Origin of the sequence: Bradyrhizobium sacchari (assembly GCF_002068095.1) — a bacterium.
Classification (GTDB): domain Bacteria; phylum Pseudomonadota; class Alphaproteobacteria; order Rhizobiales; family Xanthobacteraceae; genus Bradyrhizobium; species Bradyrhizobium sacchari.
In genome coordinates, this window is sequence record NZ_LWIG01000032.1 from 1 (window position 1) to 41,369 (window position 41,369).

At 64.9% G+C, this 41,369-nt stretch carries 35 protein-coding genes; 18 read left to right on the plus strand and 17 right to left on the minus strand.

The features are described from left to right. Nucleotides 1-1,965: methyl-accepting chemotaxis protein (locus A5906_RS27620; protein WP_080138389.1), on the minus strand; the 1,965-nt coding region annotated here is incomplete at its 3' end. A gap of 270 nt (nucleotides 1,966-2,235) precedes the next feature. Here A5906_RS27620 and A5906_RS27625 point away from each other — a divergent pair. Beyond that, complete coding sequence (locus tag A5906_RS27625) at nucleotides 2,236-3,402, plus strand: FIST N-terminal domain-containing protein (protein WP_080138390.1); 1,167 nt, start codon at nucleotides 2,236-2,238, stop codon at nucleotides 3,400-3,402. A 5-nt stretch (nucleotides 3,403-3,407) separates the two neighbouring features. Next, nucleotides 3,408-4,763, plus strand: coding sequence for a hybrid sensor histidine kinase/response regulator (locus tag A5906_RS27630; protein ID WP_167523764.1), 1,356 nt, complete (start codon nucleotides 3,408-3,410; stop codon nucleotides 4,761-4,763). Between the two features lie 139 nt (nucleotides 4,764-4,902). Here A5906_RS27630 and A5906_RS27635 read toward each other — a convergent pair whose 3' ends face one another. The 5 genes from A5906_RS27635 to A5906_RS27655 all read right to left on the minus strand — a co-directional run bounded on the left by A5906_RS27635 (nucleotide 4,903) and on the right by A5906_RS27655 (nucleotide 10,494). Beyond that, complete coding sequence (locus A5906_RS27635; RefSeq protein WP_080138392.1) at nucleotides 4,903-5,595, minus strand: response regulator; 693 nt, start codon at nucleotides 5,593-5,595, stop codon at nucleotides 4,903-4,905. Between the two features lie 137 nt (nucleotides 5,596-5,732). Next, nucleotides 5,733-6,416, minus strand: a complete 684-nt coding sequence (locus tag A5906_RS27640) for a response regulator (RefSeq protein WP_080138455.1) — start codon at nucleotides 6,414-6,416, stop codon at nucleotides 5,733-5,735. Between the two features lie 129 nt (nucleotides 6,417-6,545). Beyond that, nucleotides 6,546-7,742, minus strand: coding sequence for a c-type cytochrome (locus tag A5906_RS27645; protein ID WP_080138393.1), 1,197 nt, complete (start codon nucleotides 7,740-7,742; stop codon nucleotides 6,546-6,548). Nucleotides 7,743-7,881: 139 nt separating this feature from the next. Beyond that, entirely contained in the window at nucleotides 7,882-9,597 is a 1,716-nt protein-coding gene (locus A5906_RS27650) for a PQQ-dependent methanol/ethanol family dehydrogenase (protein ID WP_136615521.1), read from the minus strand. A 447-nt stretch (nucleotides 9,598-10,044) separates the two neighbouring features. Then, nucleotides 10,045-10,494: an SRPBCC family protein gene (locus tag A5906_RS27655; protein WP_080138394.1), complete on the minus strand. Its 450-nt coding sequence runs from the start codon at nucleotides 10,492-10,494 to the stop codon at nucleotides 10,045-10,047. 600 nt (nucleotides 10,495-11,094) lie between these two features. Here A5906_RS27655 and A5906_RS27660 point away from each other — a divergent pair. From A5906_RS27660 to A5906_RS27675, 4 genes are all read left to right on the plus strand, one after another. Then, nucleotides 11,095-11,580, plus strand: coding sequence for a (2Fe-2S)-binding protein (locus tag A5906_RS27660; protein ID WP_080138395.1), 486 nt, complete (start codon nucleotides 11,095-11,097; stop codon nucleotides 11,578-11,580). Nucleotides 11,581-11,665: 85 nt separating this feature from the next. Next, nucleotides 11,666-14,008 (plus strand): xanthine dehydrogenase family protein molybdopterin-binding subunit, encoded by a 2,343-nt coding sequence (locus A5906_RS27665; protein ID WP_080138396.1) that lies wholly within the window; start codon nucleotides 11,666-11,668, stop codon nucleotides 14,006-14,008. 15 nt (nucleotides 14,009-14,023) lie between these two features. Continuing rightward, complete coding sequence (locus A5906_RS27670; protein ID WP_080138397.1) at nucleotides 14,024-14,824, plus strand: FAD binding domain-containing protein; 801 nt, start codon at nucleotides 14,024-14,026, stop codon at nucleotides 14,822-14,824. A 219-nt stretch (nucleotides 14,825-15,043) separates the two neighbouring features. Then, nucleotides 15,044-16,150: a CaiB/BaiF CoA transferase family protein gene (locus tag A5906_RS27675; protein WP_080138398.1), complete on the plus strand. Its 1,107-nt coding sequence runs from the start codon at nucleotides 15,044-15,046 to the stop codon at nucleotides 16,148-16,150. 112 nt (nucleotides 16,151-16,262) lie between these two features. Here A5906_RS27675 and hppD read toward each other — a convergent pair whose 3' ends face one another. Further along, nucleotides 16,263-17,381: a 4-hydroxyphenylpyruvate dioxygenase gene (gene hppD, locus A5906_RS27680; RefSeq protein WP_080138399.1), complete on the minus strand. Its 1,119-nt coding sequence runs from the start codon at nucleotides 17,379-17,381 to the stop codon at nucleotides 16,263-16,265. A 121-nt stretch (nucleotides 17,382-17,502) separates the two neighbouring features. Here hppD and A5906_RS27685 point away from each other — a divergent pair, with 121 nt between their 5' ends. Both A5906_RS27685 and A5906_RS27690 read left to right on the plus strand, forming a co-directional pair. Continuing rightward, nucleotides 17,503-17,982, plus strand: a complete 480-nt coding sequence (locus A5906_RS27685) for an Lrp/AsnC family transcriptional regulator (protein ID WP_080138400.1) — start codon at nucleotides 17,503-17,505, stop codon at nucleotides 17,980-17,982. Between the two features lie 72 nt (nucleotides 17,983-18,054). Further along, the gene (locus A5906_RS27690; protein ID WP_080138401.1) at nucleotides 18,055-18,366 is read left to right on the plus strand and encodes a DUF1272 domain-containing protein; all 312 of its coding nucleotides are present in this window, start codon (nucleotides 18,055-18,057) and stop codon (nucleotides 18,364-18,366) included. Between the two features lie 119 nt (nucleotides 18,367-18,485). On the opposite strand, the gene fahA is transcribed toward A5906_RS27690, so the two are convergent. The 5 genes from fahA to A5906_RS27720 form a co-directional block, all read right to left on the minus strand. Next, complete coding sequence (gene fahA, locus A5906_RS27695; RefSeq protein ID WP_080138402.1) at nucleotides 18,486-19,757, minus strand: fumarylacetoacetase; 1,272 nt, start codon at nucleotides 19,755-19,757, stop codon at nucleotides 18,486-18,488. 114 nt (nucleotides 19,758-19,871) lie between these two features. Continuing rightward, entirely contained in the window at nucleotides 19,872-21,218 is a 1,347-nt protein-coding gene (gene hmgA, locus A5906_RS27705) for a homogentisate 1,2-dioxygenase (RefSeq protein WP_080138404.1), read from the minus strand. A 2-nt stretch (nucleotides 21,219-21,220) separates the two neighbouring features. Next, entirely contained in the window at nucleotides 21,221-22,177 is a 957-nt protein-coding gene (locus A5906_RS27710) for an MBL fold metallo-hydrolase (protein ID WP_080138405.1), read from the minus strand. Nucleotides 22,178-22,195: 18 nt separating this feature from the next. Then, a complete protein-coding gene (locus A5906_RS27715; RefSeq protein WP_080138406.1) occupies nucleotides 22,196-22,420 on the minus strand; it encodes a DUF2783 domain-containing protein in 225 nt (74 codons plus the stop codon). 8 nt (nucleotides 22,421-22,428) lie between these two features. Continuing rightward, complete coding sequence (locus A5906_RS27720) at nucleotides 22,429-24,045, minus strand: FAD-dependent oxidoreductase (RefSeq protein WP_080138407.1); 1,617 nt, start codon at nucleotides 24,043-24,045, stop codon at nucleotides 22,429-22,431. Between the two features lie 108 nt (nucleotides 24,046-24,153). Here A5906_RS27720 and A5906_RS27725 point away from each other — a divergent pair, with 108 nt between their 5' ends. The 3 genes from A5906_RS27725 to A5906_RS46025 all read left to right on the plus strand — a co-directional run bounded on the left by A5906_RS27725 (nucleotide 24,154) and on the right by A5906_RS46025 (nucleotide 25,668). Next, nucleotides 24,154-24,696, plus strand: coding sequence for a MarR family winged helix-turn-helix transcriptional regulator (locus A5906_RS27725; RefSeq protein ID WP_080138408.1), 543 nt, complete (start codon nucleotides 24,154-24,156; stop codon nucleotides 24,694-24,696). A gap of 85 nt (nucleotides 24,697-24,781) precedes the next feature. Beyond that, a complete protein-coding gene (locus A5906_RS27730) occupies nucleotides 24,782-25,501 on the plus strand; it encodes a class I SAM-dependent methyltransferase (RefSeq protein ID WP_080138457.1) in 720 nt (239 codons plus the stop codon). Nucleotides 25,502-25,536: 35 nt separating this feature from the next. Continuing rightward, on the plus strand, nucleotides 25,537-25,668 hold the full coding sequence (locus A5906_RS46025) for a hypothetical protein (protein WP_283807738.1): 132 nt from the start codon (nucleotides 25,537-25,539) through the stop codon (nucleotides 25,666-25,668). A gap of 119 nt (nucleotides 25,669-25,787) precedes the next feature. Here the strand turns inward: A5906_RS46025 and A5906_RS27735 are convergent, their stop codons facing one another. After that, a complete protein-coding gene (locus A5906_RS27735; protein WP_080138409.1) occupies nucleotides 25,788-26,594 on the minus strand; it encodes an N-acyl homoserine lactonase family protein in 807 nt (268 codons plus the stop codon). 394 nt (nucleotides 26,595-26,988) lie between these two features. On the opposite strand from A5906_RS27735, the gene A5906_RS27740 reads away from it, so the two are divergent. The 4 genes from A5906_RS27740 (at nucleotide 26,989) to A5906_RS27755 (ending at nucleotide 33,584) form a co-directional block, all read left to right on the plus strand. Continuing rightward, nucleotides 26,989-28,527 (plus strand): caspase family protein, encoded by a 1,539-nt coding sequence (locus A5906_RS27740; RefSeq protein WP_080138410.1) that lies wholly within the window; start codon nucleotides 26,989-26,991, stop codon nucleotides 28,525-28,527. A gap of 146 nt (nucleotides 28,528-28,673) precedes the next feature. Continuing rightward, entirely contained in the window at nucleotides 28,674-29,348 is a 675-nt protein-coding gene (locus tag A5906_RS27745) for an OmpA family protein (RefSeq protein WP_080138411.1), read from the plus strand. 157 nt (nucleotides 29,349-29,505) lie between these two features. Further along, the gene (locus A5906_RS27750; protein ID WP_080138412.1) at nucleotides 29,506-30,435 is read left to right on the plus strand and encodes an efflux RND transporter periplasmic adaptor subunit; all 930 of its coding nucleotides are present in this window, start codon (nucleotides 29,506-29,508) and stop codon (nucleotides 30,433-30,435) included. Continuing rightward, on the plus strand, nucleotides 30,435-33,584 hold the full coding sequence (locus A5906_RS27755; RefSeq protein WP_080138413.1) for an efflux RND transporter permease subunit: 3,150 nt from the start codon (nucleotides 30,435-30,437) through the stop codon (nucleotides 33,582-33,584). The genes A5906_RS27750 and A5906_RS27755 overlap by 1 nt, the downstream gene beginning before the upstream one ends. A gap of 200 nt (nucleotides 33,585-33,784) precedes the next feature. On the opposite strand, the gene A5906_RS27760 is transcribed toward A5906_RS27755, so the two are convergent. Then, complete coding sequence (locus tag A5906_RS27760) at nucleotides 33,785-34,459, minus strand: Crp/Fnr family transcriptional regulator (RefSeq protein ID WP_080138414.1); 675 nt, start codon at nucleotides 34,457-34,459, stop codon at nucleotides 33,785-33,787. A 234-nt stretch (nucleotides 34,460-34,693) separates the two neighbouring features. Between A5906_RS27760 and A5906_RS27765 the strand changes: the two genes are divergently transcribed. The 3 genes from A5906_RS27765 to A5906_RS27775 all read left to right on the plus strand — a co-directional run bounded on the left by A5906_RS27765 (nucleotide 34,694) and on the right by A5906_RS27775 (nucleotide 40,536). Continuing rightward, the gene (locus A5906_RS27765) at nucleotides 34,694-36,784 is read left to right on the plus strand and encodes an AsmA family protein (protein ID WP_080138415.1); all 2,091 of its coding nucleotides are present in this window, start codon (nucleotides 34,694-34,696) and stop codon (nucleotides 36,782-36,784) included. A gap of 217 nt (nucleotides 36,785-37,001) precedes the next feature. Next, a complete protein-coding gene (locus A5906_RS27770; protein ID WP_080138416.1) occupies nucleotides 37,002-39,449 on the plus strand; it encodes an adenylate/guanylate cyclase domain-containing protein in 2,448 nt (815 codons plus the stop codon). Nucleotides 39,450-39,708: 259 nt separating this feature from the next. Continuing rightward, on the plus strand, nucleotides 39,709-40,536 hold the full coding sequence (locus A5906_RS27775) for a hypothetical protein (protein ID WP_245326943.1): 828 nt from the start codon (nucleotides 39,709-39,711) through the stop codon (nucleotides 40,534-40,536). 2 nt (nucleotides 40,537-40,538) lie between these two features. On the opposite strand, the gene A5906_RS27780 is transcribed toward A5906_RS27775, so the two are convergent. The 3 genes from A5906_RS27780 to A5906_RS45185 form a co-directional block, all read right to left on the minus strand. Further along, nucleotides 40,539-40,952, minus strand: coding sequence for a PIN domain-containing protein (locus A5906_RS27780; RefSeq protein WP_080138418.1), 414 nt, complete (start codon nucleotides 40,950-40,952; stop codon nucleotides 40,539-40,541). Continuing rightward, nucleotides 40,949-41,179, minus strand: a complete 231-nt coding sequence (locus A5906_RS27785; RefSeq protein ID WP_080138458.1) for an AbrB/MazE/SpoVT family DNA-binding domain-containing protein — start codon at nucleotides 41,177-41,179, stop codon at nucleotides 40,949-40,951. The genes A5906_RS27780 and A5906_RS27785 overlap by 4 nt, the downstream gene beginning before the upstream one ends. 86 nt (nucleotides 41,180-41,265) lie before the next feature. Beyond that, nucleotides 41,266-41,369 (minus strand): Spy/CpxP family protein refolding chaperone (locus A5906_RS45185; protein WP_245326944.1); only part of this gene is annotated, 104 nt, incomplete at its 5' end.

Genomic DNA, 41,369 nt, shown 5'->3' on the forward strand with positions numbered 1-41,369 from the left:
GGCCGAGTGCAGCACCTCCTCCGAGGCCGAGCCGGTCTCGGCGGCGCCGCGGTTGACCTGGCCGATGTCGGTCGCCGCGGTCTGGGTGCCCTGCGCGACGGTCTGGACGCTGCGCGCGATCTCCTGCGTCGCCGCGCCCTGCTGCTCGACGGCGCTCGCGATCGAGGTCGAGATCGACGAGATCTGGCCGATGGTGGCGCCGATCTCCTTGATCGCGGCGACCGATTCGGCGGTGGCGCCCTGCATGCCCGCGATGTGCGAGGAGATCTCGTCGGTGGCCTTGGCGGTCTGGCTCGCCAGCGACTTCACCTCGCTCGCGACCACCGCAAAGCCGCGGCCGGCGTCACCGGCGCGTGCCGCCTCGATGGTGGCGTTGAGCGCCAGCAGGTTGGTCTGCTCGGCGATCGCCGTGATCAGCTTGACCACTTCGCCGATCTGCTGGGCCGCATGCGACAGCTTGCCGATGCGGCCGTCGGTCTCCCGGGCCTGCACCACGGCAGCCTCGGCAATGCGGCTGGAATCGCGGACCTGGCGGCCGATCTCCTCGACCGAGGCCGACAATTCTTCCGTCGCGGTCGCGACCGACTGCATGTTGGAGGAGGCCTGCTCGGAGACGCCGGCGACCTGGCTCGACAGGCTCTGCGTGGTCTCGGCGGTGCGGGTCAAGGTCGAGGCCGCCGATTCCAGCTGCACGGCCGAAGCCGAGACGTTGGAGACGATGGCGCCGACCGCGCTCTCGAAATCATCGGCGAAGCGGATCAGCTCGGCGCGGCGGCTGGCGGCCTGCTCGCGATTCTGGATCTCGCTGGCGGCGGCGTCGCGCTCGGCCTTGGCCACCGCCTGAACCTTGAACTCTTCCACCGCGCCGGCCATCTCGCCAATCTCGTCCCTGCGCCCCAAACCGGGCAGCACGACGTCGAAATTGCCCGAGGCGAGCTCGCGCATCGCCTTGCACATCGCGATCATCGGCCGCGAGATGCCTGTGCCGAGCAGGAAGGCGAGGACCGCACCTAACAGCGTACCGCCGATGGCGAGCATCAGCACCAGCTGCTCGGTCTTTCCGATGGTCGCTTCCGACTCTGAATCCAGCCGCTGCTGTTCGGCGACGAGGTCCGCCTTCATGGCGGTCGCGCCTTGCAGGATCGCACCGGCCGAGCCGCTCATCTCGGTCACGAGCTCATCGACCATCTTGGCGTTGGCGATCAGCTTCTCCAGCGCTTCGCGATAGGCGACGAGGATGGTCTTGGCGTCCTTCAGGCCGGCGACGATCTTGTCATCCATGGAGTAGACCGCGCCGAGCGAGTTCTCGACGAATTTCAGCCGCGCCAGCGCGCTGGTCGCGATCGCCTGGTCGGAGGTCAGCACGAAATTGGTCGCCGCCGCGCTCGCGGTCTGGAACTGGGCGTTGACCTGCTTGGTGCCGAACTCGATCGCCTGCGCCTCGGAATCGGAAGCGTTGTTGCCGATATCATCGAGCTTGTACTTCAGGAGATTGGCCTGGCGGGAGAGCTGGTTCTGCACCAGCAGCGCGCTGTCGCGCTTGGCTTGCAGCACCTTCGCGAAGGTCGCGGAGAAATTGGAAAACTCCTTGGCGAGCTTATTGAGGCTCTCCTGCCGCGCCGGCTTCTTGGCGCTCTTGATGGCCTGGTCGATGGCGCTCCTGAGGCTGGCCTCGGCGTCGAGCGCTGCCTTGGCATCGTCTTCCTTGCCGGTGACGACGAAATATTTGACGGCGGATCGATAGGCGAGCAGTTCACGGTCGATGTTGCGGGCGAGGTCGGCTTCGGACACGCTGCTGCGATAGGATCCGACCCCGGACGATACGCGCTCGAAGCCGAAATAGGCGAAAGCCATGCTGCCGGCCGAGATGACCAGCACTGCGGCAAAGCCCAGGATGATCTTGGCGCGGAACTTGAGGGTCGGAAATGCCCTGCGCTTGGACGGCGACGCGATACGCCCGGTCATTCCTACCCCCAGCCTGTGTTCTTGCAACGATGACGCGGCTCGGAAACAGCCCCTTCCGAACCGCTGCGAAAAATTAAGGCAGAATTGTCAAGGGGTGGTAAATCCGTCCGACCGGCGTCCCAAGTGACGTGAGTTCCCCCTCGAGAGGCTGGTCCGGCCCTGCCGGGGCCGAGCGGCGCCGTGTTGCGGCTATCAGGAAAACGCCTTACGCTCGAATACTTATCAGGCACTTGGCATCAGACCAGGCTGGTCCTTGAGGGGAGAAACGGAGTGGGGCAAACCGATTTTCGGTTTGACGGTACGTCTGGCGTTGCCGTTGCCAAATCGAAGGCCGCGAGCGTCGATGAAGCCGTGACCGAGCTCGCGGCCCAGCTCCCATCCGACGACCTCGCACTGATTCTGGTCTTCCTCTCCCCCCGCTACGACCCCCATCACTTCATCGCCGAGATCACCCGGCAGTTCGACGAGACCCAGGTCTGCGGCTGCACAACCGCGGGCGAGCTTGCCCCCGATGGCTGGGACGAGAACAGCGTCGTGGCGCTGGCGTTCAGCCGTGCCGATTTTTCTGCCGCGGTGCGACCCATCCTCAACCTCGACAGCTTCCGCGTCGAGGACGGCCGCAGGATCGGAGGTGAGCTCCGGCACGAGCTGCTGCGGATCACCCCGCAGGTCGATCGCGGCAATCCCTTCGGCCTGGTGCTGATCGACGGCCTCTGCCGGCGCGAAGAGGCGGTGATGTCGGCGATCTATGCCTCGCTGGATGACATTCCGGTCGTCGGCGGGTCCGCGGGCGACGGGATGCGCTTCGAGAAGACCTTTGTGTTCTTCGACGGAGAGGCCCACTCCAATGCCGCCCTCCTGATCCTGTTGAACACCTCGCTGCCGTTCCGGGTCTTCAAATGCGACAATTTCGAGCCGAGCCCGCAGAAGATGGTGGTCACCGAGGCCGACATCGAAAACCGGACGGTCAGGGAGCTGAACGCCGAGCCTGCAGCCCAGGAATATTCGCGCATGGTCGGGATCATCGACGCCAAGCTCGATCCGTTCTCCTTCGCGTCCCACCCCGTGCTGGTGCGCGTCGGCGGCGCCTACTACGCCCGATCGATCCAGCGCGTCGAGCCTGACGGCTCGCTGCATTTCTTCTGCGCCATCGACGAGGGCATGGTGCTGACGGCGGCGACGTCGCGCAGCCTGGTCGGCTCGACGCGGGACACCTTCGCCGAAATCCGCGACCAGATCGGCGACGTCTCGCTCTATATCGGCTTCGAGTGCCTGCTCCGGCGGCTCGACGCCGAGCAGCATCAGCTCACCCGCGACATGTCCGAACTGTACCGGCAGAACCGGGTCGTCGGCTTTCACACCTATGGCGAGCAGTTCGGCTCCATGCATGTGAACCAGACCTTCACGGGCGTTGCGATCGGACGGCGGCCGTCGTGACGGACATGTGGCAGGGCCCCGACGCGATCGATCAGCTGCGGCGCGAGGCCGCCAAGCTGAAGAAGATCAATGCCGCGCTGATGTCGCGCGTTGAGCGCGCGATGGATCAGCAGCTCAACGCCTTTTCATTGTTCGAAACCGCCATTGCGCTCGACCACAAGGTTCGCGACCGGACGCACCAGCTGCGCGAGGCGCTGCATTCGGTCGAGCGCGCCAATGAGGGGCTCTACCGCGCCAAGCAACAGGCCGAAGCCGCAAGCTCGCTGAAATCCTCGGTGCTGATCTCGGTCACCCACGATCTGCTGCAGCCGCTCAACGCGGCGCGCCTGACGCTGTCGGCGCTGACCGAGATGATGGAATCGCAGGAGGCGGGCCTGCTCATCGACCAGGCTGACCGCTCGCTGCTGATGCTGGAGGACCTGCTGCGGTCGCTGCTGGAGATCGCAAAGCTCGACGCCGGCGCGCTCAAGCCCGACGTGCGCGCGATCGCGCTGGCGCCGCTGTTCGAGCAGCTCCGCAACGAATTCGAGCCGGTCGCGGCGCGGCAAGGTCTTTCCCTGCGCATCCGCACCTCACCGCTCGCTGTGACCTCGGATGCGATGATGCTGCGGCGGATCCTGCAGAACCTGCTCGCCAACGCCATCCGCTATACAGGCAGCGGCGGCGTCATCATGGGATGCCGGCCAAGGGGCGACCATATCTGCATCCAGGTCTCCGACACCGGACCCGGAATTGCGCAGGCGCAGCAGGAGGCGATCTTCCGCGAATTCCAGCGCGGCGAGGCAACCGCGACCGATCAGGCCGGCTTCGGGCTCGGCCTGTCCATCGTCCGCCGTTTCGCGACCGTGCTGGGGCACGAGGTGCGGCTGTCGTCGCAGGTCGGGAGGGGATCGACCTTCACCCTGGAGCTGGAGCCGGCCGATCTCACTGAGATCAGCGACGAGGTGCACGAGGTCAAGCTCGCCGAGCGGCATTACAATTACAGTGGGCTCGAGGGCGCCAAGATCCTGCTGATCGAGAACGACCCGAACGGGTCGGAGGCGATGGCCGCGCTGTTGGAGGGATGGGGCTGCGACGTCGCGACCACGCGCTCGGCGGCGGACGCGCTGCTGCGGCTCAGCGAGCTCGGCGGCGCCCCCGATGCCGTGATCGCCGACCTCCATCTCGATCACGGCGAGAGCGGCCTGTCGGCCATCGCCGATGTTCGCCGGCATCTGACGCTCGACACGCCGGCCATGATCATCACCGCCGACTACTCGGAGAAGGCCGCGAAGGAAGCGAGCCTGCACGGGCTCGAAGTGCTGAAGAAGCCGATCAAGCCGGCCGAGATGCGGGCCCTGCTGTCGTTCCTGCTGAGCTAGGCTCCCAATAAATAAAAGTGTCGAAACAACCCCATGCACAGTACCGGTAATATCTTACATCCGGCCAAGCTGATGATTTGAATTCAAGATCATCGATCGTGCGGGCGCCGTCTGCGAGACAAAACGGGCGACAATCGCGTCATGGCTGGTCGGGCTGGGCGCGCTCGTGCCTGCTGCCCTCGGCGGCCAGCGTCGCGAAATCGATCCTGGACATTTCGACGATGGCCTTGGTCCGGCTCAGCACGTTGAGCTTGCGCAGGATGTCGGAGACGTGGACCTTCACCGTGGTCTCCGAAATCTTGAGCTCGTAGGCGATCTGCTTGTTCTGCAGGCCGCGCTTGAGCATTTCGAGCACGCGCAATTGCTGCGGCGTCAGATCGTGCAGACGCTTCAACAGATCCTGTGCGGGACCAGATGGGCGTTGCGGGCGGACCAGCCCGCGATAGGCGGCGGGAACACAGACCGCGCCGCGCAGCACCTCGCCGATCGATTGCGCCAGCTCCTGCTTGGACGACGACTTGAGGATGTAACCGGACACGCCGAGCGACAATGCGCCGGACATGATCTGCCGATCCTGATGCCCGGAGACGATGACGACGGGAATTTTGGGGAATGCCTTGCGGATGCGGATGATGCCCGAAAGACCCGTGGTGCCCGGCATCGACAGGTCAAGCAGGATCAGATCGAGCCCTGTGGTCGCCGCGACCTGCTCCAGCGCGCCGTCGATCGACGTGGCCTGAAGGATCTCGGCCGCCGGCGCCACCATCTGGAGCGCGCCTTCGAGCGCTTCGCGAAACAGCGGATGGTCCTCGACGATCAGAAATCGCATCATGGATGAGCCATCATTCTGAAGACCTTGCTGAAGACCTTGCCGAAGATCCCCGCCGGGATCGACGTCGAATTGAGCGCGCCGAGAATGGCTCAGCGGGGCTGCGCCGACTTGATCCAGGTCAAGGACGGGACCGCGCGTCATTGCGACCTGCCGCGATCAGTCCGCGCATAGGGTCGGGCCTTTGGATCGGGCAAATCCATTTTGCCGATCTCGATGATCGCCTTGTTGCGACTGAACAGGCCGAGCTTGCGCAGGATCTCGGTGATGTGCGCCTTCACCGTGGATTCCGCGAGCTGAAGCTCCTGGGCAATCTGCCGGTTCGGATAGCCGCGACGCAGGAGGTCGAGCACGCGAAGCTGCTGCGGTGTGAGATCGCAGAGCTTGACCTCGAGCGCCTTGCTGGCATCGGCCCGCCGCCGCGGCGTCGCTACGAAATCCTTCGGCACCGACACCGATCCGCTCAGCACGCCCTCGATCGATTGCGCCAGCTCGCGCTTCGACGTCGACTTGGGCAGATAGCCGGCGGCGCCCAGCGCCAGCGCCTCGCGAACGACGCGCTGGTCCTCCTCGCTCGACACGATGGCGACGGGAAGGCGCGGATAGGCCTCGCGCAAGCGCAGAAAGCCGGAGAAGCCGGTCGCATCCGGCAGTGAGAGGTCGAGCAGCGCGAGGTCGATGCCCTGCTCGGACGACAGGATATGCAGGGCATCCCCGATCGACATCGCCTCGAAGATCCGCGCCTCCGGCAAGGCCAGCCGCACCGCATTGCCGAGCGCCTCGCGAAACAGCGGATGATCGTCAATGATCAGGAAGCTGGTCATGGCGCTTTCCCAAGACTGCACCGCACGCGCATCCGCGGAAGCAGCACATCCATGCGAGACCCGTCCGGCGCCGGGACGACGCCGGACGGACGCTACCACATCCTTCCGATCGCGTTCGGTCAAGACCATTCAATCATTCGATTCGGACTGGACCGTCAGTAGGAAGGAAAAGATGTTGTCGAACTGGTCGTCGGTGAAGACCTCCTTCCAGGCCGGCATGCCCTTGGTCGGCCGTCCCTCATGCACGGTCGTCCAGAATTTGTCGCGCATCTCGTCGCCGTAGCGATGACGCAGCAGCCGCAGGTCGATCTTACGCTCGCTCTGAACCGCGTCGGGACCGTGGCAGTGCGCGCAGGTTCCGTTGAAGATCTCCTTGCCCGCGCCGACAGCCTCAGTGCTTGGCGCGGCCGCGTCGCCCTTGGTCTCGGTCGCCACCACATTGGCGATTTGGGTCACGCCGGCTCCGGCTCCTGTTCCCGTCGTCGTTGCCGCCGGCCCCGTGCGGCCCTCGCCGAAGCGAACCGGCGCGCCGGTCGGCAAGCCGTATTTCACCGCGAGCTCGCCGATCGTCCTCTGCAGCTGCGGCAACACGGCATCGACGCGATCGCGCAGCTCCGTCGAAGTCTTTGCAAAGCCGATGGCCGCATCCCACGATAGGCCTTCGCCTTCGATCAGCTCGATCTGGTAGCGACTGTTGTAGCTGGTCTTATTCAGCCAGCCGGCGACCGGTCCCCAGATGAAGGCGACGTCGGCTTTGCCCTGATCGAGCGCCTGCATGCCTTCCTCGGGCGACAGCACCGTCACCTTCTGGATGTCGTCGCGGCTCGCGAGCAGGTTTTGCGGCGTGCTGGCGAACTGCACGGCGACCCGCTTGCCCCTGAGGCTGTCGATGCCGCCGAGCGCCTGCCCCTTGGCAGATTCCTTGGCGGCGACGAGCGCATAGCCCTCCTTCGCAAAAGTCCTGGAGAAGATCACGGCCGGCCCCATGAAATCCTCGGACCGAGGCAGCCCGATCATGGCATCGCATTGCTTGCCGAGCAGGGTGACGCGGACCGTGCGCTTGCCGAAATAGGATTTGTACCAGTCGTAGGCGACCGGCCGGCCGAGCGCCTGCGCCAGCGCCTGTCCGATCTCGACATAGAAGCCCGGCTGCGACGGACTATCGCTCGAGAACGGAAGATTGGTGGGATCGGCACAGAGACGGAGCGGTTGGGTCTCGTCTGCATGCAGCGGCGAGGCGGATACGGCCAGCGCGGCGGCGCATGCGAGCAGGCCGGCGATGGCGCGATGTCGGCTCACGCCAATGTCAGAATGGTTGGTACGCATCCTCGTCTCCCGTAGCGTTGTTGGGCCGGAGCTTGTTGAACCAGGCGCGGCGGCACCAGGCATCTGCCGAGGCCGCAATCAAGGTCTGGAAAAAGCGCGCGCGTATCCCGTCACCTCGAGAGGATACGCGCGCGAGTGGTCACTGGACGGAGAACACGAAGAGCGAACCGCCCTCGGGAGCTGCGGCCGTCATCTTCTTTCCTACCTCGCCCAGGAACGCAGGCAGCGCAGCCGTGCGGCCGACGACGATGGCGACATATTGCTTGCCGTCGACCTGGTAGGTCACAGGACCTGCGCCGATGCCGGATCCGAGATTCTTGCTCCACAACACCTTGCCGGACTTCGCATCGATGGCGCGGAAGTCGCCATGGATGTTGCCGGCAAACACGAGACCGCCGCCGGTGGTCAGCGTGCCGCCGTTGAACGGCAGGTCTTCCTTGATCGACCAGACCTTCTTCTGCGCGACCGGGTCCCAGGCGACGAGCTCGCCGAGGAAACCGCCGGGGCCTTCCTTGGTCGGGAATTCAGCGCCGAGATAGAACACGCCGCGCTTGTAGGAGACGTCGGAGACCGACCAGTCCATGCAGACATTGTTGGACGGAATGTAGACGAGCCCGGTCTGCGGATTGAACGACATCGGTTGCCAGTTCTTGCCGCCGATCAGGTTCGGGCAGATGTCCTTGGCGGGATGGTTCGGCCCGGGACGCTTGTCGGGATCCTCGACCGCGCGCATCGTGGCGACATCCCACTTCTTGGCCCAGTTGGAGAACACGTACTTCTCCGCCGACAGCACCTTGCCGGTCTCGCGGTTGGCGACGAAGAAATAGCCGTTGCGATCCGCCTTCATCAGCGCCGGAACGGTGCTGCCGCCGATCTTCAGATCCGCAAGCACGGCTTCGTTGACGCCGTCATAGTCCCAGGCGTCGGCCGGCGTGGTCTGGATGTGCCACTTGATCTTGCCGGTGTTGGGATCGAACGCCACCGTCGAGGCGGTGTAGAGGTTGGTCAGCTTGCCGAAATTGCCGTCGCCGGTCGAGCGCACCGCCGTGTTCCACGGGGCCGGATTGCTGGTGCCCCAATAGACCGTGTCGGTCTTCGGATCGTAGGAGCCGACCAGCCAGGCCGCGCCGCCGCCGTGCTGGGCGGAGTCGCCCTTCCAGGTGTCGCCGCCGGGCTCATCCGGCGAAGGAACGGTGTAGGTCTGCCACACCTGCTTGCCGGTGTTGATGTCGAAGGCCTGGAGCGAGCCGCGCACGCCGTACTCGCCGCCGCCGAAACCGGTGATGACCTTGTCGCGCACGACGAGCGGCGGCGAGGTGATGACCGAGCCCTGCTTGTAGTCGACCACCTTCGTGGTCCACAGCGCCTTGCCGGTCGCGGCATCGAGCGCCGTCAGCTTGCCGTCGAGACGCCCGACGAAGATCTTGCCGTCGGCGTAGGTGACGCCGCGATTGTTGACGTCGCAGCAGGCGTATTGCAGCACGTCCTCGGGAATGTCGGGCTCCCAGGTCCATTTGCGCGCGCCGGTGGCCGCATCAAGCGCGTAGACGTATTTCGGGCCCCAGGAGCTCGAAACGTAGAGCGTGTTGCCGATGACGATCGGCGAGGATTCGTTCGAACGCAGCGAGGCCAGCGAGAACGAATAGGCGAGCGTGAGCTTGCCGGCATTCTCGGTGTTGATCTGCTTCAGCGGGCTGAAGCGCGTGTTGCCGTAGTCGTGGCCCGCGACGGCCCACTGGTTCGAATCCGATTGCGCCTTGAGCACGGTCTCGTTGGCGCGAGTGCCGGATGTAGTGGCGGCGAGCATCGCAATCATGGAGATGCCGGCCAAGAAGCCCTTCGTTCCAAAGGTCATGTATTCCCTCCGCGATGTTGTTGTGAACGCCTCGTTGGGCGCCTGAGCAAGCTGCGCTCGTGATGCGCAGTTTTCCTGCGAACCATCGTTGGAAATTACAGCATCGCCGTTTCGCGCTTAGTATAGGCGGAAGGTAGTAGTGCGGATCATCGGCGGCTTTCGCCGCTCATCTCGTTGTGCTCGCTTGCGTCTTTGCCTTGATCTACAGTGCAAAACGCACCAAGCGGTGTGGGACGACGACATCGCCTCACGCTCGGTCGTCGTCCCGGACAAGCGAACGGAGTGGGCGCTGATAACCACAGAGTTGGTGTGGCGCAGGCTGATAACTCCGAGTCCCCGTAACCACGTCGGCCTGTGGTTATACCGGATCTGCGCCTACGCTTGTCCGGGACGACAGGTGAGTTTGGACGATCTTGCATCGTCGCGCGCAGCGATGCTGGGTATCGGTTACGATGATGGCGCTACCAGGCCTGCAAAACTTTCGAAGAAGTTCGCGGCGAGTTTTCGCGACGTCGAGTCGATCAGCCGCGAGCCGAGCTGCGCGAGTTTGCCGCCGATCTGTGCGTCGGCGTCGTAATGCAGGATGGTGACATCGGGCGATTCCTCTTCCAGCCTGACCTTCGCGCCGCCCTTGGCAAAGCCCGCGACGCCGCCTGCGCCTTCGCCAACGATGCGGTAGCCGTTGGGCGCGTCGATATCGGTCAGCGTCACCTTGCCGCTGAACGTGGCCTTCACCGGGCCGACCTTCAGCTCCACGGTCGCCGTCATCTCCGTCGGCGATGCCATCTCGAGCGATTGGCAGCCGGGAATGCAGCGCCTGAGAATGTCGGGATCGTTGAGCGCAGCCCACACTTTGGCTTTCGACGCCGGAATACGCTGACTGTCATTCATCTGCATCGCTTCCACCCCTTTTGACCGTTGCTTGCACGGTTCGACTAGGGGGACGTCCGGCTGCGATCAATCGCCAGGAAGTACTAGTCCTGCTTGGACGCGCCTCATTCAGTCGATGTCATTCCGGGCTCCCTCGCTTCGCTCGGGCCCCGGAATGACGGAGTGGAGTGTCGGCACGGTTTGCTGCGTCGCCACAAGCAAAATCAACGACTTAACTCGCTTCCGCCTACTACCAAGATCGCGGTTACAAGGGTGTGAGCGCGTGCTCCTATTCGTGGCAAGGAACAAGGCAGCAAAGGGAGAAACGACGCGCGAGGAGCGCGACGTCCAAAGCCAGTGCTCAAGGCCAGTGCTCAAGGCCAGCGCTTCGCGCGATCGCGGTTGAGCGCAGGCCGCAGCTGACGACGTGGACACCGTTTTCGCAAACTCATTTGCAAGGTCGCGCCATGCGCTGGTGGCGGCACGAATGTCGTGACCGAATCGTACATCTGCGGCGACCGTCACGATGACCTTTCCATGACGCGCGGCCACCAAAATCCCAGTTGCAAAGTTCCGTTCGCGCTGTCTCTAATTGGAATAACTACAAACATTCGGGAGGAGTACGCCGTGTCTACAGTCAAACTGACGGTCAACGGCAAGGCCGTTGCCGTCGACGTCGAGGACCGCACGCTGCTGGTCCATCTGCTGCGCGATCACCTCAACCTGACAGGGACCCATGTCGGCTGCGACACCAGCCAGTGCGGCGCCTGCGTCGTGCACATGGACGGCCGTGCGGTCAAATCCTGCACCATGCTGGCGGGCCAGGCCGACGGCGCCAACGTCACCACCATCGAGGGCATCGCCAAGGGCGACGAGCTGCACCCGATGCAGGCCGCCTTCCGCGACAATCACGGCCTGCAGTGCGGCTATTGCACGCCGGGCATGATCATGTCGGCGATCGACATCGTGCATCGTCACGGCGGCCAGCTCGACGAGGCCACGGTCCGCCACGAGCTCGAAGGCAATATCTGCCGCTGCACCGGCTACCACAACATCGTCAAGGCCGTGCTGGATGCGGCCGGGCGCATGAAGGTCTCGCAGGCGGCCGAGTAAGGCCGCCCGCCTCGAACAAAGAACCACCGCTGCTGCTTTCGAGGGAAAGCGCAGTCGAAGCAACTTCCGGTCGGGAGGACCAGTCATGGGTGTTGAAGGCATCGGCGCGCGCGTCGTGCGCAAGGAAGACAAGCGTTTCATTACCGGCAAGGGCCGGTATGTGGACGACATCAAATTGGTGGGCATGACCCATGCCCATTTCATCCGCAGCCCGCATGCACATGCCAAGGTGAAGAAGATCGATTCGTCCGCGGCGCTGAAGATGCCGGGCGTGGTCGCGGTGCTCACCGGCCAGCAGCTGGTCGACGACAAGGTCGGCAATCTCATCTGCGGCTGGGCCATCACCTCCAAGGACGGCAGCCCGATGAAGATGGGCGCATGGCCGGCGATGGCGCCGGAGACGGTGCGCTTTGTCGGCCAGGCCGTCGCCGTGGTGATCGCCGACAGCAAGAATCTGGCGCGCGACGCGGCGGAAGCCGTCGTCGTCGATTATGAGGAGCTTCCCGCGGTTGCCGACGTCCATGCCGCGATCAAATCTGGCGCGCCGCAGCTTCATCCCGAGGCTCCCGGCAACCAGGTCTATGACTGGGTGATCGGCGACGAGGGTGCGACGGATGCGGCCTTCGCCAAGGCCGCCAACGTCGTCAAGCTCGATGTCACCAACAACCGCCTCGCGCCGAACGCGATGGAGCCGCGCGCGGCGATCGCGGACTACGACGCGGCGGAAGAGCATTTCACGCTCTACACGACGTCGCAGAACCCGCACGTCGCCCGCCTGGTGCTGTCGGCGTTCTACAACATCGCCCCCGAGCACAAGCTGCGCGTGATCGCGCCCGACGTCGGCGGCGGCTTCGGCTCGAAGATCTTCATCTATCCGGAAGAAATGGTGGCGCTGTGGGCCTCGAAGAAGGTCGGCCGCCCCGTGAAATGGACCGGCGACCGGACCGAAGCCTTCCTGACCGACGCGCATGGCCGCGACCACGTCACCCATGCCGAGATGGCGTTCGACGCCAACAACAAGATCACCGGGTTGAAGGTGAAGACCTACGCCAATTTCGGCGCCTACATGTCGCTGTTCTCCTCGTCGGTGCCGACTTATCTCTACGCGACGCTGCTGTCGGGCCAGTACAACATCCCGGCAATCCATGCCGAGGTGATCGGCGTCTACACCAACACCACGCCGGTCGACGCCTATCGCGGCGCGGGCCGGCCCGAGGCGAGCTATCTGATCGAGCGGTTGATGGAGACGGCCGCGCGGCAGTTGAAGGTCGATCCGGCCGCGCTGCGCCGGACCAACTTCATCACCCAGTTCCCGCACCAGACGCCTGTGATCATGGCTTACGACACCGGCGACTTCAACGCCTCGCTCGACGCCGCGATGAAGGCGATCGACTATGCCGGCTTCGCCGCACGCAAGGCGCAGGCAAAGTCACAAGGCAAGCTGCGCGGCATCGGCGTGTCCTGCTACATCGAGGCCTGCGGCATCGCGCCGTCGAAGGCGGTCGGCAGCTTAGGTGCCGGCGTCGGCCTGTGGGAATCGGCCGAGGTTCGCGTCAACCCGGTCGGCACCATCGAGATCCTCACCGGTTCGCACAGCCACGGCCAGGGCCACGAGACCACGTTCTGCCAGCTCGTCGCCGATCGCCTCGGCGTTCCCATCAGCCAGGTCTCGATCGTCCATGGCGACACCGACAAGGTGCAGTTCGGCATGGGCACCTACGGCTCGCGCTCGGCGGCCGTCGGTCTCACCGCGATCCTGAAGGCGATGGAGAAGATGGAATCCAAGGCCAAGAAGATTGCGGCGCATGCGCTGGAAGCTTCCGAGGCCGACATCGTCATCGAGAACGGCGAGTTCAAGGTGACGGGCACCGACAAGGCGATCGCCTTCCCGATGGTGGCGCTCGCGGCCTACACCGCGCACAATCTGCCTGACGGGATGGAGCCGGGCCTGAAGGAAAGCGCCTTCTACGACCCCTCCAACTTCACCTTCCCGGCCGGCACCTATATCTGCGAGCTGGAGGTCGACCCTGGTACGGGCAAGACCTCCTTCGTCAACTTCGTCGCGGCCGACGATTTCGGCCGGCTGATCAACCCGATGATCGTCGAAGGCCAGGTCCATGGCGGCCTGGTTCAGGGCATCGGACAGGCGCTGCTCGAGCACGCCATCTACGATGCCAACGGCCAGCCGGTCACGGCCTCGTTCATGGACTACGCCATGCCGCGCGCCGACGATGTGCCCTCCTTCAACCTCTCCCACACCACGACGCTGTGCCCGGGCAATCCGCTGGGCATCAAGGGTTGCGGTGAGGCCGGCGCGATCGGGGCGTCAGCGGCGGTGATCAACGCGATCACGGACGCGATCGGCAAGAACAATCTGGAAATGCCCGCAACCCCGGACCGGGTGTGGCGCACGATCCACGCGGCTTGAGAGGGAGGACCGAACATGTACCAGACCACCTATCATCGTGCCTCCTCGGTCGACGAAGCCGCCAGCCTGTTCGGCAAGAGCAGCGACGCAAAGTTCCTTGCCGGCGGCCAGACGCTGCTGCCGGTGATGAAGCAGCGGCTCGCCAGCCCCTCCGACGTGATCGACCTCGGCAAGATCAAGGAGCTGCAGGGCGTCGAGCTCTCGGGGGATACGCTGACCATCAAGGCCGCCACGACCTATTACGACATCATGACGAATGCCGACGTGAAGAAGGCGATCCCCGCGATCGCCTATCTCACCTCGGTGCTCGGCGATCCCGCCGTGCGCTACCGCGGCACGATCGGCGGCTCGATCGCCAACAACGATCCCGCCGCAGACTTCCCGGCCGCATTGCTCGCGCTCGGCGCCACCGTGAAGACCAACAAGCGGTCGATTGCGGCGGATGATTTCTTCAAGGGCCTGTTCACGACGGCTCTCGAAGACGGCGAGATCATCACCGCGGTGTCGTTCCCGGTTCCGGCGAAGGCCGGCTACGAGAAGATGCGGCATCCGGCCTCGCGCTTCGCGTTGACCGGCGTGTTCGTCGCGCAGACCAAGTCGGGCGACGTTCGGGTGGCGGCTACCGGCGCGTCGCAGAGCGGCGTGATGCGCGTGCCGGCAATCGAGGCCGCGCTGAAGGCGAACTGGTCGCCGTCGGCGATCGATAATGTGAGCATTTCCGCGAGCGGATTGCTGGCCGACATCCACGGCACGGCGGAGTACCGCGCCAACCTCGTCAAGGTGATGGCGCAGCGCGCAGTGGCTGCTGCCGGGTGACCATCACCCTTTAGCGACTCGACGCAAATTTTCCGCGGCGCGCATTTCGGTGCGCGCCGCTTTTATTATGCGCCCATGCATGAAAACCGCTTGCCTCGCTGGCGGGAAGGCGAGAAAAGTTAATCAGCCGATTAACTCGCCCCAAGTGCGACGTAAGGCAGCAACGTGAGGCGTTTGCCGGATCACCGGCACCTGCCCGCGACCCGAGGAAACAACAACGTGCTCGATAAATCAGCCCCCACCTCGTCCGTCCGGACCTCCGGCCCGCTCGCGGGCTTCCGTATCGTCGAATTCGCCGGCATCGGGCCCGGCCCGTTCGCCTGCATGATGCTGGCCGACATGGGTGCCGACGTCGTCACGCTCGACCGGATCGGTGCGAAGAAGAGCATGAAGTCTGTGGCCGGCCGCGGCCGCAAGGTGATCGAGCTCGACCTCAAGGACAAGGCGGCGATCGCAGAGGTGCTCGATCTGCTCGCCAACGCCGACGCGCTCGTGGAAGGCTTTCGTCCCGGCGTGATGGAGCGGCTCGGGCTCGGGCCGGACGTCGTGCTCGCGCGCAACCCAAAGCTCGTCTACGGCCGCATGACCGGCTGGGGCCAGGAAGGCCCGCTTGCGAACGCCGCCGGCCACGACATCAACTACATCTCCATCACCGGCGCGCTCGCCGCGATCGGCACGAAGGAAGCGCCGGTGCCGCCGCTCAATCTCGTCGGTGATTTCGGCGGCGGCGCGCTCTATCTCGTCGTCGGCGTGCTCGCGGCATTGCTGGAAGCCTCGAGGTCCGGCAAGGGCCAGGTGGTCGACGCCGCGATGTGCGACGGCGCGGCCTCGCTGATGTCGTTCTTCTTCGACATGACCACGCTGGGACGCTGGACCGAGGGTCGCGACCAGAACTTCCTCGACGGCGGCGCGCATTTCTACGGCGTCTATGAATGCGCTTGCGGCCATTTCGTCTCGATCGGCTCGATCGAGCCGCAATTCTACGCGCTGCTGCGCGAGCATGCGGGCCTTAACGATGCGGATTTCGACGCGCAGATGGACCGCAAGGCCTGGCCGGCGCTGAAGGAGAAGCTGAAGGCGGTGTTCAAGAGCAAGACGCGCGAGGACTGGTGCAAGATCATGGAAGGCACCGACATCTGCTTCGCGCCGGTGCTGACCATGTCGGAAGCGACACAACATCCGCACATGGTCGCCCGCAACGTCTTCGTCGAGCGTCACGGCGTGAAGCAGCCGGCCCCGGCGCCGCGCTTCTCGCGCACGCCGTCGGCCGTGCGCGAGCCGGAGGCGGCGGAGATCGCAGCGGTGACGAAGGCGTGGAAGAGATAGAATCTCCGCTGCCGCACCAATTTCCTCGTCGTCCCTGACAAGCGCGCCAGAAGCGCGCGCCGATCCGGGACGACAGCTGTTCTGAGGCGGCAATCCAGGCAACAACGCCGCCCTACGCCGCGTTCCCCACCTTCAGCACCCCGCGCCGGATCTGATCCTCCTCGATCGATTCGAACAGGGCTTTGAAATTGCCCTCGCCAAAGCCGTCGTCGCCCTTGCGCTGGATGAACTCGAAGAAGATCGGGCCGATCGCGTTGGCCGAAAAGATCTGCAACAGCACCTTGGTCTGGCCGCCGTCAACGACGCCTTCGCCGTCGATCAGGATGCCGTTCCTCTGCAAGCGAGGGACATCCTCGCCGTGCTTGGGCAGGCGCGCGTCGATCTTCTCGAAATAGGTGTCGGGCGGTGACGGCATGAAGGGCAGGCCGGCCGCGCGCAGGCCTTCGATCGTGCCGTGGATGTCGCGGCAGCCGCAGGCGATGTGCTGGATGCCCTCGCCGCGATAGGTCTTCAGATATTCCTCGATCTGGCCGGAATCGCCGGCGTCCTCGTTGATCGGAATCCGGATCTTGCCGTCCGGGCTGGTCAACGCGCGCGAGAACAGGCCGGAGGCGCGGCCCTCGATGTCGAAGAAGCGGATCTGGCGGAAGTTGAACAGCTTCTCGTAGAAGCCGGCCCAGACATCCATGCGGCCGCGATGGACGTTGTGGGTGAGGTGGTCGAGATAGAACAGGCCGGCACCGACCGGCCGCGGATCGCGCGCGCCCAGCCATTCGAACTCCGCATCATAGGCCGAGCCCTTGGCGCCGTAGCGGTCGACGAGATAGAGCAGGCTGCCGCCGATGCCCTTGATCGCGGGCACGTCGAGCGTCTTCTGCGCCGATGACACGTCGGCGGGTTCGGCGCCAAGCGCGATGGCGCGGTCATAGGCCGCCTTGGCATCGACGACGCGAAACGCCATCGACGGCGCGCAGGGGCCGTGGGCGGCGACGAACTCATAGCCGTGAGTGCCGGGCTCCTCGTTGACGAGATAGTTGATGTCGCCCTGGCGATAGACCGTGATTTTCTTCGTCCTGTGGCGCGCGACGGGCGCATAGCCCATCAGCCTGAACAGCGCGTGCAGCTCGCCCGGATCGGGATGCGCATATTCGACGAACTCGAAGCCGTCAGTGCCCATCGGATTATCGGCGCTGATCGTGGCCGGCGGTGCATCGTGCGGAAACGGACCCATGCTGCTCTCCCAAATGGCTGCCGGGAGGAACTATCCTTCATCTGGAGCGCAAGGAGCGTGCAAACGGGACGTGATTTGGCTATCGTATGCACGATCCGTGCATAAAAAGGAGAAAACACGCATGATCTCCGTGGACGCCTTCGACCTCAAGATCCTGACCGCACTGCAGGACGACGGTCGGCTCACCAACCAGGAGCTTGCCGAGCTCGCAGGGCTCTCGGCCTCGCAATGCTCGCGGCGGCGGATGCGGCTGGAGGAGGAGAAGGTGATCTCGGGCTATCACGCCGATCTCTCCAGCGAGGCGCTCGGCTTCGGCGTGATCGCCTTCATCCAGGTCGGGCTTGCGACGCACTCGCCGGACAACTCAAAACGCTTCCGCGCGCTGGTGAACCGGATCGACGAGATCCAGGAGGCGTATTCGCTGACGGGCGATGCCGACTACGTGCTCAAGGCCGTGCTGCGCGATCTCAAGGGCCTCTCAAACCTCGTCAACGACGTGCTGATGCCGCATCAGAGCGTGGCGCATGTGCGCTCCTCGATCGTGCTCGACCGTCTCAAGGAAAGCGCGAAGCTGCCGCTGAGGGATTTGAAGGCTGGCTGAAATCCAGGGAACTACGGCATTCGCGCTGTGGGCGCGGTCTGCGATGATCCAGTCAATCCGGGAGATCGAGCCATGGCCCTACAGCTTCGACCGAACTGCGAATATTGCGACTGCGACCTGCCGCCTGACGCGACGAATGCGCGGATTTGCTCGTACGAATGCACGTTCTGTGCGGACTGCGTCGAGACAAAACTCTTCAACGTCTGCCCGAACTGCGGCGGCGGCTTTGCCCCGCGCCCGATCAGGCCGACGCAGGAATGGCGGCCGGGGGCGTGCACTACCAAACAAGTGCCCTCGGACAAGCGGGTGCATTTGAAGTACAGCATGGAGGACGTCGCGGCGCATTGCGCGAGGGTGCGCGACGTGCCGCCGGAGAGGCGGTAGGCTCTCTCCACGTCATTGCGAGGAGCCCTTGCGACGAAGCAATCCAGACTGCCGCCGTGGAGAGATTCTGGATTGCTTCGCTGCGCTCGCAATGACGGTGTTTGTGGCAGGGACCGAGGCTACTCCGACGCCAAAATCGTCCCCTCGACCTCGCCGAAGCCGACGCGATAGCCGTTGCCCTGGCACCAGCCGCGCATCACGAGGCTGTCGCCGTCCTCGAGGAACGAACGCCTGGCGCCGCCGGGCAGCTCGACCGGCTCGGTGCCGTTCCAGCTGATCTCGAGCAGGCTGCCGCGCTGGTTCTTCTCGGGGCCGGAGATGGTGCCGCTGCCTAAGAGATCGCCGACATTCATGGCGCAGCCCGATGAGGCGTGGTGCATCAATTGCTGCACCGAGGACCAGTACATGTACTTGAAATTGGTGCGGCTGATGCTGGCGGGCGCGCTGGCGCCCGCAGCGCGCAAGGACACGTCGAGCTCGACATCGTAGTTCTGCGGCCTCGTCTGCTTCAAATAGTCGAGCGGCACCGGCTCCTGCTCCGGTCCCTTCAGACGGAACGGCTCCAGCGCCTCGCGCGTCACCACCCACGGGCTGATCGAGGTCGCGAACGCCTTTGCGAGGAACGGGCCGAGCGGCACATATTCCCATTGCTGAATGTCGCGCGCGCTCCAGTCGTTGAGCAGCACGAAGCCGAAGATCATCTCCTCGGCCTCGCTCTCGCTCAGCATGCCGCCCATCGGCGACGGCTGGCCGATCACGACGCCCACCTCCAGCTCGAAATCGAGCCGCTTGCACGGCGCAAAGCTCGGCAGCTCGACATTCGGCGGCTTGAGCTGCCCGCGCGGCCGCTTCACCCTGGTGCCGGAGACCACGACGGTGGAGGCGCGGCCGTTATAGGCGATCGGCATGTGCAGCCAGTTTGGCTGCAGCGCATTGTCCTTGCCGCGGAACATCACGCCGACATTGGTGGCGTGCTCCTTCGACGAATAGAAGTCGGTGTAGCCGGAGACCGCGAACGGCAGGTGCAGCCTTGCGTCCTGTATCGGCACCAGCGCCTGCCTGCGCAGCTCCTCATTGTCGCGCAGCTCAGGATGATCGTGCCGCAGCAGCTCGCTGATCCGCGCCCGCGTCTTGGTCCAGACCTTTGGCCCCAGCGCCATGAACGGATTGAGCGAGGGCCCGGAGAACACGCCGAGCGGGCCGACATCGAGCCGGGAATCTTGCTCGAGCTCCCAGAGATCGAGCACGTAATTGCCAATCGCCACACCGACCCGCGGCGTCGGATTGGCCGCGGTCGAGAACACGCCATAGGGCAGGTTCTGGATCGGGAAGTCTGAGGCAGGATCGACGTCGATGAAGGAACGGAGGCTGGGGTCGTTGGGGTGGGGCACACAAGTCTCCAATGATTCTTGCCGTCATTCCGGGATGGTCCGAAGGACCAGACCCGGAATCTCGAGATTCCGGGTCCGATGCTCCGCATCGCCCCGGAATGACGATAGAGCAAACTACGGCCGGCTCGGATCGAACCGCTTCTCCAGGCCCTTCCAGCAATCCGCGTAGTCGTCCTGAAGCGTCGAGGACTTCGCGGCGTGCGCGGTGACGCGCTGCGGGTAGCGGGTCTCGAACATGAAGGCCATGGTGCCGGTCAGCTTCACCGGCTTCAATTCGCCATTGCTGGCGTGCTCGAAGGCGTCGCGGTCGGGGCCATGCGGCAGCATGCAATTGTGCAAGGAGATGCCGCCAGGGACGAAGCCCTGCGGCTTGGCGTCGTAGACGCCGTAGATCAGGCCCATGAACTCGCTCATGATGTTCATGTGATACCAGGGCGGGCGGAAGGTGTTGTCGGCCACCATCCAGCGCTCGGGGAAGATGACGAAGTCGATATTCGCCGTGCCGGCGGTCTCCGACGGCGAGGTCAGCACCGTGAAGATCGAGGGATCGGGATGATCGAAGCCGATCGCACCGACCGGCGAGAAGGTGCGCAGATCGTATTTGTACGGCGCGTAATTGCCGTGCCATGCGACGACGTCGATCGGCGAATGCGGCAACGCGGTCTTGAACAGCGAGCCGCCCCACTTCACGAACAGCTCGGTGGGCGTGTCCTTGTCCTCATAGTTCGCGACCGGCGTGAGGAAGTCGCGCGCATTAGCGAGGCAGTTGGCGCCGATCGGGCCGCGCTCCGGCAGCGTGAAGGCGCCGCCGTAGTTTTCGCAGAGATAGCCGCGTGCGGGACCATTCGGAATCTCGACCCGGAACTTGACGCCGCGCGGGATCACCACGATCTCGCCGGGCTCGGCATCGATGCGACCGAACTCGGTGACGAGGCGAAGATTGCCCTGCTGCAGCACGAACATCAGCTCGCCGTCGGCATTGTAGAAATGCTGGTCCACCATCGACTTGGTGATGAGGTAGACATGCGCGGCCATGCCGGCCTGCGTATTGACGTCACCGGCCGTCGTCATGGTCTGCACGCCCTGAAGGAAGGTGACCTCCTCCTTCGGAAGCGGCGTCGGGTCCCAGCGCAGCTGCGCGATCGGCAGATCGTATTCGTGGCACGGCGCCGAGCGCCACAACCCGGCATCGACCTTCTCGAAGCGACCGGAATGCTTCACCGATGGACGGATGCGATAGAGCCAGGAGCGCTCATTGGTGCCGCGCGGCGCGGTGAAGGGCGAGCCTGAGAGCTGCTCGGCATAGAGCCCGTAGGCGCAGCGTTGCGGCGAATTGCGCCCGATCGGCAGCGCGCCCGGCAGCGCCTCGGTTTCGAAACTGTTGCCGAAGCCGGACATATAGCCCGGCGTCACCTGGGCCGAGCTTCGAACGATCTGATCAGGCGAGGTATTGATGTTCATGATTATCCTCCTCCTTGCAGGGCGGCCCACATTTCCTGGTCGCGCTTGTCGGTCCAGATCACGGGATCGTCGATTCCCGACGCTTCATCATAGGCGCGCGACACGTTGAACGGCAGGCAGTGCTCGTAGATGGCGAAGCTGTGGAATTTCGGATCCATCACCTCGCGCGTCGCCGCCATCGATTCCTTTAAGCTGCGGCCCTTCGCGACCGAGATTTCGGCGGCGCCATAGAGCGAGGTGACGAAATCGCGCGTCATCGCGATGGCTTCGCGCACGGTGGCGGTGCCCTTGAGCGCATCGCCGCGCCCCGGCGCGATCGCCTTGGGATTGAAGTTGCGGATTTCGTTCAGCGTCATCGGCCATTCGCGCAGATGCGCATCGCCGCAATAGCAGGCCGAGTGGTATTCGATGAGGTCGCCCGAGAACATGACTTCGGCATCAGGCACCCAGGCGACGATGTCGCCGGAGGTGTGGCCTGCGCCGAGCTGCATCAGGCGCACCTCGCGTTTTCCCAGATAGATCGACATCTCGCCTTCGAAGGTCAGCGTCGGCCAGGTCAGGCCGGGAATGCTCTGCGCATCCTGGAACAGGCGCGGGAAGCGGCCGTATTCGGAATCCCAATCCTGCTTGCCGCGCTCTTCGATCAGACGATAGGTCTCCTGCGAGGCGACGATGCCCTGCGCCTTGTAGGCGGAGGCCCCGAGCACGCGCACGGCGTGATAGTGCGACAGCACGACATATTTGATCGGCTTGTCGGTGACCGCGCGTACGCGGTCGATCACCTTGTTCGCCATCGCCGGCGTTGCCTGCGCGTCGAACACGAGGCAGCCGTCGTCGCCGACGATCACGGCCGTGTTCGGATCGCCCTCGGCGGTGAAGGCATAGAGATCGGGGCCGATCTCGGAGAAGGTGATTGTCTTCTCGGAGAGATCGCCGGTGGATGCGAAATTCTTCGCCATCAGTTGGTCCTTACAGGTTTATTGCTGTTGCTGTTGTTGCTGCTGGCCGTCGATCATGCGGCGCCTGGCGAGCCCGATCGCTTCCCGCAGGACTTCGATGTCCCCGATATGGTTGGCGAGGATCAGCACCAGCGCCGCGTCGAAATCGGCGCTCTGCTCCTCCGTGAGACCGCGATGCGCCTCGACGATGGCGCGGAAGGCATCGTCGGGGCGCGCGAAGTTGGAGCTGGTGGAGAGCGGCATGCGAAACCTCAATTGAAGCCTTGAGCCCGCGACAGCGCGGCCGCAACCGACTCGCGCGTCGGATGGCGGAAGCGCGCGGCGACATAGCCGTCGGGCCTGAGCAGGTAAGTCGTCCCCGGCTCGGCGTCATAGCGCTTCGCCACGAGGCCCAGGGGATCGGCAAGTCCGCCGGCGCCGCCGATGCGGATATCCCTGACACCGTCAGGCGCATCGATCGCGACGCCATTGCTGAACGACAGCAAGGCGAAGTCCATTCCCCCCTTGCGGAAGGCGTCCGTCAGATAGGCCTGATCGGCGACGGGGGCGTCGAGCATGGAACAGCCGGGACGGGGACCACCGGCCCACGCGTCCGCATCGGGTGACGACAGCGGCGTATCATAGCTGCACGGCACCGAGAGCCGGCCGCCATTGACCATGCGCTTGCCGAACTCGGTCTCCTTGGCCAGCGACAGCACCGCCTTGCGCAGCCGCGCCTCCTGATGCGAGTTCGGCGCCATGAAGTCGGTCGAGCGCGTCGATTCGCGGATGTTCTCGTCGGCCGCCATGCTGCGTTCCACGTGATAGCTCTCCAGCAGGCTTGCGGGCGAGGTGCCGCGCAGCACACGGTCGAGCTTCCAGGACAGGTTCTCGGCGTCCTCGAGGCCGGAATTGGCGCCGCGCGCGCCGAAGGGCGAGACCTGATGCGCGGAGTCGCCGGCGAAGATCACGCGGCCATGGATGAAGCGATCCATCCGGCGGCACTGGAATTTGTAGAGCGAGATCCACTCGAACTCGAACTTGTCGTGGCCGAGCATGCGCGCGATCCGCGGCCGCACGTTTTCGGGCTTCTTCTCGACCACAGGATCGGCATAGCGATTGAGCTGGAGGTCGATGCGCCAGACGTCGTCGGGCTGTCGGTGCAGCAGCGCCGAACGTCCGGCATGGAACGGCGGATCGAACCAGAACCAGCGCTCGGTCGGAAATTCCGCGGTCATCTTGACGTCGGCGATCAGGAACTGATCCTCGAACACCTGACCCGCGAATTCAGCGCCGACCATCTGCCGCAGCGAGGACCGCGCACCGTCGCAGGCGATGACATATTGCGCGGTCAGGCGATAGGCGCCCTCCGGCGTTTCGATCGTTAGCAGCGCGGAATCGTTGCGCTGCTCGAGCGCCGTCACCTTGTTGCGCCACCGCAGGTCGATCCCGGGCAGTTCGTTGATGCGATCGACCAGATAGGCCTCGGCGTAATATTGCTGGAGGTTGATGAAGGCCGGCCGCTTGTGGCCGTCTTCCGGCAGGAGGTTGAACTGGTAGAGCTGGCACTCGCCGTGAAAGATTCGCCCGACGCTCCACACCACGCCCTTGTCGACCATGCGGTCGCCGACGCCGAGCCGGTCCCAATATTCCAGCGAACGCTTCGAGAAGCAGATCGCGCGCGAGCCTTCGCCGATGCGGTCGGCATCATCCAGAAGGACAACGCGCTGGCCGCGCTGGGCAAGATCAATCGCCAGCGACAGCCCGACAGGGCCCGCGCCGACGATCACGACCGGATGTTCCGCGGGCCTTGGCCCGGCGCGATCCTGATCGGGATGACGGCGATAGCCGAACTGGGTTTTGGCCTGATGCGTATTGGCGCCCGCCATACACTAACCTCGGCTCTGGTCAGAACAGGACTGATCTGCTAGATAGTCTCACGTGCAACTATTTTGGACCGGAGCCGGCCGGCCGTCAACTGGAATTCGGAGCGAGCCTTGGCGAGGACATCCAGCGACATCGCGCTGAAGGGACAAGAGGCGAGCGAGACTTCTCCGCGACCGAAGACGCGGCTTGACCTGTTCAAGTTTGTGCCGTTCCGCCTCAACCGGCTGGCGGCGGAGGTGAGTTCCGCGCTCGCGGTCGAATATCAGGAGCGCCACGGTCTCGACATTCCGGCCTGGCGCGTCATCGCCACGCTCGGCTTCCGCAATGATGCCTGCAGCGCGCAGTACATCTCGCAGTGCACCCGCACGCACAAATCCACCATCAGCCGGGCGGTGACCACGCTGCTCAATGAGCAACTGATCGAGCGCGTCGAGAACGAAGCCGACCGCCGCGAATTCCGCCTGCAACTGACGAACAAGGGACGCGCGCTCTATGAAGAGCTGTTCCCGCAATTGCTGCGGCGTGAGGACGAGATCCTTGCCTGCCTCTCCGCGCAGGAGCGCAAGCAGCTCTCGGCCCTGCTCGGCAAGATCGAAGCGAGCCTCGATCTGATCCAGACCAGTGAAGAGGCGGATGCGAAACAGGCGTATTAGGGACTCATAGAGGCGTGGACGTCGGCATTTCGGGGGCCGGTTAAGAAAGCTTGGTAGGCCCGTGACGGCACTGGCTTATATAGCGATGCTCCTTGCGGCGCTTATCGCGACTCGCGCATACGCCGCTGACATAGGTTATTTGGCTCCCCCCGGCGTCGCGGCAAACGAGTTTCCTTCACCACAGCGTCCTGTTGCGCGGATCGTCAGCCCACGTCGCGCCGCCGAAGAGCGTCGCGACGCCCTCGATGAGGCCGGTCAAATCGCACGTGTTCTTGAACTGAAACCAGGCATGACAGTCGGCGACATTGGAGCAGGCGATGGCTACCACACGGTCAGGCTCTCGCACCTCGTCGCACCCGCCGGCTCTGTCGTTGCCGAGGACGTCACGCGGGATTACCTCATCGAACTCGCGAGGCGAACACAACGTCTGAAGTTGACGAACGTGCAATTCGCTCTCGGCGAACCACACGACCCGCGTCTACCCGCTTCCTCGCTGGATGCCGCAATCCTCGTGCACATGTATCACGAGATAGCCCAACCCTATGCCTTCCTCTACAACCTCGCACCCGCCTTGAAGCCGGGTGCGCGGGTCGGAATTGTCGATCTCGAGCTTCCGACGTCGAAGCATGGCACGCCAATTGAGCTCTTGCGTTGCGAATTGACCGCCGTCGGCTATCGCGAGGTCGCCACACATAAGCTCGCAGGTGACGGAGGATATTTGGCGGTTTTCTCTCCGCCAGATGCAGCGGCTCGAAAATCTCCCCGCGATATCGTTGCTTGCAGGAATCCTGCCGGCGCTCGTTGACACCTCACGCCAGTCGCCCGTCTCCGGAGACTGACGTGTCCGGAGAAAGGGCCAGACCGGAATTGCCGATTGAGACCCTGGCGCTCTCGGCCCTGCTCGGCGAGATCGAAGCGTGCCTCGATTTGATCCAGACCAGCGAAGAGCCCGACGCCAAGCAGGCGCATTAGCCCCGTTGTCATTCCGGGGCGCCGCAAAGCGGCGAGCCCGGAATCCATCGCCTCACCGGTTATGTCGATAAATGGATTCCGGGTTCGCGCTGCGCGCGCCCCGGAATGACGCTATCGCGTCACTTCGCAAACGATCGCGTCGGCGGCAGATGCAGCGCCCAGGCATCGACCTTGTCGCTGGCGCGCGGATAGATCTCCGTCACGATCGGATCGTGGCCGGGGATGAACCTGTCAGGGTGGCCGGCGAGGCGCTCGATCGTCTCCCAGCCTTGCGCCATGTCGCCGACATTGTAGACGATCGGGAACGGGCTGCGGCGCTGCAGATTGGCGTAATAGTGCGCGGCGTCGGAGGCCAGCACCACGGCGCCGCGCGCGGTCTCGACCTTGACCACCTGCAGGCCGTCGGAATGGCCGCCGACACGATGCACGGTGACGCCGGGCGCGACCTCGCCGTCGCCCGAATAAAAGGTGACGCGCTCGCCATAGACATGGCGCACCATCTGCGTCACGTGCTCGACCGAGAACGGATGGCGCAGCAGGCCGTTGCACATGCAGCGCCCCGTCGCGTAGGCCATCTCGCGCTCCTGGAGATGGAAGCGCGCATTCGGGAAGCGATCGAGATTGCCGGCGTGGTCGTAATGCAGATGCGTCACGATGACGTCGCGGATGCTTGAGGCCGCAACGCCAAAGCGCTCGAGCGCATCGACCGGGTTGAGCGTCAGCTTGCGCGCCCGCGCGCTCGCCTCCTCGGCATTGAAACCGGTATCGACCAGGATCTCGCGGCCATGCCCTCGGATCAGCCAGACGAAATAGTCGAGGTCCTGCGCCGCGCTGTCATGCGGGTCGGGCGCCAGGAAGTTCATGCTGGGGGTGCGCGGCGACATCGTCGCGTAGCGCAGGGCGTAGATTTCGTAGACGTTTCCCATGGCTCTTCTTTGCTTTTTTGTAAGGGGACCTGAACGAGCGGACGCACCAAGCCATCGTCCGCCACAAAGGTCAAACTCCTGAGGTTGCAATGGCGGCAAGCCTGCAATGTGAGACCAATCACATTTTCGTCGCCATGAGTCTCCTAATGAGTCCCCCCTAACACGGCTCCAGCACGGAAGCTGCAATGCCCAATCAGGTCGCGTCGAGCACAAAGATGACAGCCCGTTCATGCCGATACCGGCGCACCCATGCGTTGCGGTCATTCGTCGCGATAATGCCGAATCTCCAAGCGGTTGACGCCCCCCTCCCCCGGTTTGATAATGCACTTTGCGTAAGTTAAGGTCGCCGCGGCGCAAGCTGGAACGGCGCCTTTTTGGCTGGACCGCGCTGATTATGAAAATTCGCTTCCTTTTCCTTCTCCCATTGCTCGTTTCGCTCGTCCCGACTGCCCCATCCCTGGCGGCCGGCGACCGCTTTGCGCTGGTCATCGGCAACGCTAAATATCCCGATGCGGATGCTCCGCTGAAGGAACCCCTCAACGATGCGCGCGACATCGCCGACGAGCTCAAGCGCGACGGCTTCTCGGTCGAGATCGGCGAGAATCTGACCGGCGACGGCATGCGCCGCGCCTTCGACAAGCTCTATGGCAAGATCAAGCCCGGCTCGGTGGCGCTGGTGTTCTTCAGCGGCTTCGGCATCCAGTCGGCGCGCCAGAGCTACATGCTGCCGGTCGATGCGCAGATCTGGACCGAATCCGACGTGCGCCGCGACGGTTTCAGCCTCGAGACCGTGCTCGGCGAACTCAACACGCGCGGCGCCGGCGTCAAGATCGCGCTGATCGACGCCTCCCGGCGCAACCCGTTCGAACGCCGGTTCCGAAGCTTCTCGGCCGGCCTGACGCCCGTGATCGCGCCGAACGGCACGCTGGTGATGTATTCGGCGGCGCTGGCCTCGGTGGTCTCGGACGCCGGCGGCGAGCACAGCCTGTTCGTGCAGGAACTGCTCAAGGAAATCCGCGTCCCCGACCTGATGGCCGAGGAGACGCTGAACCGCACCAAGATGGGCGTCACCCGCGCCTCGCGCGGCGAGCAGGTGCCGTGGATCTCCTCCTCGCTGGCCGAGGATTTCTCCTTCATTCCGGGAGCCGCCGGGTCGCGCCCGACAACAACGACCACGGCACCGCCGCCGGCGCCGCCCGTGGTCGCCAACAACCCGCCCCCGGCACCGCCCACGCCACCGTCACCGCCGGCACCGCCCGCGCCCTCGAAGCCGGCCGACACGGCTGCTGCGCCGGCGCCGCCACCGGCGCCCGCTCCGGCTCCGTCACCGAAGCCGCAGGTCGAGGCCGCCCTGCCCCCGCCGCCACCGCCGGCGAAACCGGCCGATCCCGCACCCGCGCCGAACGCGGATGGCGGGCCGAGCGCGGCGGCTCTCGCGGAAGATCCCACCATCAAGGGCCTGACGGCCAAGCTCGCCGCCAATCCGGATGACGTGAACGCGCTGTACCGGCGCGGCCAGGTCTATGCCAGCAAGGGCGCCTATAACCTCGCCATCAAGGATTTCGACGACACGCTCCGGATCAATTCGAAGGATGTCGAGGCGCTGAACAACCGCTGCTGGACGCGCACCGTGGTTGGCGACCTCCAGGGCGCGCTGAAGGATTGCAACGAGGCGTTGCGGCTGCGGCCGAACTTCGTCGATGCGCTGGACAGCCGCGGCCTCGTCAATCTGAAGTCGGGTGCGGTCAAGAACGCGATCGCCGATTTCGATGCGGCCCTGAGGATCAATCCGCGCCTGACCTCCTCGCTCTACGGACGGGGCCTTGCCAAGCAGCGTAACGGCTCCGCCCAGGAAGGCGCCCTCGACATTGCCAACGCCAAGGCGATGGATCCGAACATCGTTCAGGAATTCGCAAGCTACGGAGTCCGCTAGCATTTTTTTGGGCTCAGGCAGCTGACGCCTCGAACCTTGGCGGCTCACGGAAGACTAACGGTCGGATGCCGCAGGCGGCCTTTCCCGGGCCGCCTATTGCAGGAATTTTGGAACCGCGCGAGCTCGCGGCGCAGGAGGGACTTGCTATGAGATTGGCTGCAAAGGGACTGACCGCGATTCTGTCCATCATGGCCATCGGCGCGACGCTGTCGCTGCCGGCCGCCCCCGCATTCGCCGGCGATGACGGCAACAGCAAGAACGTCACCGAGGACGAGATCGTGCGCGCGCTGGCGCCCCCGGCGAAGAAGCCGTTGACCCGCGGCCTCTCGATCGGCGCGCCGCAGGCCGACCCCGCGCCGAATGCGGCCGAGACCAAGCTGATCCAGTCCGTGCGCGGCCGCTCCACGCGCTCGCTGTCGTCGACCGAGCGCGAGGAGATCGCCTCTGCCGCCAAGGACAAGCCGAACATCGATCTCGAGATCACCTTCGACTACAACTCGGCCAATATCAGCGCCAAATCCATGTCTTCCGTGCAGGCGCTCGGCCGCGCGCTGACCAGCCCCGACCTCAAGGGCTCGACCTTCGTGGTCGCCGGCCACACCGACGCCGCTGGCAGCGAGGCCTACAACCAGGACCTGTCGGAGCGCCGCGCAGATTCGATCAAGCGCTACCTGGTCGAGAAGTACAGCATCGCCGCGACCGATCTCGTCACCGTCGGCTACGGCAAGAGCAAGCTGAAGGACCCGAGCCAGCCGATGGCCGAGGTCAACCGCCGCGTGCAGGTCGTCAATATGGAAAACAAGACCACTGCGTCGAAATAGGCGCGACGCAATCCTTTGAATGACCAATCGTGATGTGGTGTAAAGTCTCGCTTCCAAAGCGCGTCCCGCAGCCGTGCGGGACGCTGCTTCATTTCAGGGAAACGCTCTTCATGGACCTCGTACGGATGGCCGTGAGCCAGGCCAGGATGATCCGGCGATGAACCTCTCCGAATACCTCAAGCCAGCCGGAACCGTGGCCTTCGTCGTCGCTCTCGGCGTCGGCTATTATCTGTTCGAGCATCGGCGTCGTCCCGAGGTGAAGGAGACGCCGAGCGAGGCGCTCGTTATCGTGACGAAGTCGACCAATGCCTGCTTCTCCGATCTGGTACGGGTGACCGGTTTCTTCGTGCCGCGCCGCGAGGCGGTCGTCGTCGCCGACCAGGAAGGCTCCCGGGTCACCGACCTCTTCGTCACCGAAGGCACTCTTGTCACCGACAATCAGGAGCTGGCGCGCCTGACCGCGCCGCCGCAGATCCCGGGCCAGCCGCAGCGGCCGGGCCCGCAAGGCCCTATCTCGCTGAAGGCGCCTGCGCCTGGTCTCGTCACCGAGGTGCGTACCATCGTCGGCGCGCCCGCTTCCCCACAGGCCGGCCCGATGTTCCGCATTGCCGTGAACAACGAGATCGAGCTCGACGCCCAGGTTCCGGCAGTGCACATGCCCAAGCTCAGCCCCGGCGCGACCGTGCGCATCAGCCGCGACGATGCGCCCGATCTGATCGGACGCGTGCGGCTGGTCGCACCCGAGATCGACCGCGCCACGCAGCTCGGCCGCGTCCGCATCAGCGTCACCAACAATCCCTCGCTGAAGGTCGGCGTGTTCGCGCGCGCCTCGATCGACGCCAAGCGAAGCTGCGGCGTCGCGGTTCCCAAGACCGCGATCGACCATCTCACCGTGCAGGTCGTCAAAGGCAACATTGTCGAGACGCGCAAGGTGCGGGTCGGACTGTCGTCCGACACCGCGACGGAAATCCTGGAAGGGCTCGACGTCGGCGAAATCGTCGTGGCCGACGCCGGCTCTTCGCTGCATGACGGCGACCAGATCAAGACCATGTTCGCCGATGAACTCGATCGCACGCGGGTACGCTGATGGCTCTCAATATTTCGGCATGGTCGATCCGTCACCCGCTGCCGTCGGTCGTCTTTTCGATCATCCTGCTGGTGCTCGGCTGGACCTCGTTCGTGAAGCTCGCGGTGACGCGGCTGCCCTCGGCCGACATCCCCGTGATCTCGGTCGCGGTGTCGCAATTCGGCGCGGCCCCGGCCGAGCTTGAATCCCAGGTCACCAAGACCATCGAAGACGCGGTGTCCGGCGTCGAGGGCGTCAGGCACATCACGTCGTCGATCACCGACGGCCTGTCGCTGACCACCATCCAGTTCGCGCTGGAGACCAACACCGACCGCGCGCTCAACGACGTCAAGGACGCGGTGACTCGCGTGCGCTCGAACCTGCCGCAGAACGTCACCGAGCCGCTGATCCAGCGCGTCGACGTGATCGGCCTGCCGATCGTCACCTATGCCGCGATCTCGCCCGGCAAGACGCCGGAGCAGCTGTCCTATTTCGTCGACGACGTGGTCAAGCGCGCGCTGCAGGGCGTGCGCGGCGTCGCCCAGGTCGAGCGCATCGGCGGTGTCGAGCGCGAGATCCTGGTCTCGCTCGATCCCGACCGCCTGCAGGCGATGGGGCTGACCGCGGTCAATGTCAGCCAGAGCCTGCGCGGCACCAATGTCGACGTCGCCGGGGGCCGCGCCGAGATCGGCAAGAACGACCAGGCGATCCGCACGCTCGCCGGCGCCAAGACGCTGAGCGATCTCGCCGGCACCATGGTCCCGCTGTTCGGCGGCGGCGAGGTGCGGCTGGACGATCTCGGCACCGTCACCGACACCATCGCCGACCGCCGCACATTCGCCCGCTTCAACGGCGAGCCGGTGGTCGCGCTCGGCATCAAGCGCTCCAAGGGCGCCAGCGACGTGAAGGTCGCGGCCGCCGTGCAAAAACGCATCGACGCGCTGAAGGCGGCTTATCCCGACGTCGACCTCAAGCTGATCGACACCTCGGTCGAATACACCAACGGCAATTACGAAGCGGCGATCTCCACCCTGTTTGAGGGCGCCATCCTCGCCGTCGTGATCGTGCTGCTGTTCCTGCGCGACCTGCGCGCGACCATCATCGCCGCGATCTCGCTGCCGCTGTCGATCTTCCCGGCATTCTGGGCCATGGATCTGCTCGGCTTCTCGCTGAACCTTGTCAGCTTCCTCGCCATCACGCTATCGACGGGTATTCTGGTCGACGACGCCATCGTCGAGATCGAGAACATCGTCCGGCACATGAACATGGGCAAATCGCCCTACCGTGCCGCGCTGGAAGCGGCGGACGAGATCGGCCTCGCGGTGATCGCGATCTCGCTCACGATCATCGCGATCTTTGCACCCGCGAGCTTCATGTCGGGCATCGCCGGGCAGTTCTTCAAGCAGTTCGGCATAACCGTGTCGGTGCAGGTGTTCTTCTCGCTGCTCGCCGCGCGCTTCGTGACGCCGGTGCTGGCCGCCTACTTCCTCAAGCATGGCCATCACGAGGAGCCACCGCCCGGGCGCATCTTGCGGTCCTATCATGGGATCGTGTCCTGGTCGGTGAAGCACTATTTCATCACGGTGCTGATCGGCTTCGGCATCTTCGCGGCCTCGATCTGGAGCATCACGCTGCTGCCGCAGGGCTTCCTGCCCGCGCAGGACAGCGCGCGTTCGCTGCTGGCGCTCGAGCTGCCGCCGGGCACCCAGCTCGCCTACACCGAGAAGGTTACCGAGGACATCGTCGCGCGGCTGCGCAAGCGGCCGGAGGTGAAGAGCATTTTCGTGGACGGCGGGCGCGTCCCGCCCGGCACCCAGGAAGTCCGGCGCGCCGCCCTGATCATCAACTATACCCCCAAGGCCGACCGCGACATCACGCAGCGCGAGCTGGAATTCTCGATCAGCCAGGAGCTGGAAAACATCCCGGACATCCGCTTCTGGTTCCTCGACGAGAACGGCCTGCGCGCGATCTCGCTGGTCGTGACCGGCGTCGACGCCAACATCGTCAACAACGTCGCCAGCGAGCTCGCGACGCAGATGAAGCGGATTCCGACCATCTCCAACGTGATCTCGGAAACCACGCTGGAGCGGCCCGAGCTGCGCATCGAGCCGCGCGCCGATCTCGCCGCGCGCCTCGGCGTCTCGACCGAAAGCCTGTCGCAGACCATCCGCGTCGCCACCATCGGCGACGTCGGACCGGCGCTCGCGAAGTTCGACGTCGGCGACCGCCTGGTGCCGGTCCGGGTGCAGCTCGAGGACGCCGCGCGCGGCAATCTGAAGACGCTCGAGCAATTGCGCGTGCCGCTCGGCGAGCACGGCGAGAAGGGCGGCGTGCCGCTCTCGGTCATCGCCGACGTCAAGCTCGACCAGGGCCCGACCAGCATCAACCGCTACGACCGCGAGCGGCAGGCGACCGTCGCCGCCGATCTCGTCGGCTCCGCCGCGCTCGGCGACGCCACCAAGAAAATTTACGATCTGCCCGTGATGAAGACCTTGCCGAAGAGCGTGAAGGTCTCACCCTCCGGCGATGCTGAAAGCCTGAACGAACTGTCCGACGGCTTCGCCACCGCGATCACGGCGGGCCTGATGATGGTCTATGCGGTGCTGGTGTTGCTGTTCGGCACCTTCCTGCAGCCGATCACCATCCTGTTCTCGCTGCCGCTCTCGATCGGCGGCGCGATCGCCGCCCTGCTCATCACCGGCAAGCAGCTCACGACGCCGGTGTGGATCGGCATCCTGATGCTGATGGGCATCGTCACCAAGAACGCGATCATGCTGGTGGAATTCGCCATCGAATCCATCCGCGACGGCAAGCCGCGCGAGGAAGCGATGATCGACGCCGGTATGAAGCGCGCCCGCCCGATCGTGATGACCACGATCGCGATGGCCGCCGGCATGATGCCAAGCGCGCTCGCGGTCGGCGCCGGCGGCGAGTTCCGCTCGCCGATGGCGCTCGCGGTGATCGGCGGCCTGATCTTCTCGACCATCCTGTCGCTGGTGTTCGTGCCCGCGATGTTCATGGTGATGGACGATCTCGGCGCCCTGATCTGGCGGTTTGGCAAGCGGCTGATCGTGCACAGCGAGGATGCGGAAACGGACGGTCATCACGGAGCCGCGCCAGCGGCGGCGCCGCCGGCGCCGAAGAGCATCGTGCACCCGGCGGCGGAGTAGTCGCGATGCCAGAAGCACAGGACGTGCCTGCAAAGCGACGCTCATGAGCCTGACATTGCGGAACATCGTCTTCGCTACGAAACGTTCAAGCGCACCTGTCAAGCCGTACCGCTGGAGGCCGTCAAAGCGGGGGTCTCCAGTTGGGGCTCCTCTGAGGAGCTATCGCGCCCCGACGCGATTGACGTGCGCAGCTAGCGACTTCACTCGTTCCGCGCGATCGCCGTCAGCTTGGTCATGTTCCGCAGCAATATCCGGCCGCGCTGGAGATCGAGGATGGCTTCCTTGCGCCAGGCCTGGAGCTGGCGGTTGACGCTCTCGCGGGCGGCGCCGACGAAGACGCCGAGCTGCTCCTGCGAGATATGCACCTCCGAGCCGAAATCGGCGGCGAGCGCGCAGAGCCGTCGCGCCAGGCGCACCGGGAGCGGCTGCAGCATGGACTCTTCCATGCGCTCGCTCTGCCAACGGATGCGCTGGCACAATAGCGCGATGATCTTGATCGCGACCTTCGGCTCGCGCTCGAGGAAGCCGAGGAAGTCTTCGCGCCGCAGCACGAACAGTTCACTGGCCTCGCCGGCTGTTGCGTCTGCCGTACGGTTCTGGCCGTCCAGCACCGCGACCTCGCCGAACAGATCGCCCGGCCCCATGAAGTTCAGCGTCAGCCGGCTGCCGTCGGAGGCGCCGGTCTCGATGCGGACCTGGCCGCGGCGCACGCCGAACAGCGCGTCCCCGGCATCGCCCTTCTGGAACAGCACCTCGCCATTCGCCAGATGTTGGGTATGGCACAGATGGGACAGCCGCTGGAGCTCGTCCGCGCCGAGATCGGCGAACATCGGGTTCATCTTCAGGATGACCGCAAATTCGGCCTGTTTGCTCATTTCAACGTCCTTGTAAATTTGCTTGTCAATGTCGCCGGCAATCGCTTGGAACCATCAGCACCAGGATCGCGTAAAACCGCGCCGGAGAAGTGTGTCATAAGTCACATAACTTTGCAGCACCCCCTGACTATTTTTGACCGCTTGGAGCGGCTTCCCGTCCGGGGATAAACTCACGCACAAGGGACGGGTGAGCGGCCGGTTTCGGCGCCGTTCGTACGTCGTTGGAAAGTCGATATGAGAGCAGTGAAATTCGCCGGCGCCGCGGTCGCCGCCGTCATCGTCGTGATCGCGCTTCTGCTCGTGGTCGGGATCCCCTCGGGCTTCCTGACCTCGACGATTGCCTCGCGCGTCGAAAGCGCCACCGGCTATCGCCTGTCGATCGACGGCACCACGAAGATCAGCCTGTGGCCGACGCTGAACGTCACCCTCAACGACCTTACCCTCCAGGACCCCAAGGACCGCAGCGGCATCACGCGCCTGACGGTCGACAGCGTGCAGGCCGACATGTCGCTCTCCAGCGTGTGGTCGGGCACCCCTGCGATCAGCGAGCTCGTCGTCACCCATCCCGTGCTCTACCAGCCGCTGTTGCGCGAGCGCCTGCCCAATGCCGGCGCCACGTCGAAGCCGATCGCGCTCGACACGGCCGGGGCGACCATCGATCGCATCAAGGTGATCGACGGCGAGGTCGCATTCGCGCGCCTGCGCGACCGCGTCGAGGGCCGCATCAGCGCCATCAACTCCGCCGCCGTCGTCGGCCGCGACCGCAAGGTCGACATCACCGGCACCGCGCGCGTCGGCGATCACCCGACCAAGTTCGACATCAAGGCGACGGCGCCGATGCCGCCGGCCGAGCGGCCGACCATTCCGGTGGATTTCGCCATCGACATGCCCGACGTGTTGAAGTCCCAGCTCAACGGCCATGCCGAGATGCGGCTGAGCGGCGATGTCGTGATGATCAACGGCGTGAGCGGCCGGCTCGGGGACGGCGCCTTCAACGGCTGGGCTTCGGTCGACATCGCGAGCAAGCCTCTGGTCAAGGTCGATCTCGACTTCCAGCGGCTCGCGATTCCGCTGGCGAAGACGCCCGACGGCGCGCCGGGACAGCCTTGGAGCAATGCGCCGATCGACGTGTCCGGACTCAATTATGTCGATGCGCAGTTGCGGATCTCGGCGAACGAGGCCGTGATCGGCGATGCGCGCCTGGCTCCGCTGGCGCTCGATGCCAAGCTCGCCGGCGGCGTGCTGAAGGCCGGCACCGCCAATCTCGGCGCCTATGGCGGCCAGGTCTCGGGCGAGGTGATCCTGGATGCGACCACCGGCGCGCCGAGCTTTGCCATGCATTCCGACCTCGTCGGCGTGCGCGCGCTGCCGCTGCTCCAGGGGCTCGCCGAATTCGACCGGATCGACGGCAAGCTGCAGGCCAAGCTCGCTCTGCGCAGCGCCGGCACCAGCCAGCGCGCGCTGATGGCGAACATGCAGGGCACGGCCTTCGTCAATTTCCAGGACGGCGCGATCCGCGGCATCAACGTCGCGCAGATGATCCGCTCGCTGACGACGGGCACGCTCAGCGGCTGGCAAGACAGCCAGAACGGCAGCCAGAACAACAATCAGGAGCAGAGCACGGATCTGTCGCAGCTCTCGGCCTCCTTCCGCATCGACAAGGGACAGGCCGTGACGACCGATCTCAACCTGATCGGGCCGCTGGTGCGCGTCACCGGCGCCGGCACCATCGCGCTCGACACCAAGATGATGGGCTTTCGCGTCGAGCCCAAGCTGGTGATGACAACCGAAGGCCAGGGCCGCACCTCCGATCCGGTCGGCTTCGGCATCCCCGTGATGATCCAGGGCAGCTGGTCGCAGCCGAAGATCTACCCCGACATGGCCGGCATGCTCGACAACCCCGATGCCGCCTATGCCAAGCTGCGCGAGATGGGCAAAGGTCTGTTCGGCCCCGATGGCGCCGGGCTTGGCAACATTTTGGGCAGCCTCGGCAGTAACCTTGGCAGTAACCTTGGACTTGGCGGCACGACCGCGCCGGGTGGCGGCAATGCAACTGGAAATACGAATCCGCAAACCCAGCAACCGGGGCAGAACAATCTGCTCGGCGGCCCCCTGGGCGAGGCAATCGGCAATTTGATCCAGCAGGGGCTCTCCAGCGGTGCGGGAGCTGGAGCCAATACCGGCCGCAGCCGCGGCCTGCCGGCAACACCCTCGACCCCTGCGCCGCAGGCCTCGCCCGCGTCCCCCGCTCAGGAGGACCCGCCGGTGGCGCAGCAGGACAGCCAGCCGATGAATGACGTGCTGCGGCAGCTCTTCAATCGATGATGTCACGCCGATCCCCTTACCTCGGCTTCCCCGTCAGCGGCTTCCTCCGAACAGATGAGGCTGCGACAATTCACCACCCTTCCGCCTGTCCCGGCGTCCCCAACGGGTAACCACACCGGCCGGTCCACCGGTCCGTTGTCCCAAATTGTGATAGAAAGGCCGCCGGGGCCCGCGCGGCCCGAAGCGCCGGCGTCGATGGCGGCGCGAGAGGATCCGGATGGCAGGGGCGAACGACAAGACACGGTTTCTGCGCGAGGGCCTGTTCGCCAAATACGTCGTCTCCCTCGTCGGCCTCGTCGTGTTCGTGCTCGCCGTCAACGGCGCGATGGAGACCTGGATCTCCTACCGCGCCACCAAGACACAGCTGACCGGCGGGCTGGAGGACAAGGCGCAGGCCGCGGCCCGGCGGATGGAGCAGTCGATCTCCGAGCTCGAGCGCCAGATCAGCTGGGTGACGCGGGCGAGCCAGGACACGCTGGAGAAGCGCCGCGCCGACTACGCCCAGCTGCTGCACCAGGTCTCGGTCGTCAACCAGCTGTTCCAGCTCAATGGCGACGGACGCGAGGTGCTGCGCGTCTCGCGGCAGTCCACCACGACGGGCGGCAATGCCGACCTCTCCCGCGACATGCGCTTCACCGACACCGTCGCGCGCGGCGTCAGCTACGCGCCGGCCTGGTTCTCCGACCAGACGCCATTCATGTCGATCTCGGTGGCGCATTCCGGCTTTAACGCCGGCGTCACGGTGGCCGAGATCGACCTCGGCTTCCTCTCCGACTTCCTGTCCGACGCCCAGGTCGGCAAGGCCGCCTTCGCCTATGTGGTCGATCCGCGCGGCCGCGTGCTGGTGACGTCCTCGAGGGGCCCCGATGTCGGCAAGGATTTGTCGAAGCTGCCGCAGGTGGCGGCCGCGATTTCGTCCGGCCGCGAGCCCGAGACGTCAGGCACCGACTTCAACGGTCATGCGGTGCTGTCAGCCGCAAGCACCGTGCCGAAACTCGGATGGAGCGTGATATTCGAGCAGCCGACCACGCAGGCCCTGACGCCGATCCGCGACCAGCTCGTCCGCATCGCGCTTCTGATCGGCATGGGGCTGTTGGTCGCGATCCTCGCCGGCACGCTGCTCGCGCGCCGCATGATCATCCCGATCACGGCGCTGCGCGACGGCGCGCACAAGCTCGGCGAAGGCGATTTCAGCCACCGCATCGACGTGCACACCTCCGACGAGCTCGAAGACCTCGCCGGTCAGTTCAACCGCATGGCGACGCAGCTCCAGGAGACCTATTCGAACCTCGAGACCAAGGTCGAGGAGCGCACCCGCGATCTCGCGCAGTCGATCAACGAGCTCAAGGTGCTGGAAGAGGTCGGCCGCGCGGTCTCCTCCTCGCTCGATCTCAACGCCGTGCTGCCGACGATTGCGGCGCGCGCGATCGAGATCACCCACGCCGACGCGGTGCTGATCTACGGCTATGACGCCGAGACGCGCCGCTTCAACCTGGTCGAATCCAATGGCATCGACAGATCGGCCGATGGCGCCCATGTCACCATCGACGAAGGCGACAACATCCTGAGCGATGCCGCCAGAAGCGGCGAGCCGATCGCGCTTGCCGATCTCGACCATGCGGCCGCGCAGCCGCTGCGCGAGGCCGCGATCGCGGCCGGCTTCCACTCGGTGCTGGTGGTGCCGCTGGTCGACCAGCAGGGCACGCTCGGCGCGCTGGTGGTGCTGCGGCGCCCCAGTGGCGAGTTCGCCGGCAGCCTCATCGGCTTGATGCGCACCTTCGCCAACCAGGCGGTGCTGGCGATGCGCAACGCGCGGCTGTTCACCGAGGTCGATCACAAGAGCCACGCGCTGGAGGCCGCCAACGAGACCGTGCGCGCCCAGGCCGACCAGCTGCGCGTGCAGACCGAGCAGCTCAAGGACTGGAACAAGTCGCTGGAGGAGCGCGTCAGGACCCAGCTCGGCGAGATCGAGCGCATCCGCAAGCTCGAGCGTTTCCTGGCGCCGCAGGTCGCGCAGCTGATCGCCTCCTCCGACAGCCCCGAGGGGCTGCTCACGAGCCAGCGCCGCGAGGTCACGGTCGTGTTCTGCGACCTGCGCGGCTTCACCGCGTTCACGGAAGCGACCGAGCCGGAAGAGGCGATGAACGTGCTGCGCGAATATCACGCCGCGCTCGGCAAGCTGATCTTCAAATACGAGGGCACGCTCGACAAATATGCCGGCGACGGCGTGATGATCCTGTTCAACGCGCCGATCCAGTTCGAAGACCATACCCAGCGCGCGGTGAAGATGGCGGTGGAGATGCGCGACACCATCGGCCCGCTGACCGAGCGCTGGCGCAACCGGGGCCACAGCCTGGGATTCGGCATCGGCATCGCGCTCGGCTATGCCACGCTCGGCCAGGTCGGCTTCGAGCAGCGGCTGGAATATGCCGCGATCGGCAGCGTCACCAACCTCGCCTCGCGCCTCTGCAGCGAGGCCAAACCCAACCAGATCGTGGTCAGCCGCCGCGTCTACGGTATCGTCGAGCCCTGGGTCGAGGCGCGCGCGCTCGACGATCTCCAGCTCAAGGGCTTCAATCACCCGGTGCTGGCGATGGAGATTTTGAGCTGGCGCGAGGAAGTGGAGAACGTGGTGGATGCGTCGGCGGTGCGCCGGCGCGGGTAGCCGAAACAAAAAGTGCAAAAACAACCCCATGCACAGTAGACGGGGCTTGTAAGATCAGTGCCTTAGGGAAGGATGCAAGGCCTGGCTTGCTAGAGGCTTTGACACGTCGGGCAAAACACCGGCAGAATGGCATGCCCCCCCGCCTTCCACGAACCATATCGCGCCTCCCCGCGACTAACCATCGCCTCAACGGCGAGGCGGATTTCGTGGGAGACGAGCTGTGGCCCTTGCCTTGCCCTCGCGTGCGTATGATTTGCAGATGCTGGACCGGCCCGCGGATCGTGCGCGCGACCAGGGCTGGGTCTATGGGCTGCCGCCGGGCATCTCGAGCGAGCAATGGCCGCTCGATCCCGTCACGGGCTATCCGCTGATGCACGGCTTTACCTTGAGGCTGCCGGAGGACTATCGCGTGCATGGCGAGGACATCGTCGCTGTGTCGTTCTTTGCCACCGCGCCGGATCACAATGACGGCGGCGCGCCCGATGATCCGGAAATCCGCGAGGCCGTGATGGCGGGACCATCGCATCCGCGCCTGTCGCGCATGACCGACATTCTCAACTACGAATATGCGGCGCTGCTGCTGACCAAAGCCGAATATGACGGCGCGTTCGCGACACCGCCGGCGCCGCTCGCGCTGGCGACGGCCGACCGGCCGCGCTGGCTGGATGTCGGCGGCGCCAGCGCCTTCTTCGAGGCTGCCGCGCCTTACGCGAGGAAGATGTTTGCCGGCGCACCGCGCGCCGATCTCACCGAAACCCGCGCGATCGCGTTATCGCCGCGCGCGAGCGATCCCAATGCCGGCAAAGGACCGCAGGACGAGTACACGAGCCGCGTCGCACCGACCGGCTATCAGCCCTATTACTACTATGTCGGCGGCGTACCGGGCCGCGACAATTTCCGCCTGCACGACTGGAGCAAGGACCACGCCCACAACCATCTCGGCGGCACCATGCGGCCGTGCCAGGCGGTGCCGGAGATGAGCCCGTTCTACATCGAGTTCGAGGAGTATTTCGGCGGCTACAATTTCGGCGGCGGCAACGCGCAGCTCGACTTCAAGGACATGAAGTTCGACTGGGCGTGCGGGTGAGGCTATGGGTCTCCTCGCCTACCTCCTAGAAACGGATTGACGATTGTGATCCCGCCAATACTGCGGCCATGCTGGAGGTCTTCGCTATAGAGCGTGTCGCAACCGGCTTCGATCGCTGCGGCGACGATCAGCGCATCATAGAAGGCGAGGGTATGATCGCGGGCAAGCGCAAGGGCCGCAGCGTGCGTGTCCGATGTCAGCGGCACGATGTCGGGAAAACGAAAACGCAGAGACTGCAGGGCTGCCTCGATGACCGGCCAATCCTGCTTCTGCTTCTTCCGCAACACATTGGTGAATTCGTTCAGCACCTGCGCGCTGATGGCACCACCGCCAGCGATCGTAATCAGCGCCCGCTGGCGCCTTGCGTCGGTCGAATAGGCGTAGATCAGGATATTGCTGTCGAAGAACGCGCTCACCGCTCGTTCGCCTCGTCGCGGTCGAACTTGTAGCCTTCGGGCAGGGGAAATTGGAATTGCTCCGCCTGCCTGAGAAATTCCGCGCGCTTGTCGATCTTCTCCACTGCGAGCCGGCCCTTGGAGGCCTCCACCACATTGAGCTCGTCACCGGGGGAAAGCTTCAGTGCCTCAACAAGAGCCTTGGGCAGGCGAACCGCCAAGCTATTCCCCCATTTGGAAACCAGCACGGAACCCTCCACAATATACATTTTTCATGTATATCATAGTTAGATATCATGCCGTTTCAAGATGTAACCGCCGGCTTGGACGCCCCTCACGCCCCGCGCTTAGGCCCGATCGCCTCGAAGCCCGCCTTCTGCTCGTCGCTCAGATCGGCCTCGAAATCGTCGAGCGCATCGGTGACGCCGGTCACCGCCT

Excerpts from the sequence above, each read along its gene's own strand:
- A5906_RS27745 (WP_080138411.1), top strand. The coding sequence starts at position 28,674 with ATGAGATTGGCTGCAAAGGGACTGACCGCGATTCTGTCCATCATGGCC.
- A5906_RS27710 (WP_080138405.1), bottom strand. The coding sequence starts at position 22,177 with ATGGCGAAGAATTTCGCATCCACCGGCGATCTCTCCGAGAAGACAATC.
- A5906_RS27775 (WP_245326943.1), top strand. The coding sequence starts at position 39,709 with ATGCTGGACCGGCCCGCGGATCGTGCGCGCGACCAGGGCTGGGTCTAT.
- hmgA (WP_080138404.1), bottom strand. The coding sequence starts at position 21,218 with ATGAACATCAATACCTCGCCTGATCAGATCGTTCGAAGCTCGGCCCAG.
- A5906_RS27760 (WP_080138414.1), bottom strand. The coding sequence starts at position 34,459 with ATGAGCAAACAGGCCGAATTTGCGGTCATCCTGAAGATGAACCCGATG.
- A5906_RS27730 (WP_080138457.1), top strand. The coding sequence starts at position 24,782 with ATGCTCCTTGCGGCGCTTATCGCGACTCGCGCATACGCCGCTGACATA.
- A5906_RS27750 (WP_080138412.1), top strand. The coding sequence starts at position 29,506 with ATGAACCTCTCCGAATACCTCAAGCCAGCCGGAACCGTGGCCTTCGTC.
- A5906_RS27755 (WP_080138413.1), top strand. The coding sequence starts at position 30,435 with ATGGCTCTCAATATTTCGGCATGGTCGATCCGTCACCCGCTGCCGTCG.
- A5906_RS27635 (WP_080138392.1), bottom strand. The coding sequence starts at position 5,595 with ATGATGCGATTTCTGATCGTCGAGGACCATCCGCTGTTTCGCGAAGCG.
- A5906_RS27685 (WP_080138400.1), top strand. The coding sequence starts at position 17,503 with ATGATCTCCGTGGACGCCTTCGACCTCAAGATCCTGACCGCACTGCAG.
- A5906_RS27740 (WP_080138410.1), top strand. The coding sequence starts at position 26,989 with ATGAAAATTCGCTTCCTTTTCCTTCTCCCATTGCTCGTTTCGCTCGTC.
- A5906_RS27650 (WP_136615521.1), bottom strand. The coding sequence starts at position 9,597 with ATGACCTTTGGAACGAAGGGCTTCTTGGCCGGCATCTCCATGATTGCG.
- A5906_RS27720 (WP_080138407.1), bottom strand. The coding sequence starts at position 24,045 with ATGGCGGGCGCCAATACGCATCAGGCCAAAACCCAGTTCGGCTATCGC.
- A5906_RS27715 (WP_080138406.1), bottom strand. The coding sequence starts at position 22,420 with ATGCCGCTCTCCACCAGCTCCAACTTCGCGCGCCCCGACGATGCCTTC.
- A5906_RS27665 (WP_080138396.1), top strand. The coding sequence starts at position 11,666 with ATGGGTGTTGAAGGCATCGGCGCGCGCGTCGTGCGCAAGGAAGACAAG.
- A5906_RS27640 (WP_080138455.1), bottom strand. The coding sequence starts at position 6,416 with ATGACCAGCTTCCTGATCATTGACGATCATCCGCTGTTTCGCGAGGCG.
- hppD (WP_080138399.1), bottom strand. The coding sequence starts at position 17,381 with ATGGGTCCGTTTCCGCACGATGCACCGCCGGCCACGATCAGCGCCGAT.
- A5906_RS27765 (WP_080138415.1), top strand. The coding sequence starts at position 34,694 with ATGAGAGCAGTGAAATTCGCCGGCGCCGCGGTCGCCGCCGTCATCGTC.
- A5906_RS27770 (WP_080138416.1), top strand. The coding sequence starts at position 37,002 with ATGGCAGGGGCGAACGACAAGACACGGTTTCTGCGCGAGGGCCTGTTC.
- A5906_RS27655 (WP_080138394.1), bottom strand. The coding sequence starts at position 10,494 with ATGCAGATGAATGACAGTCAGCGTATTCCGGCGTCGAAAGCCAAAGTG.
- A5906_RS27630 (WP_167523764.1), top strand. The coding sequence starts at position 3,408 with ATGTGGCAGGGCCCCGACGCGATCGATCAGCTGCGGCGCGAGGCCGCC.
- A5906_RS27670 (WP_080138397.1), top strand. The coding sequence starts at position 14,024 with ATGTACCAGACCACCTATCATCGTGCCTCCTCGGTCGACGAAGCCGCC.
- A5906_RS27645 (WP_080138393.1), bottom strand. The coding sequence starts at position 7,742 with ATGCGTACCAACCATTCTGACATTGGCGTGAGCCGACATCGCGCCATC.
- A5906_RS27690 (WP_080138401.1), top strand. The coding sequence starts at position 18,055 with ATGGCCCTACAGCTTCGACCGAACTGCGAATATTGCGACTGCGACCTG.
- A5906_RS27735 (WP_080138409.1), bottom strand. The coding sequence starts at position 26,594 with ATGGGAAACGTCTACGAAATCTACGCCCTGCGCTACGCGACGATGTCG.